This window comes from Paenibacillus sp. GXUN7292 (assembly GCF_050864975.1).
Taxonomy (GTDB): Bacteria; Bacillota; Bacilli; order Paenibacillales; family Paenibacillaceae; genus Pristimantibacillus.
In genome coordinates, this window is sequence record NZ_JBOZWO010000045.1 from 1 (window position 1) to 46,172 (window position 46,172).

A 46,172-nucleotide genomic window follows, 5' to 3' on the forward strand; every position below is an offset into this window, starting at 1 on the left:
TGTTCTTCGAATTCTAACTGATTAATGATTTACGTGGGCAATTATTGGAGTGAATGCGGACGCAGTGCTTGATGCATACTAATGTTGTGCCATATTACTTCTTACATGAAAGGAAGATGGGTTATGGGGCGCAGAAGACGCAGTGTAATGTCTGAGGAGCTGAAATATGAGCTTGCCAAGGATCTGGGTTTTTACGATACGGTGCAGCAGGAAGGCTGGGGCAGCATTCGGGCTAAGGATGCCGGCAATATGGTAAAACGCGCTATTCAACTGGCTGAGGAAGCAGCGGCCAAATCGTACAAGCCCTAGGGCTTAGGCTCAAAAGGAAGTTCAAAAAGAGCGGAGCGCTGAATTAAAAAAGCTAACATTCAGCGCTTCGCTTTTATTGTAATCGTTTGTTATAATGTACCTTAAGCTTATGACGAACGGGTGAATCTATTAGATGAAAATTTATGAAAAAGCGCCTGCCAAAATTAATTTATTACTAGATGTTTTACGTAAAAGAGAAGATGGCTACCATGAAGTAGAAATGATCATGACAATGGTAGATTTGGCAGATCGGCTTGAGATGGAGCCGCTATCTAGAGATACGATCATTATTTCCAGCCAGGTAGGTTATATCCCTTTGGATGAGAAGAACTTGGCGTTCCAGGCTGCTAGACTTATTAAAGAACGATACAATGTGCGACAAGGTGTATATATACATTTGGATAAAAAAATACCAGTTGCAGCTGGACTTGCAGGAGGAAGCAGCGACGCGGCTGCCACACTGCGCGGATTAAACCGATTGTGGGGGCTGAACATCCCTGAGCAGGAGCTATGCCAGCTCGGAGCGGAGCTGGGCTCCGATGTGCCATTTTGTGTAACAGGCGGCACTGCTATCGCTAGAGGGCGTGGAGAGCAGCTTGAACCGATTCATCAGCCGCCGCAATGCTGGGTCGTTCTGGCTAAACCGCCGATCAATGTATCGACAGCGGATGTATATGGGAAATTCAGAGTTGAGCATATTAAGCAGCACCCTTCAATAGCGGCAATGAATGCGGCTCTTGCCAGTGGATCTTTTGCGCAGATGTGCGCGCAGCTAGGCAATGTTCTGGAGTCGGTAACGCTTAATATGTACCCAGAGGTACTTCAGCTTAAGGAAAGCATGTTAAAGCTTGGAGCAGACGGCGTGCTTATGTCAGGCAGCGGGCCGACCGTATTTGGACTTGTATCCAAAGAGGCGAAGCTGCCAAGAATATATAACGGACTAAGAGGTTTTTGCAAAGAAGTATACGTCGTTCGCATGCTCACCTCTAAGTGATATTTTACTTGAAATATAAGATTTTATTAGTTATTTGTATTCGTTGGTAAACGGACCTCCCAAAAGAATGGCGAAGCCGTTTATCCTTGATATATAGGGAAGTATAAGTATTCATCTTATACCTGTTCCTATATTTTATCGGTAAACGCGCCTCCTTCGTTTAAGCGAAGGGCGGAGACGGCGTTTATCCTTGATTGAATCCGTATATAAATGATATATTGTCTATATAATATTCGGATTTAGGACGGGGGAGATCGGCTTGAGGAAGGTTAAACGCAGCTCAAGATTAGTGGAAATGACGCAATATTTATTATATCGACCCCATACGTTGATTTCCTTGACTACATTTGCAGAGCGGTATCAATCAGCTAAATCATCGATCAGCGAAGATTTGGCTATTATAAAAGAGGTTTTCGAAGAAGAAGGAATTGGACAGCTGCATACGCTTGCCGGGGCGGCTGGCGGAGTGATGTACGTTCCCTCCATACATAAAGAAAATGCTCTATCCATTATTCAGCAAATTTGCCATCAGCTCGAGCAGCCTGACCGAGTGCTGCCGGGCGGCTACTTGTATATGACGGATATGCTTGGACAGCCGAGCTTGCTGGCGGATGTAGGAAGAATGTTCGCATCAGCCTTTGCGGGCCGAAATATTGATGTCATTATGACCGTAGAGACAAAAGGTATTCCGCTGGCCTACGCAACTGCTGCGTGCCTGAATATTCCCGTCGTCATTGTAAGACGTGACAATAAGGTTACAGAAGGTTCAGCAGTCAGCATAAATTACGTATCCGGTTCTACGAAACGAATTCAAACGATGTCTTTGGCTAGAAGAGCATTGAAGGAGCAGTCCCGTGTTTTAATTATAGATGACTTCATGAAGGCAGGCGGGACGATCCAAGGAATGATGGATCTGTTGTTTGAGTTTAATGCTGCAGTTGCCGGTGTCGGTGTATTTGTTGAGTCTGGTGAAATCGATTTGGAAGAACGTTTACTGGAGGACTATGTATCCTTGGCTAAGCTTACAGCTATGGATATGAAGACGAAGCAAATGAAAGTAGTACCGGGAAATTATTTTAATGAGTAGGGGATGAATGTCATGGCACAGGATTTAAAGATTGTATCCACTGAGCAGGCACCAGCAGCTATAGGTCCATATTCGCAAGCGGTTGTTTTTGGTAATCTGGTTTTTACTTCTGGCCAAATTCCGCTGCGCCCAGATGGTCAATTGGTGGAGGGCGGCATTGAAGCGCAAACTCATCAAGTATTTGCAAATTTAAAAGCGGTGCTGGCTGAATCGGGTTCTTCGTTGCAGCAGGCTGTTAAAGTAACTGTATTTTTAAAAGATATGAATCAATTTGCGACCGTAAATGAAATTTACGCAAGCTATTTTTTAGAGCATAAGCCAGCAAGATCAACCGTTGAGGTGGCAAGGCTGCCGAAAGATGTTTTTGTCGAAATTGAAGTCATCGCATCGACAAATGTCGAATGAGTACGAAAAAAATGCAAAAACAAAAAAAAATTTTAAAATGAGTATCAAATTACCAAATTACTAGAAGGAATTTGCAAAAATACGTGGAATATTACACCAAGTCTCAGATGGACAAAGGTGGTGAACACAAATGCAAATTACTGATGTCAGACTCCGCCGAGTAAATTCGGAAGGTCGAATGAAGGCAATCGCTTCCATTACCATTGATAATGAATTCGTCGTTCACGATATCCGTGTAATCGATGGCAACAATGGTATGTTTGTAGCAATGCCAAGCAAGCGCACTCCTGATGGCGAATTTAGAGATATCGCTCATCCCATCTCTTCTACTACACGAGAGAAGATTCAAGCTGCAGTTTTGGCTGAATATGAGCGTGCTGCCGATGAAGTTGCAATTGAAGAAGGAGCTTAACAAGGAAATAATGGATGTAACCGTTTGATCTGAGAAGAGAGCTTAATGCTCTCTTTTCTTTTTTTTGTTTTTAAGTTATATTATTTGAGAATTTGTTTGACCAAGGGAGTTGAGCTGAATATGAAACAAATGGCCATTGTGCTTGCGGCGGGTCAAGGCAAGCGAATGAAATCAAAATTATATAAAGTCATGCATGCTGTATGCGGAAAACCGATGGTAGAGCATGTAGTAGAAGCTGTTCAAGCGGCAGCTTGCGATCGAACAGTTGTTATTGTCGGACATGGCGCTGAAGCCGTGCAGACGCATTTAGGCGGCAAGGCAGAGTATGTTATGCAGGAGCAGCAGCTTGGCACAGGGCACGCTGTTATGCAGGCTAGAGAGCTGCTTGGGCAAGAGGATGGCGTTACGGTAGTTGTATGCGGTGATACGCCGCTCGTCAAGCCAGAGACGATTACTGCAATGCTGGAGCTGCATAAGAGCAGCGGCGCTGCTGCGACGGTGCTGACGGCGTCTTTTGATCAGCCTGCTGGATACGGACGCGTTATAAGAGCGGAAGACGGCACGGTGCAATGTATCGTGGAGGACAAGGACTGTACGCCTGAGCAGGCGGCAGTACGCGAAATAAATACGGGCACGTATTGCTTTGACAATCGCAAGCTGTTTGCTGCGCTGGAGCAGGTAACGAATGATAATGCGCAGGGAGAATATTATTTGACAGATATAATTGGGATCTTCAAACAGAGCGGCGATGTGGTACAGGGCTACTGCACGACAGACTTGGCTGAAGCGATCGGGGTAAACGATCGTGTTGCACTTGCTGAGGCAGAGCGCTTGATGCGCAATCGCATTAACCATGAGCATTTGCTTGCTGGCGTAAGCATTATTGATCCTGCAAATACGTATATTGAAAATGATGTGCAAATAGGGTCAGATACAATTATTTACCCGGGATCGATTATTCGCCGCGGTACAATAATTGGCGAAGCTTGTATAATTGGTCCGCAGGCTGACATAGCTAATTCCACAGTAGGCGACAGGGCAACCGTCAAATATTCGACAGTGAATGAATCGGTCATTGGCGAGGAAAGCACTGTTGGCCCGTATGCCAATCTTCGTCCCGGATCAGTCCTAGGACGCCACTGCAAAATCGGAGATTTTGTAGAACTGAAAAATGCCGTGCTGGATGATGGCAGCAAAGTATCTCATTTGAGCTATGTTGGCGATGCGCGCGTAGGCAAAGAAGTTAATATTGGCTGCGGTGTGGTAACTGTTAACTATGATGGCTTTAATAAGGCGCTTACTGAAATTGGCGATCATGCTTTCGTTGGCAGCAATGTTAATCTTGTAGCACCTATAAAGATTGGCGATGGAGCTTACGTGGTTGCCGGCTCTACGGTGACGAAGGACGTTCCTGCCGGCGATATGGCAATCGCCCGCGAGCGCCAGGTGAATAAGGCAGGCTATGCCGAGAAAATCAAATCAAAAGCGAAAGCTAAAAAAAATAACAGCTCGCCTAAGAATTAAGTTTTCTAGCTGCGATTGTGATTAATCTTTCGTTCTAATGGGTAAAGTGATATGGAAATCGAAATTATATAGGAGGTTCCATATGGCTATTACAATTCAGGCTGATCAAAGAAATCTTACAACCAAAGGCGATCTGCGCAGGCTGCGTTCAGTAGGGCAAATTCCAGCTGTTGTATATGGCAAGCAGCTTCAGAATCCCCAAGTAATCAGCGTTAGCGAGAAGCAGGTGGCAAGCTTGCTGCGCACGCATCCCAACGCTGTATTTACATTGGAAATTCCCGGCACGGGCAAACAGTCTGTCATGATTACAGACGTGCAGAAAGCTGTTTTAAATGGACAAGTGCTGCATATTGATTTCCATCAAATTAATATGAATGAAAAGGTCAGGACGCAAGTCCGCATTGAAGTGACAGGAGAAAGCTTCGGCGTGAGAGAGGGCGGCATTCAACAGTCGATCTTGCACGAGCTTGAAATTCAGTGCTTGCCTAGTGATATACCTGAATTTATTCCGGCAGATATTACTAATCTTGCTGTAGGGGAAAGCCTTCATGTCAGCGATTTGTATTTGCCGGAGGGCGTTGAGGCCAAGACTGAGGCTGACGCAGTCGTTGTAACGATACTGGCTCCACAGAAGGAAGCGGAGACAGAGGAAGAGGATGCCCCTGTAACAGCTGAGACAGAGGAAAGCACAGCAACCTCATAAATTATTTTGAGACAAGCATACTTGAAATTTTGTGTTTTTGGCGCCTGTCGCTTTTTATAGACAAAAAACCGCCTTGCAGGTAAGGCGGTTTTTGCCGTTGTTTACGCCTGCCTCATATTGTGCTACATTGATTCGTAAAGGAGTGTATGAAACGATGAAATGGTTTGTAGGTCTAGGCAATCCAGGCACAGCCTATCAGGATACGCGCCATAATGTCGGCTTTATGGTTATTGACGAGCTGGCCAAGCGCTGGGATATTAAAGTGACTACGAGCAAGTGCAAGGCGTTAGTCGGCGAAGGCAATGTCAATGGCACTAAGGTTGTGCTCATCAAGCCAATGACTTATATGAATTTGTCGGGTGAGGCTGTAAGGGCCTATTTGGACTACTATAAAGCAGATCCGGAAGATGGCGTTATCATATACGATGATCTGGATACAGAAACGGGCAGGCTCAGATTGCGCTATAAAGGAAGCGCTGGCGGCCATAATGGCATTAAATCACTTATTCAGCACTTGAATACCCAGCAATTTAATAGAATTAGAATGGGGATTTCCAGACCGCAGCCGGGAATGGATATCGCGGATTACGTGCTTTCCAAATTTCCAAAGTCAGAGAAGGAAGCGCTCGCCGCTATGATTGAACAGGCTTGCGATGCGGCTGAATACAGTCTGAAGGCGCCATTTGAAGAAACAATGGCCAAATTTAACGGATAAAGTGATGCAGCCATGTGAAAATGATTTGCACGAAGATAAAATGTTTGCAAACCGGGCATAATGAAAGGTATAACATCCTTTCAGGAGGCATAATATGGCTGTAAACTATATTTGCAGGCATTGCAAAACAGCAATGGGCGTTATTCATGAATCAGAAGTGTCCGAGCAGCAGCTGGGATTCCATTTCTTGACCCCCGAGGAGCGCAACGATATAATAGCGTATAACTCAAGCGGTGATGTAACAGTTAAGCTTGTTTGCGATTATTGCGCAGAAGCGATTCATGCTAATCCAGACTTATTGCTTGTAAGCAACCCTCTGCAGTAGGCCTGTTTGAACGCATAAAATTGTAGGAGACGAGCTACGCAGTCCTTCGACGGCAATAGCTCGTTTCGTATGAACCTTTCTGTTACATAGTTTTGAAATTGGAAGATAAAACAATAGTGTGTATGCCGGCTGAATGCAATTCAGCCATATTTTGGTTTTCAAAAGAAAAGAGGTGACGCTTGCATTGAAAGCGCTAATGAATGCTTTTGTTGCGGATGCAGATGTTCAAAGCTTATTGTCCGGGATTCAAAAAGGAATGCGAGAACAGATGGTGTCCGGCCTGGCGGGCTCTTCCCGCCAAGTGCTTATTGCAGCACTCAAAAGAGAAATTGATCGACCTATATTAGTCATTACACATAATATGTTTTCTGCACAAAAAATTGCTGAGGATTTGCAAGAATGCCTCTCGCCTGACGAGGTGCTGCTTTATCCTGCCAATGAACTGCTCGCAGCTGAATCGGCTATTTCCAGCCCTGAAACGCTGGCACAACGAATAGAAGCTTTGACTAAGCTGTCTCAAGGCTTTAGAGGGATCGTTGTAGCCCCTTACGCGGGAGTTCAGCGTTATTTGCCTATTCGCAGCGCCTTTACTGATGCTCAGTTTTCGATACGTGTAAAAGACGACCTTGCTATAGAGGCTTTCCTGCGCCGCATGACTTCCTTGGGATATACGCGATCGGATCGCGTAGAAGCTAAGGGAGAGCTTAGCGTGCGGGGCGGTATTGTCGATTTCTATCCGCTGACGGCAAGTCAGGCTTATCGGGTTGAGTGGTTTGGTGATGAAATTGATTCTATCCGCAGCTTTGATCCAGCAGACCAGCGCTCGCTTGCTCAATTGGAGGAGCTGGCTATTACCCCATGTCAGGAAATAGTAGCGGATGAAGCGAGAATGGAAGCGGCGGCTAGCCAAGCACAGCATATGCTGGATCGTCAATTGGACAAAATGACCGATCGCACAGCCAAGGAAAGATTGCGGGCAGAAATCGGCGGAGAGCTGGAGAAGCTGAGAGAGCACACCTATTTCTCTGAAATTTATAAATATATAACTTTATTATATCCGGAGCGCCAGACCATTATGGATTATATGGCACAGGATACATTGCTAGTGCTTGAAGAGCCTACGCGCCTGCTAGAGACAGCCAAGCAGCTTGAGAGAGATGAAGCGGAATGGGCAACCCACTTGCTGTCCACCGGCAAATCTCTGCCAACGTTTACAATTGCGCGCAGTTCGGATGAGGTATTGTATCATCGTCCATTCCCTACGTTGTTCCTGTCGCTTTTCTTAAGGCAAATTCCGCATACGCAGCCGCAAAATATATTGAATATGACTAGCCGTTCCATGCAAAATTTCCACGGGCAAATGAACTTGCTCAAGACGGAGATGGAGCGCTGGAAAAAGGTCGGTTCAAGCATTATGATGCTGGCAGGCAATGCTGAGCGCATGGAACGGATGCGCCGTGTACTTGATGATTATGATATTGAGGCTCCTATATTGCTGGAAGGAAATCTTCAGCAAGGCTTTGAGCTGCCCTCCTCTCAGCTTGTTGTTATTACAGAAGGCGAGATGTTCTCTCAAAAGCAGAGAAAAGCTAGACGCATAGACAAGAGATTGGACAATGCAGAGAGAATCAAAAGCTATACGGAGCTTAAGGTGGGCGATTATGTCGTCCATCAGAATCATGGCATCGGCAAATATGTCGGGATCGGCACTCTTGAGATTGCTGGCATTCATCGCGATTATTTGCATATCGTATATGCTGGCGGGGATAAGCTTTCAGTACCGATAGATCAAGTAGATTTAATACAAAAATATGTTGGCTCTGAGGAGCGGGAACCGAAAATCAGCAAGCTTGGCGGTGCGGAGTGGACGAAAGCCAAGACCAAGGCACGCGCCTCCGTACAGGATATTGCTGATGATTTGATTAAGCTGTATGCGGAGCGCCAGTCTGCGCCCGGCTATGGGTTTAGCAAGGATTCCTCGTACCAGCAGGAGTTTGAGGCGATGTTTCCCTATGATGAGACGCGCGACCAGCTGCGAGCGATTGAAGAAATTAAGCGTGATATGGAAAAAAACCAGCCGATGGACCGATTGCTGTGCGGGGACGTAGGCTACGGCAAGACAGAGGTTGCCGTTCGGGCTGCCTTTAAATCGACGATGGACAGCAAGCAGGTCGCTGTGCTGGTGCCGACGACAATATTGGCTCAGCAGCATTACGAGACCTTTAGAGAAAGATTTGCAGGGTATCCGATCAATGTTCAGGTATTAAGCCGTTTCCGTTCGCGCAAGGAGCAGAATGAAACGATTAAAGGCTTGAAAAACGGCAGTGTTGACGTAGTCATCGGAACGCATAGGCTGCTGTCGCAAGATATTATATTTAAATCGCTCGGCTTGCTCATTGTCGATGAGGAGCAGCGTTTCGGCGTTTCACATAAGGAGAAGCTGAAAAAATTAAAAACGAATGTCGATGTATTGACGCTTACAGCTACGCCAATTCCGCGGACGCTTCATATGTCTATGCTTGGCGTTCGAGATCTGTCGGTTATTGAGACGCCTCCTGAGAACCGCTTTCCTGTTCAAACCTATGTCGTTGAGCATAGTCCTGCACTCGTTCGTGAAGCGATTGAGCGTGAGCTGGCGAGAGGCGGGCAGGTATACTACCTGTACAATCGTGTGCAGGGCATCTATCAAATGGCAGAGCATATTAATGCGCTTGTTCCCGACGCCAAGGTTGCAGTAGGCCATGGCCAGATGTCTGAGCAGGAGCTGGAGAAAACCATTTTGGATTTCCTTGACGGCGAATCCGATGTGCTCGTAAGCACAAGCATAATCGAGACAGGGGTAGATATCCCTAACGTCAATACACTGATCGTTCATGATGCGGATAAAATGGGCTTATCCCAGCTTTATCAGCTGCGCGGCAGGGTAGGCCGTTCCAATCGGATTGCATATGCCTATTTCACCTACCAGCGTGACAAGGTGTTAACGGAGGTAGCGGAAAAGAGGCTGCAGTCAATTAAGGAGTTTACAGAGCTGGGTTCAGGCTTTAAAATCGCAATGCGGGATTTGTCCATTAGAGGCGCCGGCAATTTGCTTGGTGCTGAGCAGCACGGTTTTATCGCATCAGTCGGCTTTGAAATGTATTCCCAAATGCTGGCGGAAGAAATCGCAAAACGCAAGGCTGAGATGGGCGGCGAGCAAGTCGTGGAAGAAAAGCCGACTGTTACTTTAGTTGATTTAAGCGTAGATGCTTATCTGCCTTCCGAGTATATTTACGACAGCATTCAAAAAATAGAAATCTACAAGAAGGTATCCGTTATCAGCACGTTCCAGGAAGCCGATGATATGGTTGACGAGCTAATCGACCGCTTTGGAGATTTGCCGCAGGCTGTATTGAATTTAATGTCGGTTGCCAGACTAAAGGTGTTTGGTGCACAGCTTGGCATAGAGCAAATCAGTCAGCGTGCTGATGATTTGAGCATTAAATTTGCGGAGAAAACGAATTATAGGATTGATCGCAAAAAAGTGGATAAGCTTTGCTTGAAGTATGAAAATCGTTTCAAGCAAAGTGCGGAAACAGAAGAGCCGCGTACATTGCTGCTGCGGGGCAAGGGGCTTAATATGGAGCAAAAGCTCCATTATTGCGAGAAATTTTTGACCGAGTACGCAGAGCTGATTGTGGTAAAGCCTTCCTTGCAAAAGGCTACCCCATAGAGAAATTCGCATTTAGAGATAGGTTTCTGTTACAATGAAACCAAGTTTATATTTTGAAAGGGGACTATACATGTTGCTGAAAACACGCAAATCGGGATGGCGCAAAAGCGCGCTGCTCGTTATTGCAGCAATGCTTGTCATGACGATTGTGGCGGGCTGCGGTAATAACAAAAAGGGAGATTATTCTTTGCAGTTTAAAGGGGTAGACAAAGGCGAAGTTGTCGCTACCTATGAGGGCGGACAAGTAACACAAACTGAATTTGATAAGTATCTTGCTTTGCTTGGTTTAGCGCAGCCCGAGTCAGAAGCAATTTTTCAAATTCCGCAGTTTCAGGAAATGATTTTGGAGCAATATGTTTCTTATAAAGTGATTGGAACAAAAGCGACAGCTGACACGATGACAAAAGCTAAAGAGCTTGTAACGGATCAGCTTAAGCAATTTAAAGATCTTAAAAAAGAGAATAAAGATTTTAACAAGCTGGTAAAAGATAAAAAAGTGTCGGATGACGATATGGCTACGTTTTTGATGCTTACTGCTGTGCTTGTTACACATATGAATTCTTTGGTAACCGATGAGGATATGCAAAAGGCTTACGAAACTTTACAGCCTAACTTTGCAATTTCGACAGTACGCCATATTTTAGTTAATACAGTCGAAATAAACCAGCAAACGGGCGAGCAGAAGGAAGTTCGCACGGATGAGGAAGCGCTAAAGCGCGTGAATGAAGCAAAAGAAAAATTGCTGGCCAATGAGGATTGGGACAAGCTTGCAAAAGAATACTCTGATGATGGCGGCTCCAAGGAAAAAGGCGGATTGTATGCAGATACAGATGCAAGCGGCTGGGTTGAGCCGTTCAAGCAAGCTGCTTTTAAACAGGAGATCGGTGTAATTGGCGAGCCTGTGAAAACAGAGTACGGCTACCATATTATTAAAGTGGAGAAGCGTGATGTAACGGCGCTTGATAAGCTAAGCGAGTCTCAGAAGGCACAAGTTAAGGATTCAGCGGCTTATGCTCATCTGGAGAAATTCCTCGATGAAGAAATGGAAAAGCTCAATATCAAGATAACATTGCCGCAGCCTGAGCCTAGCCCAGGTGAAAGCCCAGAGACAAGCCCAGAGACAAGTCCAGAGGCAAGCCCGGAGACAAGTCCAGAGGCAAGCCCAGAAGCTAGCCCGGAAGCTAGCCCGGAAGCTTCAGAAACACCTGCTAAGTAAGAGACCGCTCCTTTTGCAGGAGAAATATTGTGAAAGAGCCCTTAGGATAAATTTTCCTGAGGGCTTTTTTTAAACTAGGAAAGTGCGACCAAGCCTAGGTTATGAAGTTTAGCAGGTAAGCCTTGAAGTAACTGGTGAAACCGGCGATCCATTACTGGAGCCCGGTTCACTTACTTCGTCGCATGAGTATTCTGAGCAATGATGAACTTCTAAGGGTTGCCATAAACGCTATTCGTGCAAAAATGGCGGTTTAAATTTTCTAACGGTTGCTGTGGCGCTTAATTTCCCAAAAAGCACTGATTTTGCTCGAGAAAGGTACAATAGCGTTCATGACAACCATTACATTTTCGAATGAGCTAAAATAATCGAAATAGCCTCTGTGGCAACCGTTAGGCAATTATGGCAGTTGATTATAGGGTGCGTTTTACCATTATCCTCCAATATGAACATAAGTATCTGCTTATGCAACAAAAAGACTATTTTTTGATTCTAACGGTCATGGATGACCGCACCGCCAATAGCGCCGCATCGTTTGTTCTTTACAAACGATTGTGAAAAAACAATTGCTTATATTTGTAAAAAGTGATATCATAAATATATCAAAAAGATATGGAGTGATGGCGATGATGAGAGAGAAAAAAGCATGGTACGTAAGCGGATATCTTGCCCTGTTAGTTGCGCTTGTAGCGCTGCTGGGCGGAGTGTTTCTAACGTTGTATACCGCGATCACAGAAGCCTTGCCGGTGTCCTTCGTTCCAATAGGTATCGTACTCGTATTGTTATCTATAGTTTGTTTTACTTCGATAGTCATAGTGCAGCCTAATCAGGCTAAAGTCATTACTTTCTTCGGAACTTATACAGGGACAATTAGCGAAAGCGGATTATGGATGGTACTGCCGTTTACCAATAAGACAAATGTATCGTTGAAGGTGCGTAACTTTAATAGCCAAACCTTGAAGGTGAATGATGCAGAAGGCAACCCTATTGAAATAGGCGCAGTAGTTGTTTATAAGGTTACAGATACGGCTAAAGCTACTTTTGACGTGGACCAATATGAAAAGTTTGTAGGTATTCAAAGTGAAACGGCACTGCGTCATATCGCAGCGCAGTATCCTTATGACACCTTTACGGATGAATCCAAAATTTCCTTGCGCGGCAATGCCGATGAAGTTGCCGCAGAGCTGCTGCTGGAGCTGCAGAAGCGTCTAGACGTTGCAGGTGTACAAATGCTTGAAACAAGACTGACGCATTTGGCCTATGCGCCTGAAATTGCAAGTGCAATGCTGCAGCGGCAGCAGGCGATCGCGATCGTATCTGCCCGTCAGAAGATCGTTGAAGGTGCTGTAGGCATGGTGGATGCTGCTCTTAAGCAGCTGGAGGCAAACGGAGTAGAACTGGATGCTGAACGTAAAGCGGCAATGATTAACAATTTGATGGTGTCAATTGTTTCGGATCGGGCAGCGACGCCGGTAATTAATACAGGATCGCTCTACGGCTAGAGGATTTGTGATGAGCAAACAAAAAAAAGCATTTCCACTCCGTCTTGATCCGGACCTTCATCGGGCATTGGAGCAATGGGCTGCGGATGAATTTCGCAGCGTAAACGGTCATATTGAATATTTGCTGCGAGAAGCATTAAGCAAGGCTGGACGATTAAAAAAACAGCAGCAGCACGATAAAGAATCTTAATGATTTGAGCCTGGGAAAGCTTTCCTGGGCTCGTTTTTTGTTGCTGAGTAAGCTGGAAGCGGCATGCATAAGAAATTGGGAATCGAAGAATACTATGGCTAGTTTCAAAAATGTTGTATCAGAGGCAATTTCAATGGGTAACAATTAATAAGCAGCACTAGTATGAAATTGACTCATCGGTGACACATTATTACCACTATGTGTATTCCATAACATTAATTAAAATTTTTTGGTGAAAGCGGGGCAACAAGACTATGAAAGCAACTGGTATCGTACGCCGCATCGATGATCTTGGACGAGTAGTTATCCCGAAGGAAATTCGTCGAACACTGCGCATACGTGAGGGAGATCCCCTGGAAATATTTGTAGACCGTGATGGAGAAGTTATTTTGAAAAAGTATTCTCCAATTGGCGAGCTTGGCGATTTTGCGAAGGAATACGCAGAATCTTTATTTGAAAGCACTGGACATATAACGTTGATCAGCGACAGGGACAGTATTATTACAGTAGCTGGCGCATCGAAAAAGGAATTGCTGGATAAGCAGATCGGCTCTACGCTTGAGGCTTGTATGGAAAACCGTCGCACAGTATCTGAAAGCACAGCTGGAACATCTGAAATTATTAAGGATGGCCACGATAACTATACTTCATTTATTGTTGCTCCTATTATCGCTGGCGGAGATCCAATCGGCACAGTCGTAATGCTCAGCAAGGAAGAAGGCGTTCAAATGGGGCAGCTGGAAATTAAAATTGCGGAAACCGCCGCAGGCTTCCTAGCTAAACAAATGGAACAATAAAATTGCATTGGATACAGCTCTTTGAGCGACAGCATATGTCGGACAAAGAGCTGTTTTTGGATTTTAGGTCAATAAAAAGGAAGCATTGTCAGGCTTGTTCTGACTTGTCACCGGGCATACAAGATAATGTATAATAGACAGCAGACAAGTGTCGAATCAGATGAGTGTGTCGATGCCTTTTCCACAATGAATCGACAGCCTCAAGATATGCGCTAGCTAGTAAAGCTGAGGTGAGGAGATGGCTGGGCGGCATAAGGATGGGCATTTGCAAGCTATCGGTCTGCGCGGGGCTGCTGTGCTGGCGGGCGCTGCCCTGCTTACGAAATTAATCGGCGTGCTGCAAAAGATACCTTTGCAAAACTTGGCAGGGGATCGTGTTTTCGGCATCTATAATGCGGTTTACCCTTTATATCAGCTGTTGACTGTGCTGGCGACTGCAGGCTTGCCGGCTGCTATATCCATTGTAATTGCGCAGCAGCTTCAAGAAGGCGCTGCCAGCAATCAGATTAGAGGAACTCTGTATACTGCGCTTGTAACGCTAGGCGTAATGGGAGCCGCTGCAGCGCTTTGCTTATGGCTGCTAGCTGATCCTATTGCATACTGGATGGGGGATCGCGCTGCAGCAAGCTCGCTGCGCAGCTTGTCAGCGGCGCTCGCTGTTGTACCTCTTGTAGCTGCTTTGCGGGGATATATACAGGCTATGGATCGAATGGCCTTATCGGCAGCTTCGCAGGTGATAGAACAACTGATACGCGTTGCGGTTATGGTTACGGTCTTATTTTGGAGCTTGTCCGCAAGCTGGGAGGCAGCATCGTTGACAGCGGCTGTCATGAATGGTTCTGCAGCCGGTGCGGTTGCGGCATTGCTGCTTCTGGCAGTCTTTGCTCGCACAAAGCACACGAAAACTCCCGAGCTCAGCTCCATATTTGGACTGCGAGATGCAGCCTTGGCAGCAAAAAAGCTGTTCGCTGTTGCTCTGCCCGCAGTGCTTGGTGCGGCGGTTGTCCCGGCAATGGGTGTAGTCGATGCTTTTACTATTCCCAGAATGCTGCAGGCCGGCGGAGCTGCGGAAGATGCAGCTATGGCGCAATTCGGCATTTACAGCCGGGCGCTGCCTTTGGTGCAGCTCGTTGTTATGATAGCTGGTGCAGCTGCCGGCGCTTTGGTGCCGCGGCTCGTATTGCTGGCTGATAAAAAAACGCTTCACCACAGCGTGCATATAATTATTCGCATCTCTTCGCTGATTGGGGCGGCAGCTGCAGTAGGCTTGCTGCTGCTTGCAAAACCAATCAATATAATGCTTTATGCCAACAGCAGCGGTACAGACGTATTTGCGATTATAGGATGCACTGCGTTTGCGAGCTGCATATTAGCCGCGGTCTCACCCTTATTGCAGGTGCTGGGAGCGATTCAGGCGCCTGCACTGCTGCTGCTTACAGCAGCTTGCACGAAGGGTGCGCTCAATCTTATTTTTACATCACGCTTTGGCATTGTAGGGGCTGCATTTGCCGGACTGGCCGCTCTATCGGCAGCTGCGGCTATCGGATTGGTTATGGCCTACATGAAGCTTAACAGGGCAACTTATGGCGGAAACAAAACCAATAATAAGCGCCGTCCTTTTTTCACTTCCTCGGCTGCAGCTGCGGTTATGGGGCTTGTAATAATGGGGGGAGCAGTAACAGGCATGCAATGGCTTATAAGCACCATGATAGGCTCGGTAGTGTCTGCGCGGCTGTTAGCGGCCATAGTGTCGATTACAGGCGTGGCTGCTGGCGGTATTATATTTTTGGCGGCGATATTAAAAACGTCTTTTATTGGACAAGCTGAATGGAAGCTTCTCGGCATTAGCGGCAAGCTGCTGAGCAGGATAAAGCGTTGGCAATCAAAGCGTTAATCGCTACAATAAAAAGAACTGATGCCGAAGGAGGCATAGATATGTCTACAGCACAAATTACAGTAGTTGGTCTTGGGTCAGGCCATCCTGATCAGTTAACGCTCGGTATTTGGAGGAAGCTGCAATCAGCTACTGAGCTATACATAAGAACCAAGGATCATCCCGTTATGAGCTTGCTCGATGCTGAAGGGGTAGCTTATCGTTCTTTTGACGATATCTACGAGCAGCATGAATCTTTTCCTGATGTGTATGAAGCGATAGCCGGCCAGCTAATAGCTGCAGCGAGCAATAATAATGCTGCGGCAAATATAGTCTATGCTGTGCCTGGCCACCCTATGGTGGCAGAGCGAACGGTGCAGCTGCTGCGCGAGCGATGCCACAATCAATCGATTGAACTTAACATTATGGGCGGCGAAAGCTTCCTTGACCAAGCATTTGTCAGACTTGGCATAGATCCTATCGAAGGCTTTGCTTTGCTGGACGCCTCAGAGCTTCCAATCGCACTGCTGCAGCCGCAGCTGCATACGATTATCGGACAGGTCTACGATGCATACACAGCATCCGATGTTAAGCTAGCCTTAATGGAACGCTATCCCGATGATTTTGAGGTCTATGTTTGCCACGCGCTTGGCGTAGCTGGAGATGAACAAATTGTACGAGCACCGCTTTTTGAAATTGACCGGCTTGACGGATACGGCAATCTGTCGCTTGTATATGTTCCCCGTTCAGACAATCCTGATTTGCGCAACCGCACGCTTGAACGGCTGCATGAGATTGTTGCTATATTGCGCAGCCCAGACGGCTGTCCTTGGGACCAGGAGCAAACCCATCAATCTATTCGCAAAAACTTTATTGAAGAGCTGTACGAAGCGCTTGAAGCGTTGGATAATGATGATCCGGACAGCATGGTTGAAGAGTTTGGCGATGTTCTGCTGCAGCTTATGCTTCATAGCCAGATGGAAGAGGAGCAGGGCACCTTTACCATCTATGACGTTGTCGAGGCTTTGAGCGAAAAGCTTGTATTCCGTCATCCGCATGTTTTTGGTGAGCAGCAAGCAGGCAATGCCGAAGAAGCGCTTGGCAACTGGGAGGAAATGAAAAAAGAGGAGCATAAGCGCAAAGGGACAAAGCGGCAATCTCAGCTGGATGGAATTCCGCCGGATCTGCCTGCTTTGATGAAGGCATACAAGCTGCAGAAAAAAGCGGCAAAGGTTGGCTTTGACTGGAGTGAAATTGATTCTGTTCTGGCCAAAATAGAGGAAGAGCTGTCAGAGCTTCGGGAAGCTATTGCCAGCAAGGACCCTGAGGAGCAGGCCGGTGAGCTTGGCGACCTGTTATTTGCCGTAGTAAACGCTTCGCGCTTCATCAAGGCCGATCCAGAGGAGGCGCTCACTCGCACAAACCGCAAATTTATTGATAGATTTCAATATATAGAAGAGCAGCTTGGTATAAAAGGAAAAACTTTTGACCAAACTGATTTACTAGAGATGGATCGCTTGTGGGAGGAGGCAAAATCAAGATAATTGACTATGAAATGTCATAATTCGCTTTAATCCTACACAATCAACAAAAAAAATTAGTAGACTAGCAGGAATTTAAAGTTGCGAGCAGAATATGTATTCTTCAGAAAGAATAAAAAACTCATAGCTTGGCTAGGCTCTCAAGCCAGCCATCAATCATTGTACGCAAATATAGGAGGATATGAATGATGAACAAAACAGATTTGATTAACAATATTGCTGAGAAAAGCGGTTTGACAAAACGTGATGTTGAAGCAGTACTTAACGGTTTTCTAGGTGAAGTAACAGATGCACTTGCTGGCGGAGATAAAGTACAGCTAATCGGCTTCGGTACTTTTGAAACTCGCACTCGCGCTGGTCGTATCGGCCGCAACCCGCAAACAGGCAAAGAAATCGAAATTCCTGAGTCCAAGGTTCCTGCATTCAAGGCTGGCAACAAGCTGAAAGAAGCGATCAAGTAATTTATGCGTCTCGACAAATTCCTTAAAGTCTCCAGGCTGATCAAACGACGTACTGTTGCGAAGGAAGTTTCTGAGCAGGGCCGTATTTGGATCAATGGCAAAGAGGCTAAACCAAGCTCTACGGTTAAGGTAGGCGATGAGCTTGAGATTCAGTACGGACAGAAGATGGTAACGGTACGTATTGAGCGTTTGGCCGAAACGACTCGTAAGGATGAAGCAGGAGAACTTTATACAGTTATCAAGGAAGAACAGAGGCAACGTGAGCCGGAGTTCGACTGGAATAACTAAGCTAACAATCTGTCCACACAGCGGGCAGATTTTTTTTTAATAATTTTAATAAGACGAGCGGCACACATGGCCTAATCCTGCAATTGTTTCTGTTTTTAGTTCTAAGATCGCCCTCCTGTCCATAGGATGAAGTAATATGAATTAAGCGGGGGACGAGTCTATGGCGGAATCCAATAAAGGGCTAAAGCAGCAGGAAGTGAAAATGATCAATCGCAAGGTGCTTGAGCTTACAGGCGTAATGAATGTGGAGAGCTTTGACAGCGAGCAATTTTTGTTGGAGACAAATTTGGGTTACCTGTCCATACAAGGGCAAAACTTGCATATGAAGCATTTGAGCCTTGAGCAGGGCATTGTTATTATCGAAGGCTATGTTCATTCACTCGCCTATAAAGACTCTGCAGGAGCAAGCAAGTCCAAAGGGCTGCTGGGTAAAATATTTAAGTGACGCTTACGATCCAGTGGCTTACCATAGCCGCAATGCTGACCGCGGGCCTTGGAATGGGAGCTGTATTTGACGGCTATCGCGTAGTGTCCAATGAGCTTAAGTTCCCGCGCTGGTGGCTGCCGTTTCTAGACATCATGTATTGGATTGCAGCGGCGCTTGTTGTCTTTCGAATGCTGTACGCTAGCAACAACGGCGAGGTGCGGGCGTACGTATTTCTTGGACTAGCTTTAGGCGTGCTCATTTATTATTGGCTGTTTAATCGTGTTGTTGTTGCAGTTGTTCGTTGGCTTATTCGTGCGGTTCGAACGCTTATTCGGATCGGTATTCGAACGCTTGAGTTAATTATTGTAAAACCTACCCTATTTTTGTATAATGTATTAAAATTCGTAATAGGAATTGGGTCTGCAATCACTATTTTCCTGTTTAAACTTGTGTTACAATTGTTGCGACCCTTTGGTAAATTGCTTGCGTGGCTGCTAAAGCCTATTTGGCGACCAATCGTGCGCGCAATCGTACCGAAGTGGCAAACATGGAAACAAGCCTGCGCATCAAGCAAGCTTGTCAGTCTGGTTCTATCTTGGAAATCCCGGCTGAATAACTGGTTGAGGAGGAAATAACGTTAATGGTACCCGCAGTAGCAGAAAAGAAAGTATCCGTGAACAAAGCTACAAAACGCCGTTTTAAAATATGGTTCATGTTTATCGTCCTATTTATGGGTTGGGCGGGCTATACGTTATTCGGCCAATACCAGCAGCAGGTAGAGACCAGTAATAAGCTTTTGGCCTTGCAGAAGCAAGTGGAAGCGGCAATTGCTGAAAGTGAAGCATTGCAAAAACATGTCGAGCGATTAAATGATCCGGAATATATAGCACAATTGGCAACGAAAGAGCAAGGAATGGTAAAAGAAGGCGAACAGCAAATTTTTAGTGATTAATACTGGCAGGTTAGGGTGAACGTCTGTTGCTCTGTTTCAGAGATTCGGTTATAATCACGATAGAAGTAAAAAATTTTTTGGAGAGGAACATTTTATTTTATGGCAATTGAAGTGGGCGCCAAGTTAGAAGGAAAAGTGACTGGTATTACGCATTTTGGGGCATTTGTCGACTTGTCGGGAGGTGTCACAGGTCTAGTTCACATTTCGGAGATTGCCGATAACTACGTTAAAGACGTTAAGGATCACCTCAAGATTGATGACGTTGTTAAAGTTAAGGTGATCAACGTTGATAAGGACGGAAAGATCGGATTATCCATTAAGCAAGCCGTTGACCGGCCTGAAGGACAGCAGCCGTCACCAGCGCGAGAGCGAACTGGCGGTGTTGGAGCTGGAGCTGGCGGTGGAGAAAGATTTAACCGCGGAGGCCAGGATCGTGGTGGACGTCCCTTCAACAAGCAGTCGTCTGGCAGACCGTCATTCGGCAAACCGTCATTCGAGGATAAAATGTCTCGCTTTTTAAAAGACAGTGAAGAAAGAATTTCTTCGCTTAAGAAGAACACAGAAGGCAAGCGCGGCGGGCGCGGAGCTAAACGCATGTAAGCATTATTACAAGGATACTAACAGCAGGACCTTAACCGGTTCCTGCTTTTTTTTATTTTATCTGTATTTTTGATTGTCGTATTTGCCGACAATAAAAAATATTCCAAAAAAATTCCACTAAACCTCTGCCATTAACGACAGCTTCCTACGTGTTTTCACTATACTATTGTAAGCGCTACACACTAATTTTGTTGAATGAAGCCCGGCAAAGACTTGCTCTGGCAAGGATTAATCCCTTGCTAACACTGGCTTTTTGTAGGTTACGACAAGCTGTTTTGAGCCGGTGGCATTTGTCGGAAATTTTTTTGCTGCTGCTCTGTTTGTTTGACAAACTTTATAAGGACAGGCCTCTATAATGAAGGACACAATCTATTCGGAAATGGTGGTGTCTGGAAGTGAAGAAAGGAAATGTTTTAGTTTTTCCGAATCTAAAGGGCAGAGACTGGATACGGATGCAAAGCAAAGCAGCCCGCCTTGCCATTACACGCAGCTCTAACGCTATCTGGTCCAGAAAATGGACGTTTCTGCTTATTGGTATAGCTTTATTGCTGGGCAGGGCCGTTATACTGGATTCGTTAATGCCTTTTGCAATCGCCTACTTTGCCGTTATCTATTTTTTGCGCAAGGATATTTATGGCTGGATTGCAGTAGCATTGGTAGCAGGCAGCTTTTTGGCAGTAGAGCCTTCGCCGTTATGGATTGCGATGGAAATTATCGTGCTTTTTCTTATGCTGCGTGGACTGGAGGCTTACGAGAAGGCGGAGCTGTCTACTGCGCCTATCCTTGTTTTTGCAGCGACGCTGCTTGTGCAGCTGTTCAGCGCATTAATTCATGAATCACTTAGCTGGTATGCCTTTACCATGGTGCTTGTTGAAGCGGCGTTAGCGTTTGTGCTTACTTTAGTATTTATTCATGCTTTACCGGTGCTGACCATGAGCAAGAAAACAGCTACGCTGCGGCATGAGGAAATTATATGCGTCATGATTTTGCTGGCTTCAGTAATGACAGGGGCGGTTGGCTGGACGCTGTATGGCATGTCAGCAGAGCATGTGATGTCCCGTTATATGCTTCTATTGTTCGCAATGGCGGGCGGTGCTCCGCTCGGTGCTTCAGTCGGTGTGGTTGCAGGATTAATATTAAGCCTTGCAAATTTTGGGGCTGTTGTGCAGATGAGCATGCTTGCATTCGCAGGCCTGCTGGCTGGCTTGCTGCGTGAAGGCGGCAAAATGGCCACGGCATTCGGAATGCTGCTCGGCACTTCTATTTTAACCGTTTATATCGGTTCACAAGCGGATGTGATGAACTCAACGTGGGAATCTGTTGCAGCTGCAGTTTTGTTATTGCTTACCCCAAGAAGCATTATTCGAACCATCTCCCGTTATGTCCCGGGAACGAATGAGCATGTGAAATCCCAGCATGAATATGCCAAGCGTGTACGGGATGTTACTGCCAATCGAGTCTCTCAGTTTTCAGAAGTGTTTCGTCAATTATCGCGCAGCTTCGGCCAGTTTAGCGGCAGCGAAGCAACTAAGCCGACAAAGGAGGATGAATTGGAGCATTTTATGAATGCAGTTGCTGCGCAAAGCTGTGCTAGCTGCCATCGCCAGCAGGCGTGCTGGAACAAAAAATATTTTCATACGCACAAAATGGTTACAGAAATGATTGAAGCCGTTCAAGTAGGCAAATTGTCTACGGGAGGAGATATGCCGCGCAGCTGGACAAGCCATTGTCTAAAGGCAGGGCAAGTGGCTACGGTTATGCGCCATCAGTACGAGCTTTATCAGCATCATATGCGCTGGAAAAAGCAATTATATGATTCTCGTCAATTAGTAACGGATCAGCTGCTAGGTGTTTCGCTCATTATGGAGGATTTATCAAAAGAAATTAAAAGGGAGGGACAGACGCTTCATTTGCAAGAGGAACAAATTAGAGAGGCGGTGGAAGGATTAGGCTTGTCCATTCAAGGCATTAATATTGTCAATCTTGAGGAGGGAAATGTAGATATTGAGGTTTACCATACTTTTGGGAAGGGGTTTGATGAATGCAGAAAAATTATCGCGCCGCTGCTTAGCGACATTATGGGAGAGCATATTGCTGTAAAGCACGAGCAGCTCCCCGAGAAGAGTGGCGATCCGCACTTGGTAACCTTCGGTTCAGCCAAGCAGTATGAAGTGGAGACAGGCGTAGCAGGCGCCGCCAAAGGAGGAGATTTGCTGTCAGGCGACAGCTTTAGCCTAGTGGAGCTCAGCAATGGCAAATTTGCTGTAGCCATTAGCGATGGTATGGGCAACGGTGAGCGCGCCCGCCAAGAAAGCAGCGCAGCGCTGTCTATTTTGCAGCAGCTATTGCAGTCAGGCATGGACGAGAAGCTCGCAGTGAAATCTGTAAATTCCGTTTTATTGCTGCGCTCTTCTGATGAAGTGTTTGCTACGGTTGATTTGGCCATTATGGACTTATACACAGCTCAAACTACTTTTATGAAAATCGGCTCGACACCGAGCTTTATAAAAAGGGGGACAGAAGTTATTCCGGTTGCCGCCGGCAATCTGCCTATTGGCATTTTACAGGAAATCGATGTGGATTTTGTTTCCATGCAGCTTCTTCCCGGCGACACGCTGGTCATGATGAGTGATGGCATATATGATGCACCAGGCCATGCTGTCAATAAAGAAATGTGGATGAAACGGATTATTAGTGAAATGAAGACGGATGATCCGCAGGAAATGGCAGATATGCTGCTGGAAACGGTCGTGCGCCATCATGAAGGAGATATTTTGGATGATATGACGGTATTAGTGACTCGAATCGATAAGCATTTGCCGGAATGGACATCGCTGCGCTGGCCTGGCATGGCCAGAGTAGAAAGACCTAGGACAGTCAGTTAAAAATATACCATTTATTAATATAAGTTTTGACTCATATAAAGCACTCTTTTGAATGAAATTGGTTGTGGGAGGGACCAAAGCTGTTCAAGAGAGTGTTTTTTTCATTCCCGAAGAAAGGATATTATTTATATATAAAGATTTTTCATAGAACATATGATAGGATTTACTAAATAAGTGCAATATCATACATAAATAACGAATCTAGCTGTTTAACTCCTCTTACAAAAGGAAAAGCTGATAGAAAGCTTTTCAATATGCTATAGCTGCTGGAAGCTATAGGGCTAGGAGGAGGAAGGCAGTATTATGAGGCAAATATTATTAATTACAGACGGATGTTCAAATGTAGGCATTAGTCCAATAGTCGCTGCTGCTCATGCCAATGCCGAAGGGATATCGGTAAATGTAGTAGGCGTGCTCGATGATGGGGATATCGGCGAGCTTGGAGCAGCCGAGATTGAAGAGATTGCTAGAGCGGGAGGAGGGCTTAGCAGACTTGTTCATACCCGCCAATTAGCGCAAACCGTGCAGATGATGACCCGAAAGACGGTAGTCCAGACCATTCAGCAGGCCGTACAGAAGGAACTGCAGCAGGTGCTGGGGAACAGCTCCATCGAAGCGCTGCCTCCAGAAAAGCGCAGTGAGGTTGTGCGCGTTATCGACGAGCTTGGCGAAACCTCCAAGCTGCAGGTAGCCCTTCTAATAGATGCAAGCGCTAGTATGAAGCCAAAGCTGGCAGCTGTAGAGGAAGCTATACATGATCTTATGCTCAGCCTGCAGGCGCGCCAGGGAAAAAGCGAAATTGCTGTGTTTCATTTCCCAAGCTCCAAATATGGTGCCGATTGTGTGATGGATATGGATTTCACCGAGCATTTGAATGGTGTGCGTTCAATATTTCCTAAATTGCCGCTCAGTGGAACAACGCCGACTGGACCTGCCATTATACAGGTCATTCAGTTTTATGAGCAAAATGACGCAAGGCGTAAAAGCGGACATGAAACGGATGGGATGATGGGTGACTACGTCGTTTAATTTGGAGCTGCGCCGCGGCACTACAATAATCGGCAAATGGAAACAAGCGAGGTATCGTGTCGACAGATTGCTTGGCGAGGGCGCTAATGGTAAAGTTTATTTAGTTCAGCGCGATCGCGATTGGTTTGCTCTGAAGCTGGGCTTTGATTCTATCGATCTGCAGTCAGAGATCAATGTGCTCAAGTCGCTGGCCGATAAGCAATCAGGACTCGGGACTCAGCTGGTTGACGTGGATGACCTGTTTGCCCCTGACGGCAAAGAGTATCCATTTTACATTATGCGCTATGTGCGCGGTGTAACGGCAGCTGATTATTTGCTGCAGCAAGGCGTAGAGTGGTTCCCTTTAGTAGCGCTCAACTTGCTTAACAAATTAAGTAAGCTTCATGCAGCAGGCTGGATATTTGGCGATTTGAAGGCTGAAAATATAATGGTGTCGGATTATGGCCATGTAGAGCTTGTTGATTTTGGCGGTGCTACTGAAATGGGCAAGAGCATACGTCAATTCACTGAAATTTATGATCGCGGGTATTGGAATGCAGGCTCAAGGTCGGCTGACAGCGCCTATGATTTATTTTCGTTTGGCGTGCTGTGCATCCAGCTGATAGAGCCCAGGAAGCTGATGCAGCTATCCAAGCAGCTGCTTCCGCAAAACCGTTCGGCAGCCGATCTTATGCAGCTTGTCAACGAAAGCCAAACTCTAAAGCCGGTTTCTGCTTGGCTGAGCCAGGCGTTTGCAGGGAGCTTTGCCAATACAGAGGCGGCAGCCGCTTTGTGGAGAGGGCTGCTTCGACAGAAGGAGACGAAACGCTCTGCTGCCGTGCCTGGCTGGCTGAAGGGGCTGGCAGCTATATCCGGTGTGATGCTGGCCATTTCATTTATTTGGTGGCTTAGCAGTTAAATTTAAATATCCCACTAAATTTAAGCAGGATGACAGGGGCGAGATAATTGAACCTACAACATGAAATGCTGCAATTTGCGGCAGAGAAGCAAATGTGGCAGGCTGGTCATACTATTGTTGCAGCTGTTTCAGGCGGTCCAGATTCAATGGCGCTGCTTCATATGCTGTATTCGGTAGCCGAGCAGCAGCAGCTGCAGCTTGTTGTCGCTCATGTTAACCATGGCTATCGTCCAGAAGAATCGGCTATCGAGCAAGCTGCCGTAGCACAATATGCTGAACAGCTGAAGCTGCCTTTTGAAGCTGTACAATTATCAATGCCCTCTTATATAGAAGAAAACAATTTAAACTCCCAGGCAGCAGCACGCGAGAAAAGATACGAATTTTTGCATATAATAGCAGATCGCTACTGCGCAAACAGCATCGCGCTTGCTCATCATGCCGATGATCAAGCTGAGACTGTAATGATGCGATTGATAAGAGGAGCGGGGCTTACGGGACTTGCTGGCATTCCAAGCAAAAGAAATGATAAAACAGTGTCATTGATTCGTCCATTGCTGCGTATGAATAAAACGGACATCATTGATTATTGCCAGCAGCACCAGGTACCCTATTACATAGATAGCAGTAATTTGCAAAAGCATTATTTTCGCAATCAAGTAAGGCTGGATGTGCTTCCTTATTTGATGCAGTACAATCCGCAGCTGTCCTCCTCCTTGCAGCGTATTGCCGAGGTTGCCGGTGAGGAGGATGATTGGATGCAGCAGCAGACGCAAAAAGCATTCGAGCAGCTGGTCGAAGTGAAGCAGGATCAGTGCATTATACGCGTTGATGAACTCGCCAAGCTTCATGTCGCTTTACAAAGGAGATTGATTAAACTAATATTAAGTTATCTTTCAAAAGAGTCAGACAGCTTTTCGTTTGAACGCATCGATTCAATGAGAATGCTTGCTGCATCTGATGGACCAAGCACAAATCGTTTGGATGCGGGACTACATATTCAAGTTAGACGAGAGTACGATTATCTTCGCTGGCTTTATAGCCCCCAATCTCTAGTGGAGCAAGAAGAGCGTTCCTATTCCATTACGATTTCCGAGGCAGCTGGGAGTGTTTATTCTCTTCCAGGAGGCTGGACAATGGAACTGGAGGTAATTTCAGCCCATTTGGCGGTTATGCCGAGTTCCCGGTACGAGGCGTGCTTCGATGCAGAGCAGCTAATATTTCCGCTGGAGCTGCGCAATCGCAGGCCGGGAGACAGAATGCAGGTTTTAGGATTAAAGGGATCAAAAAAAGTGCAAGATATGTTCGTTGATGCAAAAATTGCACCGCTTAAGCGAATGACTTATCCGCTTCTTTGTGATAGCGGAGGGCGCTTGCTGTGGATACCTGGTATACGGCGATCGAATATTGCTTTGACAAATCCGGATACGAGGGAAATCATCATCATGCGAGCTAAGCAGGAGTAGGCAGAATTATTTAACTTTAAGCAAGTGTAGGGGGATTTAAACGTTGCAAAAGGATATTAAAGCTGTACTGTACAGCGAGGAACAAATTCAAGCTAAGGTCCGAGAGATGGGGCAGCAGCTAAGCAAGGATTTCAACGGGCGTAATCCGCTCGTTATTTGTGTTCTCAAAGGTGCCTTTATTTTTATGTCTGATCTTGTTAAATCTATTTCTGTGCCGCTTGAAATTGATTTTATGGCGGTATCAAGCTACGGTCAATCTACAAAATCATCCGGCGTAGTAAAAATTATTAAGGATTTGGATGTGTCTGTAGAAGGACGAGATGTCATTATTGTCGAAGATATCATTGACAGCGGCCTAACGCTTAGCTATTTAATTGATGTGCTAGAGCGACGCAATGCCAGATCGGTAACTGTAGCCGCTCTGTTTGACAAGCCTGCCCGCCGTACGGTGGATCTGGAGCCTGATTACAAAGGCTTTACTTTGCCAGATGAGTTTGTAGTCGGCTACGGCTTAGACTTTGCAGAGAAATACCGTAACCTTCCATACATCGGTATATTGAAGCCGGAAGTTTACGAAAAATAATCGATGCATTACCGTACATGTTCATCCGAAACAGCCTCTATTGTTATGGAAAGTCATGCTATGGTAGAATATTTAAAGGCGTCTGAGAGGAGGTAGGGGATGAATCGGATCATCCGAAATACTGGTTTTTATTTGATCATCTTTTTGGTTACCGTAGGAATATTTCAAGTTCTAAGCGGACAGGGTGATTCTTCTGCTCCGTTGCGATATGATGAGCTGAAAAATGCTGTTGAATCAGGCAATGTCGCAGAACTAACGGTGAAATTTGAGAATCAGACTTATTATGTTGAGGGTAAATATAAACAGAAGCCATCAGGGGTGGACAGCGAGAAGTTTACGTCTAGAGTTGGGGTTGAAGCTGGCGAGAAAATTATGGAATGGGAAGATCAGTACCAGTTCCAGGTCAACTATAAGGAAATGGACCGCCCAAGCTTCTGGCTAACGTTCCTAACCTCTATCATTCCGTTTATTTTGATTTTTGTTTTATTCTTCTTCCTGATGAATCAAGCACAGGGCGGCGGCGGCAAGGTGATGAACTTTGGCAAGAGCCGTGCGCGCTTGTACAACGAAGAGAAGAAACGTGTTACATTTGAGGATGTAGCAGGAGCGGATGAAGAGAAGCAAGAGCTTGTAGAAGTAGTTGACTTCCTTAAAGACCCGCGCAAATTCAATTTAGTTGGCGCTCGCATACCTAAAGGGGTACTGCTTGTAGGTCCTCCTGGTACAGGTAAAACATTGCTGGCGCGCGCAGTTGCAGGCGAGGCAGGGGTGCCGTTCTTCAGCATCTCCGGTTCTGACTTTGTTGAAATGTTTGTTGGTGTCGGTGCTTCTCGTGTTCGCGACTTGTTCGAGAATGCCAAGAAGAATGCGCCATGTATTATATTTATCGATGAGATTGATGCTGTAGGCCGTCAGCGCGGCGCAGGTCTTGGCGGCGGCCATGATGAGCGCGAGCAGACGCTTAACCAATTGCTTGTCGAGATGGATGGTTTCGGCGCGAACGAAGGTATTATTATCGTAGCGGCAACAAACCGTCCGGACATTTTGGACCCGGCATTGCTGCGTCCAGGCCGCTTTGACCGTCAAATTACGGTTGACCGTCCTGACGTGAAGGGCCGCGAAGCGGTATTGAAGGTACATGCCCGCAACAAACCGCTTGATGGTGACGTGAAGCTCGATGTAATTGCTAAGCGTACAACAGGCTTTAGCGGCGCAGACCTCGAAAATCTGCTGAATGAAGCAGCGCTTCTAGCTGCAAGACGCAACAAGAAGGATATCGCAATGGTTGAGGTTGACGATGCGATTGACCGCATTATTGTAGGTACAGAAAAGAAGAGCCGTGTCATCAGCGACCGCGAGAAGCGTATCGTTGCGTATCATGAGGCGGGTCATACGATTGCAGGGTTTTTCTTGGAGCATGCGGATATGGTTCATAAAGTTACTATTATCCCGCGTGGACGCGCAGGCGGATACGTAATCATGCTACCGAAGGAAGATCGCATGCTTGTAACGAAGCAGGAGCTGCTTGATAAGGTTACTGGTTTGCTGGCTGGCCGGGTAGCTGAGGAAATATTTATCGGCGAAATTGGCACAGGAGCATACAGCGACTTCAAGCAAGCTACAGGCATCGTTCGCAGCATGATTATGGAATATGGTATGAGCGACAAGCTTGGCCCTATGCAATTCGGAAGCTCACAAGGCCAAGTATTCCTTGGACGCGATATCGGCCATGAGCAGAATTATTCCGATCAAATTGCATACGAAATTGACCAAGAAATGCAAACGATTATTAACGAATGTTATGATCGTGCGAGAAAGCTTCTTCAAGAGAAAAGCAAAGAAATGCATCTCATTGCAAATACATTGCTTTCTGAAGAAACACTTGAGATGGATCAAATTAAATCACTTATCGAGAACGGTACACTTACTAGCGAGGCAACTGAAGGTGCTTCCAGTGAAAGTCCGGCAGTATCAACTGCTGAACCGATTATCGATGAGATTGGAGATGTTAAGGTTCGTATCCAGCCTCGTGATGGGGAAGATCAGCCAGCGCCTCCGAGTCAAGATGGACAACGTGATCCTTCTGATGATCCTGACAAACAATAATAGGATTAAGAAGGCCTCCGATATACGGGGGTCTTCTTTTTTATGTAATATTTGGGAATCGAAAGCGAATTCGGTCCCTCTCTTAGGCACTGTGGAAAAGAAATATTAATTGTGTCGAAAAAATGACCTCACATCCATTGACAGACTACGCAGGCAAGTGTACATTAAGTTTTAATCCAATTATTTTGAAAACTTCACATGAGTAAATGATTACAGGTCAGCGGCTTGGTGACTTTGTGCAACTTTTCACAAGGTCGCTGCTTGAATAACGGAACGGGATAAAGTCTCGTCCTTCATACAGAGGAGAGGGTCTATTGTGGAAGCATTGGCAATGGAGCGAAAAGCAGAACAAAATCGTGAATTAACGGAGCGTTTGCTTCAGCTGAAAAAAGAGCGGAATGCCATTATTCTTGCTCACTATTACCAACGTGATGAAATTCAAGCAGTAGCTGATTTTCGTGGTGATTCCTTTTTGCTAGCTCAAAAAGCTGCAGAAACGGATGCGGATGTTATCGTATTTTGTGGTGTGCATTTCATGGGGGAGAGCGCCAAGATTCTTGCTCCTAATAAGACGGTTATTATTCCAGACGAGCGAGCGGGCTGCCCTATGGCGGATATGGTTAACGTCGATGGCCTGCGTAAGCTTAAGGCTCAGCATCCAAATGCCAAGGTCGTCACGTATATTAATTCATCTGCAGAAATTAAGGCCGAAACAGACATTTGCTGCACATCTGCCAATGCAGTTAAAGTAGTGAACTCTGTTGAAAGCGATGAAATCATTTGGGTGCCTGATAAAAACCTTGGTCATTATGTCCAGCAAAATACGGACAAAAAAATGATTATTTGGGAAGGCTATTGCAACACTCACGATATGCTTACCGTTAAAGATGTAGAAGAGATGAAAGTGAAATATCCAAATGCACAGTTCGTCGTGCATCCAGAATGCCGTCCGGAAGTTGTAGCACTCGGTGATTTTGTGGGCAGCACAACAGCTATTCTGAAATATTGCAAGGAATCGGATGCTAAGGAGTTTATTGTAGGTACGGAGGATGGAACAGGCTATCAGCTGCGCCTTGACAGCCCTGACAAGACATTCCACTTTGCTTCAAAATATTTGGTATGTCCGAATATGAAGGTCAATAATCTCAAAAAGCTTGTAAAATGCTTAGAGACAATGCAGCCTCAAATTTATGTGCCGCCTCACATTGCGGACCAAGCAAGACAATCCTTGGAGCGCATGCTGCTAGTCAAATAGCAGCCATTCCCATTCGTACCTGGAGGAATAAATATGATTCCTAGATATTTAACAGACACCGAACTGGAAAAGCTGCCAGTTGTGGATAAGGATGTAATTGTAATAGGGGCCGGCATTGCCGGTCTTTTTACCGCTATAAGAGCGAGCGAGCAGCATTCCGTACTCATGATTACTAAAAAATCATTAATGGACAGCAACACACGCTATGCCCAAGGCGGAATTGCCGCTGTTATTTCGGCTGAGGATTCCCCGGAGTACCATTTGCAGGATACGCTCATTGCAGGCGCAGGACTATGTTCTGAAGAAGCCGTTGATGTATTGGTGCATGAAGGACCGAAAGGTGTTCGCAGCCTTGTCAATATGGGAACCCAGTTTGATTTGGAAAATGGCGAATTTGCTTTGACGAAGGAAGGCGCGCATAGCCAGCGCCGGATTTTACACGCTAACGGGGATGCAACCGGCTTCGAGATTGTGCGTGCGCTTTCGCAGACGGCAATGGCCAACTCAAACATTGAAGTATGGGATGATCATTTTGTGATCGATCTTGTAACTGAAGATAATGAGTGCTGCGGGGCGATTGTGCAAAAGGAAGATGGCTGCAGGCTGTTTGTGCGCGGCAAAGCGACCATATTATGCTCCGGCGGGGCAGGACAATTATATCGTTACACAACAAATCCAGAGGTGGCTACTGGCGATGGCGTTGCCATGGCTTATAGAGCTGGCGCGTATATACAGGATGCAGAGTTTATTCAATTTCATCCGACGGCGCTTTGCTATCCTGGAGCTCCTCGCTTTCTTATTTCAGAAGCTGTTCGCGGGGAAGGCGCTATTCTGCGCAATATAAAAGGCGAGCGGTTTATGGAACGCTACCATGAGCTATTGGAGCTTGCGCCGCGTGATATTGTGGCGAGGGCGATCGTAACCGAAATGGAGCTTACCAAATCGACATTTGTTTATTTGGATATTACACATGAATCGGAAGCGATGATCAAGCACCGTTTTCCAACTATTTATGAGTATTGCTTAAAGTACGGCTTGGATTTAACGTCGGATTGGATACCTGTAGCACCTGCCATGCATTATATGATGGGCGGGGTGAAAACCGATCTTAATGGCGAAACTAATATTAAGCGACTATTTGCTTGCGGGGAAGTATCATCGACCGGTGTTCATGGCGCCAACCGGCTTGCCAGCAATTCGTTATCAGAAGCGATTGTGTTTGGCAGAAGAATTGTAAAGCGCATAAATGAGCTTCCTGCTCTCACTTCAGCGCCGCGCAGCACGATTTCCTTAAATCGAACAAGTCCGTCCATGCAACCGGTGGTAGAGCGTAGACTAAAGCTGCAGAAGGTGATGGTCAGATATGTTGGATTAATGCGCAGCAAGCAAGGGCTGGAAAAAGGAATCGAAGAGCTGAAGCGTCAGCTGCCTATTTTTTATTCCTTGTTATCGGAACGTGAGGAATATGAGTTTGCTAATCTGTTGACCTGCGCGCTGCTAACTGCCCAATCGGCATTGCACAGAGAGGAAAGCAGAGGCGCCCATTATCGAGAGGATTTTCCGAATCGGGATGATGTGCGCTGGAGAAAACATTCGGTGCTGCATCGCGAGCATGGGATGACCGAGGAGCGAATTGAATATGTTTAATACACTGACTAATGGTTATAATACAGAGCTTCGCAATCAAATTCGCAGCTGGCTGGCGGAAGATGTTGGCAGCGGAGATATTACGACGCAATCAACAATCCCGGCAGGCTCGCAATCCAAGGCTGTCATCCATGCCAAGGAAGCCGGCATTATAGCAGGCGTTTCAATCGCCCAGCTCGTTTTTGAAATGGTTGATGACAGCTTGAAATTCCAACCGTTCGTTCAGGATGGTATGGAGGTTGCCAAGGGGACTATTATCGCAGAAGTGGAAGGCAGCACACACAGCCTGCTGACAGGCGAGCGGCTTGCCTTGAACCTTATGCAGAGACTGTCCGGCATTGCAACCAAAACAAGAGCTTATGTGAATGAGCTGCAAGGCCTCCCTGTAAGGCTGGTGGATACTAGAAAAACGACGCCGGGCCATCGCAGCTTGGAGAAATATGCTGTCCGAGTAGGCGGCGGCGCTAACCATCGCTTTGGACTGTATGATGCGGTTATGATTAAGGATAATCATATTAAAGGAGCAGGCGGCATTACAGCTGCTGTTCAAGCTGCCCGCCGGCAAATTCCGCATACGATGAAGATTGAAGTGGAAGCGGAGTCCATGGAGCAAGTAGAAGAAGCGGCAGCATGCGGCGCTGACATTATTATGCTGGACAATATGAGCCCTGAGAATATGAAGGAAGCAGTTGCTTATATTAAACAAAAGGCGCCTCATATTATCGTAGAAGCATCGGGCGGCGTAACGCTGTCGACGATTTATGCTATTGCACAAAGCGGCGTCGATGTTATATCGGTAGGAAATTTAACGTATTCTTTCCAATCGCTTGATATTAGCTTGGATCTAAACGAGAAGAAGGGTGGAGCCGCTAGATGATTCTGGTTCTTGATGTAGGCAATACGAATATCGTTGTAGGAATATACAATGGTAAAGAATTATTGCAGCACTGGCGGCTCAGCACGAATCGTTCAGCAACTGTAGATGAATACGGCATGACCATTCATAATTTATTTCAGTATGCCGGCGTTGATTTGAAACAGCTGGAGGGTGTTATTATTTCCTCAGTTGTGCCGCCATTAATGCCGACTCTTGAGCGCCTATGCCACAAATATTTGGGCATGCCGCCGATGATTGTCGGTCCAGGCGTAAAGACGGGTCTAAACATCCGATATGAAAACCCGCGCGAGGTCGGAGCAGACCGTATTGTAACTTCGGTAGCAGGTATTGTGAAATATGGGGCGCCTCTTATCGTTATAGATTTCGGAACAGCAACAACATTCGATTTCATCGATGCAAGTGGAGATTATTTGGGCGGAGCTATTGTTCCGGGCATCGGCATATCTACTGAGGCGCTATACCAGCGCGCTGCTAAGCTTCCCCGTATCGAGCTTGTCAAGCCGAAGAGCGTAATAGGCCGCAATCCAGTCACATCGATGCAAGCAGGTATTATATATGGCTATGCCGGGCAGGTTGATGGTATAGTTAATCGCATAAAAGCAGAATTTAAAGTAACTCCGCGCGTTGTTGCTACAGGCGGCATGGCTGAGCTTATTGCCGGAGAATCAGAAACAATTTCGCTAGTAGACCCTCTTTTGACATTGGAAGGTCTTCGTATCATATATGAACGCAACCGGGAGGGATAGGAATGACAGAGCAGTTGAATGATATTCTTGTGCGCGGCACGGCATGGGATGGCAAAATCCGCGTGTTTGCGGCACGTACGACGAAGCTGGTTGAGCTTTTGCGTCAGCAGCATGATACTTATCCTACAGCTACCGCAGCGTTCGGACGCACTTTGACGGCAGGCGCCATTATGGGCGCTATGCTTAAAGGACAAGAGAAGCTGACTATTCAAGTTAAGGGCGACGGTCCTATCGGTCAAATCGTGGTCGATGCCAACGCTGATGGCGAAGTGCGCGGATATGTATCGCATCCTCATGTGCAGCTGGCCAGTAATGACAAAGGGAAGCTTGATGTCGCTGGAGCTGTAGGCCGCACGGGACATATACATGTCATTAAAGATTTGGGCATGAAGGAGCCATACAAAGGAAGTATTCCGATTATTTCAGGCGAGCTGGGCGAGGATTTTACTTATTATTTTGCAGTGTCTGAGCAAACGCCGTCAGCTGTAGGGCTCGGTGTATTAGTTGATACAGACAACTCTGTCATCCATTCAGGAGGCTTTATCGTGCAGCTGCTTCCCGGCTTGACCGATGAGGAAATAACCCGTCTCGAAAATGCAATCGGCACACTGCCTCCAGTAACGGCTTTACTAGATCAGGGAGAGACGCCGGAAAGCTTGCTGCGCTGGATTGTGGGTGATGATCTGGTTATTCATGACACGATGGATATTACCTTTAAGTGCTTGTGCTCCTTAGAAAGAGTGGAGCAAACATTAATCAGCCTAGGCGAAAGCGAAATGCAGCAAATTATTGAAGAGGACGGAAAAGCGGAGGTCGTTTGCCAGTTCTGCAATACGGCTTACAAATTAGATCGAAATCAGCTTGAGAATTTGCTCGATCAGGCCAAACCGAAGCCGATACAATAACCGGAGGCGCAGGTGTAATGAAGAAATTCGAGTTGCTGAAAGTTGTAGTGATCGTACAAGCTATTTGTATGATCGCACTCACAGGATTTGTAATTGTCAAGCTGTGGCCTGTTCAGCCGACCGATTCAGGAGAGCAAATAGAACCTGTACCTCAGGACAAGATAGAAGATACTGGAGAAGAGAAGCAGAAGATTATCGCGTCCGTTGGCGGCGAGAATATTTTATATGAGCAACTAATTGATGATTTATATGAACAGTACGGGGATGCTGCCTTGCGGACGCTTATGGTTCGTAAAGCGCTGGATATGGAAGCTGTCTCGCTCGGAATTGAGGTTACTGCAGCAGAAGTTGAGGAAGAAATTGCGAGATGGATGGCAGGATATGATGATGAGCAGCAATTTTATTCTGTCATGAAGGAGCAGCTTGGCATGTCCAGGCAGCATCTGTTCAACGATGCCAAATATAGGCTTCTTCTCGAGAAAATTACGATAGCTATGGTAGATGTAAGCAGCGCCGAGGTTGCTAAATATATTGATGACCATCCGGAGCTGTTTCAGCCTACTCAGCAGCTGCATTTGCGCTGGATAGTAACTGAGACATTGGAGAAATCAAATGATCTGATGAGCATGCTGGAGAGTGGAGAATCATTTGCCGAGCTCGCTGTGCAATATTCCAACGATCATTTTACAGCTGAATATGGCGGGGATCTGGGGCTGATCGATGCAACGGACCCATTTTATAATAAAAAGATGCTGCAAGAGGCTAGCAAGCTTAATCCTTCCGAAATAGTAGGTCCATTGGAAACAGATGACGGTTATGTTATTGTACAGCTGCTGGGGCGTACCGTTACAGATGAAATGCCAAGGTCCAAGCAGCAGGCGGAGGCACGCAGACAGCTTGCGCTGCAGCGATCTAAGCCGCAAAATAAAATAGAAGATGAGCTTTTGCAAAAATACGATGCTCTGGTTGTTAAATAAAGCTTAAAGCATTGGAAAAATTGGGAAGTTTAAGCGCAATAAGCTATTGACAACAGAACTGTGACATTGATAATATGGTATTAACCAAAACCGACTATTCAAGTGGGAATAAGGAGGAAATCACTATTATGGCTAGACTTGTGCAGAGTGTTACTGATCTTATCGGAGATACACCATTGGTACGCCTTAATCGTTTAGTACCGGAAGACAGCGCTGAAATTTATGTTAAGCTTGAATATCAAAATCCTGGAGCGAGCGTAAAGGATCGTATTGCAATTAGTATGATTGAAGTTGCTGAACAGGAAGGGCTGATCAAGCCGGGAGATACTATTATTGAGCCTACTAGCGGAAATACAGGGATCGGGCTTGCGCTGGTTGCAGCTGCCAAGGGCTATAGAGCGATTCTCGTTATGCCTGAGACTATGAGTATTGAACGCCGCAATTTGCTGCGCGCTTATGGTGCTGAGCTTGTCCTTACCCCTGGATCCGAAGGGATGAATGGTGCGGTTCGCAAGGCTGAGGAGCTGGTAAAGGAAAATCCGTCCTACTTCTTGCCGCAGCAATTTAAAAACCAAGCGAATGTTAAAGTTCACCGTGAAACGACAGGACCTGAAATCGTGGAAGCAATTCAAGCCCACGATGGCAAGCTTGACGCTTTTGTGGCAGGCATCGGTACTGGAGGGACAATTTCTGGTACTGGAGAGGTTCTTAAGAAACACTTCCCTGATATCAAAATAATTGCAGTTGAGCCTGCTGCTTCACCAATATTGTCTGGCGGATCGCCTGGCCCGCATAAAATTCAAGGAATCGGTGCAAACTTTATTCCTGAAATATTGAATCGTGATATTTACGATGAAGTTATTACGATCGATAACGAAGACGCATTTGAATATGCACGCCGTGCAGCGAAAGAAGAAGGCATTCTATGCGGAATTTCTTCGGGCGCAGCTATTTATGCTGCATTACAGGTAGCTAAGAAGCTGGGCAAAGGCAAACGTGTAGTTGCTATTGTTCCGAGCAACGGGGAACGCTACCTGAGCACGCCTTTGTTTAACTTTGAAAACTAATTGCAGCAGCTGTTATTAAAATAATAAAAAGTATAAGTATAGGATTGCCAGCCTTCCATTCGTGAGAATGGAGGGCATTTTCATATTGGCTGGCGCGCGGTATAATGGCAGAGTCAATTACAATGAACGGTTTAAACATGGATTCATTTACGGTGATGCATTTATTTTGTATACTAGGCGAAATAGTGCTGTTGATCGGGGGATATCAAGTCATGTTGACGAGCTTAGAGCAGTGGAAAGAGTGGCGGAATGAAAGTACAGAGAAAAAGTATACGATGTTTCCGCTATGCAAGGAAATACCGTTGGAGCTGGACGGCGCGCGAAATGTATCCTCATGGGAGGAAGTTTGGCGCGATGCCTCGCCATATGCATTTGTTCTGGAGAGCGGCAAAACAGGACGCTATACGTATCTAGGCCTTCAGCCTTCAAGCGTTATTCAAGGCAAAGGATTATCTGCAACTTCATTAGAGCTGAACAGCCATAAAAAGGATGAAAAACGCTGGGAGGGAAAGCCGCTCGATGTTGTTAGAGCCTGGTTAAGGCCTTATCGTTCACCAAGGCTGCCCGGCGGCCCGAAGTGGTCCGGGGGCTGTATGGGCTTTTGGGGCTATGATGTAGCTCGCACGATTGAGAAGCTGCCGGTCATCGCGCAGGATGATTTGGCTGTGCCGGATTATTTGTTTATGCGCATGAACCAGATATGGGCAATTGATCATGAACAGCAAAAGGTATACTGCATTTATCAAAGCTATGTTGATGACGATGCGGATGAACAGGAATTGCACAGCATCTACGATAAGGCGTTCCATACTGTAGAAAATATGGCGCAATATTGGGTCGAACAGTTCCATGCTGAACAGTCTCTGGCCCAGGAACGCCGTCAGCAGCGTATGGCTCTTATCGATGAGCAATCGATGCATGAGGAGCATGATCAATTGACAGGCATGAGCACGCCTTTTGCAAAAGCAAGCTATGAAGATGCGGTACGGGCAATTCAACGCTATATTGGTCAAGGCGATGTGTTCCAGGTTAATTTGTCCTTGCGTCAAAGCAAACCAATAAAGGTATCGCCTGAGGAGCTTTATGAATGGCTGCGTTTAGTGAATCCCTCTCCTTATATGGGGTTTGTGCGTTGTCCGGAGTTCCAGCTTGTATCCGGCTCGCCAGAGCTGCTTGTTGAGCTTGTAGACGGCCGATTAGCTGCCCGCCCCATTGCTGGCACTCGCCGCAGAGGACGAAGTGAGGAAGAGGATGCACGGCTTGCTGAGGAGCTCGCAGGCAATGAAAAGGAAAATGCCGAGCATGTTATGCTGGTTGATCTGGAGCGTAATGACCTGGGGCGAATATCGGCTTATGGCAGTGTCCACGTTAAAGAACTGATGGTTATAGAGCGTTATTCGCATGTAATGCATCTGGTTTCTCAGGTTGAAGGAAGGCTTGCCGAAGGGAAGGATGCCTTTGATGTCATCGCAGCCAAATTTCCAGGAGGAACTATTACAGGCGCTCCCAAAATAAGAACGATGGAAATTATAGAAGAGCTGGAGCCTGTACGGCGCGGTCCTTACACTGGCTCTATGGGCTGGATTGACTACAACGGCGATATGGAATTTAATATTATTATTCGCACAATGGTGCTGCAGGGCAGCAATGCCCATATACAAGCTGGTGCCGGGATCGTAATTGATTCCGATCCGGAGCGCGAATACTATGAATCTTTAAGCAAAGCAAAAGCATTATGGAAAGCTATTCAATATAGCGAGCAGTTCAAGAAATTGCATAACAGTGTAGCAGAGTAGAGTATAGCGCAGCTGCCGCAGGCAGAATAGTCGAAGGGAGAAATTACAATGATACTTGTAATTGATAATTATGATTCTTTTACGTACAATTTGGTGCAATATTTGGGAGAGCTGGGCGAGGATATTATCGTAAAGCGCAATGATGAAATTGACTTGGCAGGCATTGAGCAGCTGGCTCCTGATCATATCCTTATATCGCCGGGACCTTGCTCGCCTAATGAGGCGGGCATCAGCTTGGCATTGATTGAGCGGTTTAAAGGCATTATTCCGATATTTGGCGTTTGCCTGGGACATCAGTCGATCGGCCAAGCGTTTGGAGCTGAGGTTGTACGGGCAGAGCGCTTGATGCATGGTAAAACATCTCCAATTCTGCATGACGGAAAAAGTATATTTGATTCTATCCCTTCTCCATTTACAGCAACTCGCTATCACTCCTTGATCGTTCGCAGAGAAACGCTTCCTGATTGTTTGGAAATAAGCGCGGAGACGACTGAAGGGGAAATAATGGGGCTTCGACATAAGGAATATAGAATAGAGGGTGTCCAATTCCATCCGGAGTCAATCATTTCGGAAAATGGACTGACTCTGCTTCGCAATTTTATTGCCCAGAAGGAAGCTGTTCGATGAAGGTTGGCCTTAATGGAACGGTCGTTGATGCGCGTGAAGCTGTGATCTCGGTTTATGATCACGGCTTTTTGTACGGTATAGGCTTATTTGAGACCTTTCGAACCTACGGCGGCAAGCCTTACTTGTTAAACTGTCATTTGCGAAGGATGAACAGCGGATGCCAGCAGCTCGGCATTCCTTTTACGATGTCAGGGCATGAAGTGGAAGCCTGGGTTCATCAATTGCTCATGGACAATCAACTGCAAGACGGCTATGTGCGTCTTACGGTAAGTGCCGGCGAAGGGGAGCTGGGCCTTCCTGTTGATGATTATAAGCAGCCTACTGTTTTGTTGCTAGTTAAATCATTACCTGGCACAAGCAGCGGAGCTGCTCGTACCGAAGGCCGCGAGCTGCGTTTGTTAGCGACTAAAAGGAATACGCCGGAAGGCTCCATTCGTTTTAAATCCCTTCATTACATGAATAATATAATAGCCAAGCGTGAGCTTGAAGTGCTGAAGCGTCAAGATGCTCATCTTCCGCCCAAACCGGTACAAGTCAATGGAGTAGAAGGTCTTATGCTGACGGAAGCGGGATATTTGGCTGAAGGAATTGTCAGCAATCTGTTTTTTGTAAAGAATGGGGCGCTCTGCACGCCTTCCATTGCAACCGGCATTTTGCCTGGCATTACGCGAGGGCGGGTGCTTGAGCTGGCCGACGAGGCTGGGTTGAATTGCGCAGAAGGCATGTTTTCTTGGCAAGAGCTTATTGAAGCTGACGAGGTTTTTATGACGAACTCGATTCAAGAAATAGTTCCCGTTACTTTACTGACAGATACAGCCGGGCAAAGCTTTAAAGTGAGTGAAGGTTGTACAGGCTATATAACAAAGCAGCTTCAAGAAGCCTATCAGGCTGATACGAAGAAAAACATTATTGGATAATCGCAAAATGTGTGCCGGTGCTAGCTGAAAATTACTGTGCGGGACAGGATAAGGAGGTATGGTATTAATGTTTTCTATAAGCAACGCAAAGCCGATATATCGAAGCTATAAGTGGGATAAGGGAGCTGGGCTTGAGATCGGCAAACGGACGCTAGTTATGGGGATATTGAATGCGACACCGGATTCTTTCTCGGATGGCGGGCGATATTTAGCGGTTGAGGAAGCGGTTAAGCATGCCTGTCAAATGGTTCAGGCAGGCGCCGATTTGCTTGATATCGGCGGTGAGTCAACGCGTCCAGGAGCGGCATTTGTCAGCGCCGAGGAAGAGATAAGCAGAATCATCCCGGTGGTTGAAGCTTTGCGCGAGGAGCTGCCGCATATTCCGTTATCTATAGATACTTATAAGGCTGAAACGGCAAGAGCGGCATTGAAGGCAGGCGCTCATATTATAAATGATATTTGGGGCTTAAAACATGACCCTGACATGGCCAAGGCAGCAGCGCAATACAATTGCCCGATTATCATTTCACATAACCGGAAAGAACGGAATTACAACGCTTTAATGCCCGATCTGCTTGCTGATTTGCAAGAAAGTGTGAATTTGGCACGTCAAGCGGGTATAGAAGAGAATAACATCTGGCTGGACCCTGGCATTGGCTTTGCAAAAACCTACGAAGATAATCTGGAAGTTATGCGCCAACTTTATAAGATAGTCGAGCTGGGCTACCCTGTACTGCTGGGCACTTCCCGTAAAAGATTTATTCAAAATACGTTAGCGCTGCCGGCCAGCGAGGTTGTTGAAGGCACTTGTGCGACGGTAGTGCTTGGCGCGGCCCAAGGCTGTCAGCTTGTTAGGGTTCATGATGTTGGCGCGGTAAAGCGTGCCGTTACAATGACAGATGCGATGCTGTATGGCACAGTTAAGCCGTAGCCGGCAGACTGTCAAAAATCATGATTGGACTGGAGAAACGGAAGCGCCTCGTTTGCGCAGATAGAAGGGAGAAGAAATGATGGATAACATGCAAATGAAGGGTATGCGCTTTTATGGGTATCATGGCGTTTATCCGGAGGAAAACAAGCTTGGCCAGCATTATATCATAGATTTAGAGATGAGGCTGGATTTGGAGCGTGCGGGCCAAAGCGATGATCTGGAAGCTACTGTAAACTATGCAGAGGTGTACAAGCATATAAAAGCCGTTGTTGAGGGACCTCCATTTAAACTGATTGAGGCGCTGGCCAGCAGCGTTGCATCCCGCGTGCTTGAAGTTTATACTATGGTACATGAAGTAACCGTTCGAGTGACAAAACCAAATCCGCCTTTTGAGGTGTTTTTTGACGGAGTCACAATTGAACTTAATAGAAGCAGAAGGCGGAGCGGCAATGAGTCTTGACATGGATTACCCGGCTGAGCAAACAATTCAAGAGGCGTATATCGCCCTTGGTTCCAATATCGGTGATCGCGCTGGATTACTCCAGCAGGCTATAGAAATGATTCATGCACATGAAGGTATACAAGTGTTGAAAGTGTCTCATATGTATGAAACCGATCCGGTCGGTTATGTGGATCAGCCGGCTTTTTTGAATATGGTTATTTCAGTTGCCACCTGCCTGTCTCCCATCTTGCTGCTTAGAAGCTTGTTAAAGCTGGAGCTGCAGCTGGGAAGAATAAGGAAGCAGCGCTGGGGACCAAGAACCATTGACCTCGACTTGCTCCTGTATGATAATGTCATAATGGACCAAGAAGAATTGATGCTGCCGCATCCTCGTATGATGGATAGGCCGTTTGTTCTTGTACCGCTGCATGATGTGATCGCAGATTCGCATCTGCTGCAAGAGCAGGTTGCATCTTTGTCTCAAGCGGCGCTTCAGTCAGGAAAGGAAGGCATCACTTTATGGAAAACCATCAATTGGCACAGCGAGTCAGGGCATTTCGCAAGCTAAAAGGCTATACCCAATTGGAATTAGCAAAGGAGCTTGGTGTCTCAGTGGCCGTTCTAGGCTCGCTAGAGCGCGGAACGCGTAAAAATGATCCAAAGCTGCTTAATCATATTGCCAAAACATTAGGAATTAGTTACGAAGAATTAATGTCGATTAAGGAGGAGTAGGAGCGACATGCTGAAAATCGGTGACATCGAAATGAAGAATAGAGTAGTGCTTGCGCCGATGGCCGGCGTGTGCAACCCAGCTTTTCGTTTAATTGCAAAAGAATTCGGAACGGGTCTTGTATGTGCCGAGATGGTAAGTGACAAGGCTATCTTGCATGGAAACAAGCGCACGATGGAAATGCTGTATGTAGACGAGCGCGAGAAGCCGCTTAGCTTGCAAATATTCGGCGGAGACCGCGAATCGCTTGTTGAGGCTGCAAAAGTCGTAGACAAGCAAACGAATGCAGACATTATTGATATCAATATGGGCTGCCCCGTACCTAAGGTGACTAAATGCGATGCAGGGGCGAGATGGCTGCTTGATCCGAACAAAATTTATGAGATGGTATCCGCTGTAGTGGATGCTGTTGAAAAGCCAGTTACCGTTAAAATGCGCATCGGCTGGGATGATCAGCATATTTATGCTGTTCAGAATGCCCAGGCTGTTGAGCGTGCCGGTGGCAAGGCTGTCAGCGTGCATGGCCGGACCAGAGAGCAGCTTTATACAGGCAAAGCAAACTGGGATATTATTAGAGACGTCAAGGAAGCAGTTTCTATCCCGGTGATTGGCAACGGCGATGTATTCTCACCTGAGGATGCGAAGCGCCTGCTCGAGCATACAGGCTGTGATGGTGTAATGATTGGCCGCGGAGCGCTTGGCAATCCGTGGATGCTGTATCGTACCATTCAGTATTTAGGCACTGGCGAATTGCTTGGCGATCCAACACCGCGCGAGAAGATGAAGGTTGCCATTCTCCATTTGGACCGTTTGATTGCACTTCGTAATGAACATATTGCGGTACGTGAGATGCGCAAGCATTTGGCATGGTATTTGAAAGGGTTGTCTGGCGGCGCTCGTGTAAAGGATGTCATTATGGAGGAGACTGGCCGCGATCGCTTGGTAGCAATTTTGGAAGACTATATTCGTTCTTTGGAAGAGGCCGAGGAGCAAAGTGCAGCTGCAGTTAATTAAGGAGAATGGCTTTGACGTTTCCTGTATTTTAAAATAGCAGCCTGAGCGCTTATACAAAATCGCCTTCAACATAAATAAAAAGTCAAAAAAAGCGGTTATTCGACACCCGTCGACAATAGCCGCTTTCAAGTGTGTTCGATTTGTCACACCTGAATGAAACGGTTTCAATAGTTGTGTTGGCTTAGATTGACATATGGGGGGCACTTGCCATATAATCGTGCAATATAATCAACAAACAACATGAGAGCAGATTTACTGCTCGCAGGTATGATGCCAATTTAAAGGCAATATATTAAGTAATAGTGAATTCATACAAAGTATGAAAAAAGTTCACACGACAGGAGAATCGGAAAGATGAACGATAAGCAAATCATTCTGACTCAGGACGGATTAAAAAAACTGGAAGAAGAGTTGGAAAATTTAAAATCGGTCAAACGTCGTGAAGTGGCCGAGCGTATCAAAATAGCAATTGGTTATGGCGACATCAGTGAAAACTCAGAGTATGAGGACGCTAAGAACGAGCAGGCTTTCATCGAAGGCCGTATTATTACACTAGAGAAGATGCTCCGCAATGCTCGCATTATTAACAATGACGAGATTGATATTGATACAGTGAGCATTGGCTCTATCGTTACCGTAGAGGATTTGGAATTTGGCGATACGATGGAATATGCTATAGTCGGAACAGCTGAGTCCGATCCGCTGAAAAACAGAATTTCCAATGAAAGTCCGGTTGGCAAGGCAATCCTGGGCAAGAAGAAGGATACCATAGTTGAAGTGAATGTGCCTGCTGGTATTATTCAGTATAAGATTATTGATATTAAAAAATAAGGTATGCTAATGGCGATTATAAAAAGCTTCCTTACAAGGAAGCTTTTTGACAATGTGAGCTGACAGAAATCCTGGCGAGCATATAACCGCTGAGCGAGCTCCTGCCGCCCTACAAGGCGGCATAAGCCGTTTGTGCTACAATTATAAGAGCGTTGGGTAGAAAGTTTACAAAGCTCTTATAATTTCGAAGAAACGGCATCCCCCCAAAAAGAACGAGTGATCGTGCTTCAATGGCGATGCCGGAAGTGTCAAGGAGATGAATGTAGTGGAACATGATAACAATGAACAAGAGCTAAGCGAGCTGCTTCAGATTCGCAGAGACAAACTGGACGAGCTTAGAGCGTTAGGTGTTGATCCGTTCGGCGGCCGATTTGAGCGAACTCATAATGCGGAGCAAATCGTGCGGGAATACGAGTCAGTAGGCAAAGAGGAACTGGCAGAGCAAGCTGTTAAAGTAAGTATTGCAGGCCGGATTATGCAAAAGCGCGGCATGGGTAAGGCGAGCTTTGCTCATATTCAGGATTTGAGCGGACGCATTCAAATCTATGTGCGCAAGGATACAGTAGCGGAAAATAAATTCGATGCGTTCGACATGCTTGATATCGGGGACATAGTCGGCGTGCACGGCGTTGTTTTCAAAACAAATACCGGCGAGGTATCAGTCAAAGCACTAGACCTCGACGTATTGACGAAGTCGCTTCTTCCATTGCCGGACAAGCATCACGGGTTAAAGGATGTAGAGCTGCGCTATCGTCAGCGCTACGTTGATTTGATTGTAAATCCGGATGTTCAAAAAACATTTATTACCCGTTCTCGTATTATTCAATCAATGAGACGTTATTTGGATTCACTCGGCTACTTGGAAGTAGAAACTCCGACGCTGCATGCTATAGCAGGCGGTGCTGCGGCACGTCCATTTATAACGCATCATAATGCGCTCGATATGCAGCTGTTCATGCGTATCGCGATCGAGCTTCATCTGAAGCGTCTAATCGTAGGCGGATTAGAAAAAGTGTATGAAATCGGTCGGGTATACCGGAATGAAGGGATTTCAACCCGCCATAATCCAGAGTTCACGATGATTGAGCTGTACGAAGCTTACGCTGATTACAAGGATATTATGAACCTGACGGAGAATTTAATTGCTCATATTGCACAAGAGGTTCATGGTACGATGAAAATTCAATACCAAGGACAGGAGATTGATCTCACTCCTCAGTGGAGACGAGTATCTATGGTAGACCTGGTTAAGGAAGTGACAGGCGTAGACTTTAGTGTGCATATGAGCGACGAAGAAGCACATCAGCTGGCAAGGGATCACAAGGTTCCAGTTGAGCCGCATATGACATTTGGCCATATTCTGAACGCTTTCTTTGAAACCCATGCAGAGCATACTTTAATTCAGCCGACGTTTGTAACAGGTCATCCTGTAGAGATTTCTCCGCTTGCGAAGAAAAATGCAGAGGATCCTCGTTTTACAGACCGTTTTGAGTTATTTATTGTTGCACGCGAGCATGCTAATGCATTTACGGAGTTGAACGATCCTATTGATCAGCGTCAACGCTTTGAAGCTCAATTGCTTGAGCGTGAGCACGGTAACGATGAAGCGCATGATATGGATGATGATTTCATTCAAGCGCTTGAGTACGGCATGCCGCCAACAGGTGGTTTAGGCATTGGAGTCGATCGACTGGTCATGCTGCTGACGGATGCGCCGTCTATCCGCGATGTGTTGTTATTCCCTCATATGAGAGATAACCGCGGAGCAGAATAAAGGAAGAAATGCAACTATATGCATCGACAGAGAAGGAGCTTGGCTTATTGCCAAGCTCCTTACTGTTGAAATTGACAAGCAAAAAGAAAGGGGAAACGGAGAGCAAGAATGGGAATGGAGAAGCGGTAGCGTCCGCCTTTGTAGGCCAATTTTATCCTTTACAGGGGTTATTCATCAAAAAAATTGGACTACAACAGCGGTCGGAATCCCAAACTTGATCGCAGTGGCACCCCTTTCGATTGCTTATCTACAATTAATCGACTGTCCCCCTATTAGCGTTATTACACCGAAAAAGCTTGTTTTGAAAATGTAACGAATCGTAGCGTGCTTATTGCGTATAAAACGCTGCCCAAATGACCATTTGTTCACAGATAGCGTCTCTGTTATGCATTAGAATCTCAAAAGGGGCATTATATGCGGAATAACGTATTCAGGCTTCGTTAAAAAATGAAAGCATCTCGAGTTCCGCTCTAGGTCCGTTATGTAGTCTATTAAGCCGCTGTATAGCTTTTTCAACAGTCTGACAAAATGGACTTAATTAGCTCCTATCAGTACTTGTCTTTTCTTCATTTTATACTTTTTAACAAGCTCGAGCTTGGCATATTGCCAGGCTCTTTTTTG

General features: G+C 46.2%; 45 protein-coding genes. All 45 read left to right on the forward strand.

All coding sequences use genetic code 11. The features are described from left to right. Nucleotides 1-123 precede the first annotated feature (123 nt). The 45 genes from ACRRU2_RS24590 to lysS all read left to right on the forward strand — a co-directional run bounded on the left by ACRRU2_RS24590 (nucleotide 124) and on the right by lysS (nucleotide 45,551). Nucleotides 124-309 carry a small, acid-soluble spore protein, alpha/beta type gene (locus ACRRU2_RS24590; RefSeq protein ID WP_331701460.1) on the forward strand — a complete coding sequence of 62 codons (186 nt, stop codon included), beginning with the start codon at nucleotides 124-126 and terminating at the stop codon, nucleotides 307-309. Between the two features lie 133 nt (nucleotides 310-442). Next, a complete protein-coding gene (gene ispE / locus ACRRU2_RS24595) occupies nucleotides 443-1,303 on the forward strand; it encodes a 4-(cytidine 5'-diphospho)-2-C-methyl-D-erythritol kinase (RefSeq protein ID WP_432505767.1) in 861 nt (286 codons plus the stop codon). Nucleotides 1,304-1,562: 259 nt separating this feature from the next. Beyond that, entirely contained in the window at nucleotides 1,563-2,390 is an 828-nt protein-coding gene (gene purR / locus ACRRU2_RS24600) for a pur operon repressor (protein ID WP_331701434.1), read from the forward strand. A 12-nt stretch (nucleotides 2,391-2,402) separates the two neighbouring features. After that, entirely contained in the window at nucleotides 2,403-2,795 is a 393-nt protein-coding gene (locus ACRRU2_RS24605; RefSeq protein ID WP_432505769.1) for a RidA family protein, read from the forward strand. 130 nt (nucleotides 2,796-2,925) lie between these two features. After that, nucleotides 2,926-3,207, forward strand: a complete 282-nt coding sequence (gene spoVG / locus ACRRU2_RS24610; protein WP_087571183.1) for a septation regulator SpoVG — start codon at nucleotides 2,926-2,928, stop codon at nucleotides 3,205-3,207. Nucleotides 3,208-3,327: 120 nt separating this feature from the next. Then, nucleotides 3,328-4,731, forward strand: a complete 1,404-nt coding sequence (gene glmU, locus ACRRU2_RS24615; protein ID WP_432505772.1) for a bifunctional UDP-N-acetylglucosamine diphosphorylase/glucosamine-1-phosphate N-acetyltransferase GlmU — start codon at nucleotides 3,328-3,330, stop codon at nucleotides 4,729-4,731. An 82-nt stretch (nucleotides 4,732-4,813) separates the two neighbouring features. Further along, the gene (locus ACRRU2_RS24620) at nucleotides 4,814-5,434 is read left to right on the forward strand and encodes a 50S ribosomal protein L25 (protein WP_432505774.1); all 621 of its coding nucleotides are present in this window, start codon (nucleotides 4,814-4,816) and stop codon (nucleotides 5,432-5,434) included. Between the two features lie 154 nt (nucleotides 5,435-5,588). Then, nucleotides 5,589-6,149, forward strand: a complete 561-nt coding sequence (pth, locus tag ACRRU2_RS24625; protein ID WP_331701429.1) for an aminoacyl-tRNA hydrolase — start codon at nucleotides 5,589-5,591, stop codon at nucleotides 6,147-6,149. Between the two features lie 94 nt (nucleotides 6,150-6,243). After that, nucleotides 6,244-6,474, forward strand: a complete 231-nt coding sequence (locus ACRRU2_RS24630; RefSeq protein ID WP_331701428.1) for an anti-sigma-F factor Fin family protein — start codon at nucleotides 6,244-6,246, stop codon at nucleotides 6,472-6,474. 196 nt (nucleotides 6,475-6,670) lie between these two features. Further along, nucleotides 6,671-10,186, forward strand: a complete 3,516-nt coding sequence (mfd, locus tag ACRRU2_RS24635) for a transcription-repair coupling factor (protein ID WP_432505805.1) — start codon at nucleotides 6,671-6,673, stop codon at nucleotides 10,184-10,186. A gap of 70 nt (nucleotides 10,187-10,256) precedes the next feature. Further along, nucleotides 10,257-11,402, forward strand: a complete 1,146-nt coding sequence (locus ACRRU2_RS24640) for a peptidylprolyl isomerase (RefSeq protein WP_432505777.1) — start codon at nucleotides 10,257-10,259, stop codon at nucleotides 11,400-11,402. 626 nt (nucleotides 11,403-12,028) lie between these two features. Beyond that, complete coding sequence (locus ACRRU2_RS24645) at nucleotides 12,029-12,901, forward strand: SPFH domain-containing protein (RefSeq protein WP_331701458.1); 873 nt, start codon at nucleotides 12,029-12,031, stop codon at nucleotides 12,899-12,901. Nucleotides 12,902-12,911: 10 nt separating this feature from the next. After that, nucleotides 12,912-13,091, forward strand: a complete 180-nt coding sequence (locus ACRRU2_RS24650; protein WP_331701425.1) for a toxin-antitoxin system HicB family antitoxin — start codon at nucleotides 12,912-12,914, stop codon at nucleotides 13,089-13,091. Nucleotides 13,092-13,345: 254 nt separating this feature from the next. Then, the gene (spoVT, locus tag ACRRU2_RS24655) at nucleotides 13,346-13,888 is read left to right on the forward strand and encodes a stage V sporulation protein T (protein WP_331701424.1); all 543 of its coding nucleotides are present in this window, start codon (nucleotides 13,346-13,348) and stop codon (nucleotides 13,886-13,888) included. A gap of 238 nt (nucleotides 13,889-14,126) precedes the next feature. Beyond that, nucleotides 14,127-15,782 (forward strand): oligosaccharide flippase family protein, encoded by a 1,656-nt coding sequence (locus ACRRU2_RS24660; protein ID WP_432505779.1) that lies wholly within the window; start codon nucleotides 14,127-14,129, stop codon nucleotides 15,780-15,782. A gap of 41 nt (nucleotides 15,783-15,823) precedes the next feature. Further along, nucleotides 15,824-17,305: a nucleoside triphosphate pyrophosphohydrolase gene (mazG, locus tag ACRRU2_RS24665; RefSeq protein WP_432505781.1), complete on the forward strand. Its 1,482-nt coding sequence runs from the start codon at nucleotides 15,824-15,826 to the stop codon at nucleotides 17,303-17,305. A gap of 185 nt (nucleotides 17,306-17,490) precedes the next feature. Further along, nucleotides 17,491-17,763, forward strand: coding sequence for an HU family DNA-binding protein (locus ACRRU2_RS24670; protein ID WP_331701457.1), 273 nt, complete (start codon nucleotides 17,491-17,493; stop codon nucleotides 17,761-17,763). A gap of 3 nt (nucleotides 17,764-17,766) precedes the next feature. Then, nucleotides 17,767-18,051, forward strand: a complete 285-nt coding sequence (locus ACRRU2_RS24675) for an RNA-binding S4 domain-containing protein (protein ID WP_331701420.1) — start codon at nucleotides 17,767-17,769, stop codon at nucleotides 18,049-18,051. 160 nt (nucleotides 18,052-18,211) lie between these two features. After that, nucleotides 18,212-18,496 (forward strand): sporulation protein YabP, encoded by a 285-nt coding sequence (gene yabP, locus ACRRU2_RS24680; protein ID WP_331701419.1) that lies wholly within the window; start codon nucleotides 18,212-18,214, stop codon nucleotides 18,494-18,496. Beyond that, nucleotides 18,493-19,113: a spore cortex biosynthesis protein YabQ gene (yabQ, locus tag ACRRU2_RS24685; RefSeq protein WP_331701418.1), complete on the forward strand. Its 621-nt coding sequence runs from the start codon at nucleotides 18,493-18,495 to the stop codon at nucleotides 19,111-19,113. The genes yabP and yabQ overlap by 4 nt, the downstream gene beginning before the upstream one ends. A gap of 5 nt (nucleotides 19,114-19,118) precedes the next feature. Then, nucleotides 19,119-19,430, forward strand: coding sequence for an FtsB family cell division protein (locus ACRRU2_RS24690; RefSeq protein WP_331701417.1), 312 nt, complete (start codon nucleotides 19,119-19,121; stop codon nucleotides 19,428-19,430). Nucleotides 19,431-19,529: 99 nt separating this feature from the next. Beyond that, nucleotides 19,530-20,030, forward strand: coding sequence for a S1 domain-containing RNA-binding protein (locus ACRRU2_RS24695; protein WP_331701415.1), 501 nt, complete (start codon nucleotides 19,530-19,532; stop codon nucleotides 20,028-20,030). Nucleotides 20,031-20,482: 452 nt separating this feature from the next. Further along, complete coding sequence (gene spoIIE, locus ACRRU2_RS24700) at nucleotides 20,483-22,915, forward strand: stage II sporulation protein E (protein WP_432505808.1); 2,433 nt, start codon at nucleotides 20,483-20,485, stop codon at nucleotides 22,913-22,915. A gap of 303 nt (nucleotides 22,916-23,218) precedes the next feature. Next, the gene (locus ACRRU2_RS24705; protein WP_331701414.1) at nucleotides 23,219-23,944 is read left to right on the forward strand and encodes a vWA domain-containing protein; all 726 of its coding nucleotides are present in this window, start codon (nucleotides 23,219-23,221) and stop codon (nucleotides 23,942-23,944) included. Beyond that, on the forward strand, nucleotides 23,928-24,842 hold the full coding sequence (locus tag ACRRU2_RS24710; RefSeq protein ID WP_331701413.1) for a serine/threonine protein kinase: 915 nt from the start codon (nucleotides 23,928-23,930) through the stop codon (nucleotides 24,840-24,842). The genes ACRRU2_RS24705 and ACRRU2_RS24710 overlap by 17 nt, the downstream gene beginning before the upstream one ends. Nucleotides 24,843-24,889: 47 nt before the next feature. Next, nucleotides 24,890-26,305 carry a tRNA lysidine(34) synthetase TilS gene (gene tilS / locus ACRRU2_RS24715; RefSeq protein WP_432505785.1) on the forward strand — a complete coding sequence of 472 codons (1,416 nt, stop codon included), beginning with the start codon at nucleotides 24,890-24,892 and terminating at the stop codon, nucleotides 26,303-26,305. A 43-nt stretch (nucleotides 26,306-26,348) separates the two neighbouring features. Further along, complete coding sequence (hpt, locus tag ACRRU2_RS24720) at nucleotides 26,349-26,888, forward strand: hypoxanthine phosphoribosyltransferase (RefSeq protein ID WP_331701411.1); 540 nt, start codon at nucleotides 26,349-26,351, stop codon at nucleotides 26,886-26,888. Between the two features lie 99 nt (nucleotides 26,889-26,987). Continuing rightward, nucleotides 26,988-28,994, forward strand: coding sequence for an ATP-dependent zinc metalloprotease FtsH (gene ftsH / locus ACRRU2_RS24725; protein ID WP_331701410.1), 2,007 nt, complete (start codon nucleotides 26,988-26,990; stop codon nucleotides 28,992-28,994). 316 nt (nucleotides 28,995-29,310) lie between these two features. Next, the gene (nadA, locus tag ACRRU2_RS24730; RefSeq protein ID WP_331701409.1) at nucleotides 29,311-30,249 is read left to right on the forward strand and encodes a quinolinate synthase NadA; all 939 of its coding nucleotides are present in this window, start codon (nucleotides 29,311-29,313) and stop codon (nucleotides 30,247-30,249) included. A gap of 33 nt (nucleotides 30,250-30,282) precedes the next feature. Next, nucleotides 30,283-31,896, forward strand: coding sequence for an L-aspartate oxidase (gene nadB, locus ACRRU2_RS24735; RefSeq protein WP_432505788.1), 1,614 nt, complete (start codon nucleotides 30,283-30,285; stop codon nucleotides 31,894-31,896). Then, the gene (nadC, locus tag ACRRU2_RS24740) at nucleotides 31,889-32,773 is read left to right on the forward strand and encodes a carboxylating nicotinate-nucleotide diphosphorylase (protein ID WP_432505790.1); all 885 of its coding nucleotides are present in this window, start codon (nucleotides 31,889-31,891) and stop codon (nucleotides 32,771-32,773) included. The genes nadB and nadC overlap by 8 nt, the downstream gene beginning before the upstream one ends. Then, entirely contained in the window at nucleotides 32,770-33,540 is a 771-nt protein-coding gene (locus tag ACRRU2_RS24745) for a type III pantothenate kinase (protein ID WP_331701406.1), read from the forward strand. The genes nadC and ACRRU2_RS24745 overlap by 4 nt, the downstream gene beginning before the upstream one ends. Nucleotides 33,541-33,542: 2 nt before the next feature. Next, nucleotides 33,543-34,445 (forward strand): Hsp33 family molecular chaperone HslO, encoded by a 903-nt coding sequence (gene hslO, locus ACRRU2_RS24750; RefSeq protein WP_331701405.1) that lies wholly within the window; start codon nucleotides 33,543-33,545, stop codon nucleotides 34,443-34,445. Nucleotides 34,446-34,462: 17 nt separating this feature from the next. Continuing rightward, nucleotides 34,463-35,422 (forward strand): peptidylprolyl isomerase, encoded by a 960-nt coding sequence (locus tag ACRRU2_RS24755; RefSeq protein WP_432505792.1) that lies wholly within the window; start codon nucleotides 34,463-34,465, stop codon nucleotides 35,420-35,422. A gap of 128 nt (nucleotides 35,423-35,550) precedes the next feature. Then, on the forward strand, nucleotides 35,551-36,489 hold the full coding sequence (cysK, locus tag ACRRU2_RS24760) for a cysteine synthase A (protein WP_331701403.1): 939 nt from the start codon (nucleotides 35,551-35,553) through the stop codon (nucleotides 36,487-36,489). 212 nt (nucleotides 36,490-36,701) lie between these two features. Then, nucleotides 36,702-38,285, forward strand: a complete 1,584-nt coding sequence (locus ACRRU2_RS24765) for an anthranilate synthase component I family protein (RefSeq protein WP_432505810.1) — start codon at nucleotides 36,702-36,704, stop codon at nucleotides 38,283-38,285. A gap of 48 nt (nucleotides 38,286-38,333) precedes the next feature. After that, nucleotides 38,334-38,912 carry an aminodeoxychorismate/anthranilate synthase component II gene (gene pabA, locus ACRRU2_RS24770; protein ID WP_331701402.1) on the forward strand — a complete coding sequence of 193 codons (579 nt, stop codon included), beginning with the start codon at nucleotides 38,334-38,336 and terminating at the stop codon, nucleotides 38,910-38,912. Then, the gene (gene pabC, locus ACRRU2_RS24775; RefSeq protein WP_432505795.1) at nucleotides 38,909-39,829 is read left to right on the forward strand and encodes an aminodeoxychorismate lyase; all 921 of its coding nucleotides are present in this window, start codon (nucleotides 38,909-38,911) and stop codon (nucleotides 39,827-39,829) included. The genes pabA and pabC overlap by 4 nt, the downstream gene beginning before the upstream one ends. A gap of 67 nt (nucleotides 39,830-39,896) precedes the next feature. Then, nucleotides 39,897-40,760, forward strand: coding sequence for a dihydropteroate synthase (gene folP, locus ACRRU2_RS24780; protein WP_432505797.1), 864 nt, complete (start codon nucleotides 39,897-39,899; stop codon nucleotides 40,758-40,760). A gap of 79 nt (nucleotides 40,761-40,839) precedes the next feature. Further along, complete coding sequence (gene folB, locus ACRRU2_RS24785) at nucleotides 40,840-41,220, forward strand: dihydroneopterin aldolase (protein ID WP_331701453.1); 381 nt, start codon at nucleotides 40,840-40,842, stop codon at nucleotides 41,218-41,220. Further along, nucleotides 41,210-41,770, forward strand: a complete 561-nt coding sequence (gene folK, locus ACRRU2_RS24790) for a 2-amino-4-hydroxy-6-hydroxymethyldihydropteridine diphosphokinase (protein ID WP_432505799.1) — start codon at nucleotides 41,210-41,212, stop codon at nucleotides 41,768-41,770. The genes folB and folK overlap by 11 nt, the downstream gene beginning before the upstream one ends. Then, nucleotides 41,722-41,934, forward strand: a complete 213-nt coding sequence (locus ACRRU2_RS24795; RefSeq protein WP_331701398.1) for a helix-turn-helix domain-containing protein — start codon at nucleotides 41,722-41,724, stop codon at nucleotides 41,932-41,934. Before folK ends, ACRRU2_RS24795 begins: the two co-directional genes overlap by 49 nt. Before the next feature lie 7 nt (nucleotides 41,935-41,941). Further along, nucleotides 41,942-42,946 (forward strand): tRNA dihydrouridine synthase DusB, encoded by a 1,005-nt coding sequence (gene dusB, locus ACRRU2_RS24800; RefSeq protein ID WP_432505801.1) that lies wholly within the window; start codon nucleotides 41,942-41,944, stop codon nucleotides 42,944-42,946. A gap of 354 nt (nucleotides 42,947-43,300) precedes the next feature. Beyond that, a complete protein-coding gene (gene greA / locus ACRRU2_RS24805) occupies nucleotides 43,301-43,777 on the forward strand; it encodes a transcription elongation factor GreA (protein ID WP_331701396.1) in 477 nt (158 codons plus the stop codon). A gap of 265 nt (nucleotides 43,778-44,042) precedes the next feature. After that, nucleotides 44,043-45,551, forward strand: a complete 1,509-nt coding sequence (gene lysS / locus ACRRU2_RS24810; protein ID WP_432505803.1) for a lysine--tRNA ligase — start codon at nucleotides 44,043-44,045, stop codon at nucleotides 45,549-45,551. Nucleotides 45,552-46,172: the final 621 nt, after the last annotated feature.

Bases quoted from the DNA above. Each gene is read 5' to 3' on its own strand.
- dusB (WP_432505801.1), top strand. From the start codon at position 41,942: ATGCTGAAAATCGGTGACATCGAAATGAAGAATAGAGTAGTGCTTGCG.
- ACRRU2_RS24620 (WP_432505774.1), top strand. From the start codon at position 4,814: ATGGCTATTACAATTCAGGCTGATCAAAGAAATCTTACAACCAAAGGC.
- greA (WP_331701396.1), top strand. From the start codon at position 43,301: ATGAACGATAAGCAAATCATTCTGACTCAGGACGGATTAAAAAAACTG.
- ACRRU2_RS24755 (WP_432505792.1), top strand. From the start codon at position 34,463: ATGAAGAAATTCGAGTTGCTGAAAGTTGTAGTGATCGTACAAGCTATT.
- mfd (WP_432505805.1), top strand. From the start codon at position 6,671: ATGAATGCTTTTGTTGCGGATGCAGATGTTCAAAGCTTATTGTCCGGG.
- folB (WP_331701453.1), top strand. From the start codon at position 40,840: ATGGATAACATGCAAATGAAGGGTATGCGCTTTTATGGGTATCATGGC.
- ACRRU2_RS24695 (WP_331701415.1), top strand. From the start codon at position 19,530: ATGGCAATTGAAGTGGGCGCCAAGTTAGAAGGAAAAGTGACTGGTATT.
- ACRRU2_RS24670 (WP_331701457.1), top strand. From the start codon at position 17,491: ATGAACAAAACAGATTTGATTAACAATATTGCTGAGAAAAGCGGTTTG.
- ACRRU2_RS24645 (WP_331701458.1), top strand. From the start codon at position 12,029: ATGAGAGAGAAAAAAGCATGGTACGTAAGCGGATATCTTGCCCTGTTA.
- ACRRU2_RS24745 (WP_331701406.1), top strand. From the start codon at position 32,770: ATGATTCTGGTTCTTGATGTAGGCAATACGAATATCGTTGTAGGAATA.
- ACRRU2_RS24765 (WP_432505810.1), top strand. From the start codon at position 36,702: ATGTTGACGAGCTTAGAGCAGTGGAAAGAGTGGCGGAATGAAAGTACA.
- pabA (WP_331701402.1), top strand. From the start codon at position 38,334: ATGATACTTGTAATTGATAATTATGATTCTTTTACGTACAATTTGGTG.
- pabC (WP_432505795.1), top strand. From the start codon at position 38,909: ATGAAGGTTGGCCTTAATGGAACGGTCGTTGATGCGCGTGAAGCTGTG.
- ACRRU2_RS24640 (WP_432505777.1), top strand. From the start codon at position 10,257: ATGTTGCTGAAAACACGCAAATCGGGATGGCGCAAAAGCGCGCTGCTC.
- spoVT (WP_331701424.1), top strand. From the start codon at position 13,346: ATGAAAGCAACTGGTATCGTACGCCGCATCGATGATCTTGGACGAGTA.
- nadC (WP_432505790.1), top strand. From the start codon at position 31,889: ATGTTTAATACACTGACTAATGGTTATAATACAGAGCTTCGCAATCAA.
- ACRRU2_RS24660 (WP_432505779.1), top strand. From the start codon at position 14,127: ATGGCTGGGCGGCATAAGGATGGGCATTTGCAAGCTATCGGTCTGCGC.
- ACRRU2_RS24605 (WP_432505769.1), top strand. From the start codon at position 2,403: ATGGCACAGGATTTAAAGATTGTATCCACTGAGCAGGCACCAGCAGCT.
- folK (WP_432505799.1), top strand. From the start codon at position 41,210: ATGAGTCTTGACATGGATTACCCGGCTGAGCAAACAATTCAAGAGGCG.
- cysK (WP_331701403.1), top strand. From the start codon at position 35,551: ATGGCTAGACTTGTGCAGAGTGTTACTGATCTTATCGGAGATACACCA.
- yabP (WP_331701419.1), top strand. From the start codon at position 18,212: ATGGCGGAATCCAATAAAGGGCTAAAGCAGCAGGAAGTGAAAATGATC.
- mazG (WP_432505781.1), top strand. From the start codon at position 15,824: ATGTCTACAGCACAAATTACAGTAGTTGGTCTTGGGTCAGGCCATCCT.
- folP (WP_432505797.1), top strand. From the start codon at position 39,897: ATGTTTTCTATAAGCAACGCAAAGCCGATATATCGAAGCTATAAGTGG.
- ACRRU2_RS24675 (WP_331701420.1), top strand. From the start codon at position 17,767: ATGCGTCTCGACAAATTCCTTAAAGTCTCCAGGCTGATCAAACGACGT.
- nadB (WP_432505788.1), top strand. From the start codon at position 30,283: ATGATTCCTAGATATTTAACAGACACCGAACTGGAAAAGCTGCCAGTT.
- ispE (WP_432505767.1), top strand. From the start codon at position 443: ATGAAAATTTATGAAAAAGCGCCTGCCAAAATTAATTTATTACTAGAT.
- glmU (WP_432505772.1), top strand. From the start codon at position 3,328: ATGAAACAAATGGCCATTGTGCTTGCGGCGGGTCAAGGCAAGCGAATG.
- ACRRU2_RS24795 (WP_331701398.1), top strand. From the start codon at position 41,722: ATGGAAAACCATCAATTGGCACAGCGAGTCAGGGCATTTCGCAAGCTA.
- spoIIE (WP_432505808.1), top strand. From the start codon at position 20,483: ATGCAAAGCAAAGCAGCCCGCCTTGCCATTACACGCAGCTCTAACGCT.
- ACRRU2_RS24705 (WP_331701414.1), top strand. From the start codon at position 23,219: ATGAGGCAAATATTATTAATTACAGACGGATGTTCAAATGTAGGCATT.
- pth (WP_331701429.1), top strand. From the start codon at position 5,589: ATGAAATGGTTTGTAGGTCTAGGCAATCCAGGCACAGCCTATCAGGAT.
- ACRRU2_RS24650 (WP_331701425.1), top strand. From the start codon at position 12,912: ATGAGCAAACAAAAAAAAGCATTTCCACTCCGTCTTGATCCGGACCTT.
- ACRRU2_RS24630 (WP_331701428.1), top strand. From the start codon at position 6,244: ATGGCTGTAAACTATATTTGCAGGCATTGCAAAACAGCAATGGGCGTT.
- ACRRU2_RS24690 (WP_331701417.1), top strand. From the start codon at position 19,119: ATGGTACCCGCAGTAGCAGAAAAGAAAGTATCCGTGAACAAAGCTACA.
- hslO (WP_331701405.1), top strand. From the start codon at position 33,543: ATGACAGAGCAGTTGAATGATATTCTTGTGCGCGGCACGGCATGGGAT.
- ACRRU2_RS24590 (WP_331701460.1), top strand. From the start codon at position 124: ATGGGGCGCAGAAGACGCAGTGTAATGTCTGAGGAGCTGAAATATGAG.
- ftsH (WP_331701410.1), top strand. From the start codon at position 26,988: ATGAATCGGATCATCCGAAATACTGGTTTTTATTTGATCATCTTTTTG.
- spoVG (WP_087571183.1), top strand. From the start codon at position 2,926: ATGCAAATTACTGATGTCAGACTCCGCCGAGTAAATTCGGAAGGTCGA.